Origin of the sequence: Microbulbifer jejuensis, from assembly GCF_047289955.1 — a bacterium.
Taxonomy (GTDB): Bacteria; Pseudomonadota; Gammaproteobacteria; order Pseudomonadales; family Cellvibrionaceae; genus Microbulbifer.
Window position 1 is genome coordinate 56,828 of sequence record NZ_JBLBUB010000019.1, and the last position, 41,285, is coordinate 98,112.

The following is a 41,285-nucleotide window of genomic DNA, read 5'->3' on the forward strand; positions in this document are numbered from 1 at the left end:
TGGTTTGATGCCGACAAAGCCGAGAAATTCACCGCTTTCTTTAAGTTCCAGCGCCCAGAAGCCCCAGCCATACTCTTCTATATATGTACTGTTACGATCGACACCCGCATCACTTTCTTCCCGTGTGAGTAGTGCAGGAAAAAACTCCATTACCCTGGGGTCGGTATTCATTATGGCGAGAGGGGGTTTGTCTGCCTCTCGCCACTGACGTAATTGCAGGCGCTCGGTGTTTGGTTGTATTAGTTCAGCCATTGGAGAATAACTATTCTATTATTTGTTCTCGCTGAAACCTTCAGCCGGGGCGACCATAAAATCACAAAGCCTGAGCCACTCGCACTGCTCTGGATAGGCCGTCTCCACAAAGCCCAACTTTTCATACAATCTGCGTGCCGTTAAATTAGTGCGCAGCACAAACAGGGAGCACTCAGTTACCTGTAAGGCCCTGATGCCAATTTGTGCGAGCTGGGTAACCAGAGCGCTCCCCAGCCCGGCCCCGCGATGATTCGGAGAGACAATTAAGCGCGCCAAATGGCAACGACCCAAGTGTTGGTAAAACTGGCCAAAGGCGAGCAGTTCGCCCCCGCTATCCTGAAAGACGTAACTCGGCAACTCCGGCCAGTGGCAATCCTCAAGAAAAGATGCCCTATTGAAAGGAAAGCGGAAATGCGGGCCACCCCACTGCTGGCACTGCTGCCGATCCGGCAGCCAGGGCATCAGTGTTGAGAATTGTGCTGTCGGCAATGGCTCCAGCCTGATACTTTTCAATGTCGACACCCCAGCCTAATTGCGACTTTTCGCCAGCCACCGGTCCAATTGGTCCGCAAAGGCTTTGCGATCCGCCTGATTGAGCGCCGGTGGGCCACCGGTATGCACACCGCTGGAGCGCAAGGTATCCATAAAATCGCGCATATTCAGGCGCGCGCGGATATTGGCCTTGGTGTAGCGTTCCCCGCGGGGGTTCAGGGCCTCGGCGCCTTTATCGATCACCTCTGCTGCCAGGGGGATATCGCTGGTAATCACCAGGTCCCCCGCTCCACAGCGCTGCACAATTTCGTTATCGGCCACATCAAAGCCCGCAGTCACCTGTAGAGAGCGGATATAACGGGACGGCGGCACTCTGACTGCCTGGTTTGCTACCAGGGTCATTTCTGTTGCAGTGCGCTCTGCAGCGCGGAACAGAATTTCCTTGATGACCACCGGGCAGGCATCGGCATCGACCCAGATTCTTGTCATGGTTGTATCGCCTTTTTGAGCGTATCGGGCGGCAGACCCGCATCGCATTTCCTGCAATTGAGTTGAATGCCCAACCTGGACGCGCGCCCCGCCTCAGTGATCACCCAGGGCCGGTTGGTCCAGGGCGGGTTGTGGCGCACATGCTGGCAGTGGCCACAGGCAAGCTCGGCCACCCAGTGATCTTCTTCATCCAGGTGATAACCGGCAATGGGTTGTTGCATGGGATTACACAAGCAGAGAATAGGGCGCAGTTATAGCTAATCCCACTGTCAAAGTACACGCCGAGGCGAACGTTCTTACTGGCGATGGGAGGATTCGAGCCAAGGCTGATAGAATCCCCTGCTTTTCCGTCGTGCAATAATGATGTAGCTCCCTATATGACCCAACTTAATCCCCGCCAGTCTGAAGCGGTGAAATATGTCGACGGCCCCTGTCTGGTACTGGCCGGTGCCGGCTCTGGCAAGACCAGCGTCATCACCCGCAAGATCGTCTACCTGATCGAGCAGTGTGGCTACGCCGCGCGCAATATCGCCGCCCTCACCTTTACCAACAAGGCCGCCCGGGAGATGAAAGAGCGGGTGGGTAAGCTGCTGGCGGGGCCGAATGGCAAGCGCTCCAAGGCGAGTCATGGTCTCGTCGTATCCACCTTCCACAACCTGGGCCTGAATATCCTGCGCAAGGAGTACCGCGCCGCTGGCTTTAAGCCGGGCTTCTCCATCTTCGACGCCGAAGACGCCCGCGCGCTGATCAAGGAGCTGATGCTGCGCGATGGCGACCTGGATACAGATCTGCTTGAGCGGGTGCAGAACCAGATCTCCAACTGGAAGAACGATATGCGTACACCGCGCCGCGCCCTGGAGCAGGCGCAGAGCCCCGGCGAGCAGGCCATTGCCATCGCCTATGATCGCTACTGCGAAGCCCTCAAGGCCTACAACGCAGTGGACTTCGACGACCTGATCCTGCTGCCGGTGCAGCTGTTCGACAGGGACCCGGAGCTGCTCCAGCGCTGGCGCAGGAAGATCCGCTACCTGCTGGTGGACGAATACCAGGACACCAACAATGCTCAGTACCTGCTGGTGAAACTGCTGCTGGGGGGGCGCAGCAGCCTCACGGTGGTGGGGGACGACGACCAGTCCATCTACGCCTGGCGCGGCGCGCGCCCGGAGAATATGACGGCCCTCAAGACTGACTTTCCCGGTCTGCGCCTGATCAAGCTGGAGCAAAACTACCGCTCCACCAGTCGTATACTCAAAGTGGCCAACCAGCTGATCGCCCATAATCCCCATGAGTTTGACAAGGCGCTGTGGTCCGACCGCGGCCTGGGGGAAGAGATCCGCGTGATCAAGTTGATCAACGAAAATGACGAGGCCGAGCGCATCGCCAACGAGATTTATCTGCAAAAAAGCCGTCGCGGCTGCAAATTTATGGACTTCGCCGTACTCTATCGTGGCAACCACCAGGCGCGCCTTGTGGAGCTGAAGCTCCAGGAACACCAAATCCCTTACCAGATGTCCGGGGGCACGTCGTTTTTCGCCCGCGCCGAGATCAAAGACGTGATGGCCTACCTCAGGTTACTGGTGAATCCCGATGACGATAACGCTTTCCTGCGCATTATCAATACCCCGCGCCGCCAGATAGGCACCAGCAGCCTGGAAACCCTGGGCCATTATGCCAGGGATCGCGAGGTCTCTATGTTCAAAGCCTGTTCCGAGCTGGGCTTCAAGGAACATATCAGTGGACAGGGCTACGAACGCCTCAACCGCTTCGCGCTATGGCTCGAAGGTGTGCAGCGCAACTGCCATGAACGCTCGGTCAGCGATGCCCTGCGCGAGATGCTTGAGGATATCGACTACGCCGGCTGGCTGGCGCAAAACGCAAGCAGCGAGAAAGTGGCCGAGAAGCGTATGGAGAATGTGTACTGGCTGCTGGAATCCCTCAATAAGATCATGGAGGGCACCGATGATGAACTGGAGCAGGATATCCGCCTGGAACAAGCTATCTCCAAGCTGATCCTGCGGGATATGCTGGAGCGTCAGGAGGAAGAGGAAGCCACCGATAAGGTCAGCCTGATGACGCTGCACGCCGCCAAGGGCCTGGAATTCCCCCATGTGTTTATGATCGGCATGGAGGAAAACCTGCTGCCGCATCGCAACAGTATCGAGGACGACAATATTGAAGAGGAGCGCCGTCTCACCTACGTCGGTATCACCCGCGCTCAGCGCACCCTCACCATGACCCTGGCGGGCAAGCGCAAGCAGTTTGGTGAAACCCAGGACACAACGCCCAGCCGTTTTTTGGATGAACTGCCCGAGGAGGATGTGATACGGGAAGGGTTCAGTAAAACCACGCCGCAACAGAACCAGACAAAGGGAGAGGAGACCCTGGGGTCGCTGTTGCGTATGTTTGATTGAAGTGCGGGCAACGCGATACCTTTATCCATGTTCCGCCACCAGCACTTGGTATCCTCACAGGGAAAGGGCCCCATGCCAATAGACAGTGCCTATCTGGCCGATACCGGTGAAAAAAGGCCGCTTAAGGGGCGGCCTCCAGGCAGCGCGTACGGTTACTTGCTTTTTTCCACCATATAGTCGACGGTGGCTTTGATTTCGTCGTCGCTACAATCCATACACAGACCTTTAGGCGGCATGGCATTGATACCGTTGATGGCGTTGGTGTAGAGCGTATCCATACCCTTGGCGATACGCGGAGCCCAAGCGGCCACATCGCCAAGCTTGGGTGCGCCCGCTACGCCTGCGGCGTGGCAGGTGAAGCAGCTCGCGTTGTAGATCTCCTCGCCACTGCGCCCAGCGGTACTGGCGCTCTCCGGTGCCGCCGCTACCGCTGCTGCACATTCCTCCCCCTTCATACAGGTTTTGCCTGCCGGAGCAATACGCTCGGCAATCTCCTGATCAACAGACTGGGCTACTGCCGCAGCCGCACTGACGGTCAGTGCCGCCACGATACCCAAAATACTCTTCATACTACCCCCTCAAAGGACTGAATTGAATTGAGCCCATACCGCGGCATAATTCCACGCCGCGCATTATAAGCACACCACCAGTCCTTGCCAAAGGCCGGTTGACCCGACACAATGCCTTCCACACCCCGCAGCGCTTCTGTATACTCCGCCCACCCTGTATTGGCAGTCACTTCCTACCCCAGCCGTGGACAGTATGTTTTTCTGAAGGCGGGAGGCGGATTACGGGGTATTGGCCTTACCATTAAGGCCAGAGGGGTTGATGGTCCAGGCCCCACACTACCCGCTCGTAGCTCAGCTGGATAGAGCGCCACCCTCCGGAGGTGGAAGTCGGGGGTTCGAATCCCTCCGAGCGGGCCAGCTTTCTTTCATTTGACTAAACCCGCAATACTGGGATTTATTGCGGCGAGGCAGCCTTTTCCCGGAGCCTCGCCAGTGGCCTCAAGCCCAACCCCCTTAAGTTTCACGTCGGTATCGGCACTGTAAAAGTAGAGCGCTGATATAACAGGAGGGTCGCGCACAAATCTACTGCCAAATCAGAAGGGGGGAATACCCCTCTCCCAGGACGCGCTATGAACCCATCCCTGTAGGCTCATAATCGGCATCCACGCCTTATGCGATTCTGGCAGAGGGGTATTCTTCCCTCCTGCCTTATTGGTAAATGCCGCTCACAGGGCTTATTTTCCATAAATAATACTGAAATTGGTTAATTACATATCACTGCCGGTTTCCCAAGAGAGATTCATCCAGAAAATTGATCTCTGATATGCGTTGGAGCTGATTAAAAATATCCGTTTGCCGATGTGCCAGATAGTTGACTATCTGAGCGTTATCGAGCAGTTTTGTAAGATATTCCTTGGCCAGTGGGTTTCATTTTGTCAGGATATGAGAAGTGCTCACTCAGCAGATGTGGGTTTATGCTGAGGTAAAAAAGGAAAATAAACCAACAGCCCAGAGCTTGTCATCTTTTTGGGGTGTTGGCATCGCTACTGCGAGAAGAGATATTTCACACCTCATTCGATAAAGGCTTATCTATTTTTCCGGTGCCAGGAAAACGGGATACTATGCCATTCAAAAATGGAAATCCGGATAGTCTATTATTTAGACTTTCTTAGGAGCTGAGTGACTAGGGGCGGGAATGCATAGGAGCCAACTTGCACCGTGATGAGATCACTATACCCTTTTGTATTTATCTGGATTTTCAGAAGAGAAGTTTTTAGTGCGTATCTGACGATCACACTTATTGCAGCTTTTCTTTGCCTCAGTAAGATGTGTGATAGAACTTTGTCGCTTCAATAATTATTTTATCATTTTTTTTGCATCGTAAAATAATATTGCCATAGTTTGGTAGTCCTCTTTCTATTTTCTTCCAGCGCAAAGAGATGTTTCCAGTGTATGCGTCGTATCTATTATCTGTCATATGGGATCAATTGAAGTGTCCCTGGCCGGGTACCTATGCCTGGCGCCGGGATTGTTTGCGCTGGCCCTGTTTGCAACTGTTATTCGCTTTTTCCAGTCTATGGTGCTAATACTGATCACAGTTCTATCAAGCTGATAATGAGACAGAGATTTCCGGTTCGTTAATTTACTCCTGAGCAATCCAGGTGTGATGTGTCACCAAAATTTATTTTTTGATCTGTATCGATCTACAGTCGATGGCGGAAAATTACTTGATACATTACAAACTTGGCAGTTTATTACTCAGTTTGATCAATAGAGGTTCGAGCTGGGCAGGGAGTGAAACTCACGTTTGATGGAGTGAGTGCAATTTGCTGTCATTTGCATCAATAAATTGTCGAGTTATTTTGGCAGATGCTGATTTAAAATAGAATTTGGTGCCACGGATGGAAAATGATCAAATGGTAGCTGCAAAGCTCCGCTATGTTGTATTTTTTTTTACTGTATTGAGTGTGGAAGTTTATGCTGACTTTGTGGGAACACTAAATCTCTATGCGAAAGGCGGTAAATACTGGTTCAACGAGGATCGTCTCGACGGTACACCATTTCAGGATTTAACCCTGGGCGATACCACTCGGGATTTGACACTGCGCGATTCCACCGGCGTTGGAGTTGGCCTTGGGTTCAATATGACTAATTACTGGGCTATGGAGGGCGTCGTTGACTACTTTACGGTAAATATTAAGGAAATTCCCGAGAAGGTGGAAGTATACAATTATCACCTGGATTTGCTCTACCAGTTCGCCGGACAGTTCTGCGGTAACTTTTGCTGGCAACCCTATGTTGCCTTTGGTATCGGTGAGATCCGTATAGAGTTCGATGATGCACCGGATCGCTACTACGGGGACAGGGAGGATGAATATCCGGATGTTTGCCGCTACGAACTTGAATATCCGGGAGACGATTGCAATTGGCATGATCGCCAGACGATGTTTAATCTCGGTCTCGGCATTAAATACAGCTTGGGGCCGCGCTGGCAGGCGCGTGCGGACGTGCGTCTTTTTCAAGGCATAGAAGAGGGTGGAGTGGATGGATTTGCCAGTATTGCGATAGGCTACCAATGGGTTGAATATCCGGACTTCTGGTATGACGAGGATGCCGATGGCGTTATCGATGCAACCGATCAGTGTCCGCAAACGCCTGTTGGAATCGATGTGCACCTCGATGGATGCCCTTTGGATTCAGATTTTGATGGGGTGCCCACCTATCTGGATCAATGTCCGAATACCCCGATTGGTATCGCCGTGGATGAGTATGGATGTATCCGATAGCCTGAGTTTCCATAGAGGAGCAAATCGGCGCGCTGGGCCAGTGAATAACTTTCACGAAGTTGGCTGGCAGGATGTGGTCTGTACCGGTCTGCTCTTATTTTAGTGCGTATGGACACCCTTTTCTGGCGAAAGTTATTCACCGCGTAATTCGTCCAATTGCTCGGAAATTTCCAGCCATTCCAGTTCAAGTGCAGCGAGCTTCTCACTTTGTTCGGCTTGCACCTTATTGAGTCGGGCGATTTCTTCATGCTGCCCGCCGTTATAGAGGCTTTCGTCGGCAAGTTTTTCCCGGGTTAGAGAGAGTTGCCTCTCTGCCGAAGACAGTTGGCGTTCGAGGGTTTTCAGTTTTTTTGCCAGGGGTTTCAATTGCTCGCGCAGTGCAGCGGCGGTGCGCCGCTGGGTTTTTTTGTCCCCGACCGGGACGGTGTTGTCCCCGGCAGTGTCCGGTGTTTTTTCCCCGCGGCGTTTTTTCTCGCGATTATAGCCCAATAACCACTGCTTATAATCTTCCAGGTTACCGCTATAGAGTTCGGCGCGCCCATCTGCCACCAGAATAAATTCATCGGCGGTGTTGGCGAGCAGATGGCGATCATGGGAAACCAGCACCACAGCGCCGGGAAACTCCGTCAGCGCCAGGGTCAGGGCGTGGCGCATTTCCAGGTCCAGGTGGTTGGTGGGCTCATCGAGCAGCAGAAGATTGGGTTTTTGCCAGGCCAGGATCGCCAGGGCCAGTCGTGCCTTTTCTCCACCAGAAAAACCGGCCACGGTCTCAAACACCCGATCGCCAATAAAACCATAGCCTCCGAGAAAATCGCGCAGGGACTGTTCGCTGGCATCGGCACTGAGCCTCTGCAGGTGTAGTAGCGGGGAGGCGGCAGTGTCGAGGGCTTCCAGTTGGTGTTGGGCAAAATAGCCAATCGCCAGATGCTCCCCGCACTGGCGCTCGCCACTCAGGGGGGAAAGTTGTCCGGCAAGGGTCTTGATCAGCGAGGATTTGCCTGCGCCGTTGGGGCCGAGCAGGCCAATACGACGGCCCGGCTGGATACCCAGCTGCACTTTATTGATCACTACCTTACCGGTGTAGCCGATGTCTGTTTCACGCAGATCGATCAGGGGATTGGAGGTTTTCTCCGCCGACGGCAGGGTGAAGTGGAAGGGGGAGTCCACATGCGCGGGAGCGATCCGGGCCATGCGCTCCAGCGCCTTTAAACGGCTCTGGGCCTGTTTGGCTTTGCTGGCCTTGGCGCGAAAGCGCCGCACGAAATCCTCCATATGCACACGCTCGGCCTGCTGCTTTTCGTACTGTAGTTGCTGCTGGGCCAGACGCTCGGCGCGAGCGCGCTCAAAAGCGCTGTAGTTGCCGCTGTAGAACACCAGTTTTTGTTGCTCGAAACTGACAATGCCGTCGACCACCGCATCGAGGAAATCCCGGTCGTGGGAAATAATCAACAGTGTACCGGGGAAGCGCTGCAGCCACTGCTCCAGCCACAGGGTGGCATCGAGGTCCAGGTGGTTGGTGGGCTCGTCCAGCAGCATCAGATCAGCCGGGCACATCAGGGCGCGCCCGAGGTTGAGTCGTATGCGCCAGCCACCGGAAAAACTGTGTACTGGCCGTTGTTGCTCGCTGTGGGAGAAACCCAGACCGCTGAGCAATTGCGCTGCCCGCGCCGGGCCGCTGTAGCCATCAATACCCGCCATACGCTCGTGCAGTTCTGCCAACTTGTGACCACTGGTATCACTGCAGCTCTCCGCTGCCGCCAGCTGATTTTGTAACTGGCGCAGTGCTCTGTCGCCATCGAGGACATAATCGAGGGCGGGCTGGTCACTGGCCTCGACCTCCTGGGCCATATGGGCGATACGCCAGGTGCTCGGCAAATCCACCTGGCCGGCATCACTTTCCAACTGGCCGAGCAATAGCTTGAACAGGGTGGACTTACCACAGCCATTCGCGCCGATAATCCCCACCTTGTGGCCGGGGAAAATGCGACAATCCGCGCTGTGCAACAGTTCTCGTGCACCTCGCTGTAGGGAGACACCTTGCAAATTGATCACTGAAAAACCTCATGGAAACAGGCCGATGGATGCTAGCCTATTCGGCGGAATCGGGCATAACCGCTGCCCTCTTAAGAAGGCGCCAGTCGAAAAGAAGTGGGGATTTTAACGTGACACAAACCGCACCTCCATCTCCCCTGCAGAAAAATCCCCTATGGCAGTTCAGCCTGGTATTTTATCGCCACAATGATGTGGAAAGCTTCCTGCTCGATTGTCAGGACAGGCGGGGTGCTGACATATGTATGATGTTATGGGCGAGCTATGCCGCTGTCTGTGGGCACCAGTTGAGTGATGAGCGCTGGTGTGTGGTCGATCGCAGTTTGGCACCGAGGCGATCAATGATTCGCAGCCTGCGTCATTTGCGCCGTCTGCTGGGCCATCTGCGCCCCTATACTCTGGGGCTCTATGGGATGTGCAAGCGCTACGAACTCAAACTGGAGCGCTTGCAACTGGCAATGCTGTGGACAAACTGCGTCGGGGATTGGCCTGGTGATTGCCCGGCTCTGGAGTTGGCCGCTCATCAATACGGTCTGCTAGAAAAAGAACAGGCCCGCTGGGCGAGCCTGATAGAAAGCTATCTGGCAAGCTCGGAAGACCTGGATGCTGGGTGAGCCCTCTTCTCCCTGGCTGCCAAAGCAGTGTGTGGGATGTGCCTTGGGCAATCAGAGCGGTTGAATAAAAGGATTGCCGGAATATTACAAAGCGTCGGGATAGTCCGCCGCCGGCCAGCACCCCGGGGAGGCGCACAAGCGCAACAGTTGTTTGGCGTTTGCGTCCTCTCTGAGGTGGCGTTCAATTGACCAACAGGGCCGGGTTGACCTATGCGGATAAATTACTCACTGCTGCGCTCTTCAGCGGAAAACAGGCTGTTGGCAGGAGTAGCTGGCGTAATGCCTGGCGTCGGGGGAGTGGATTCCAACGGCATTTCCTGCTTGGGGGTAGCGATAGCTTCCACATCGGGCTTGGCCTTTTGCAGTACCGACGCTTGACCGGGTTCGGTCGGCTTGGGCTTTTCACTCGGCGATTTTTCTACTTTCGCGGGCTTTGCCGGTGCTTTGGGTTTGGGGGCAGCCGCTTTGCTGGCGGTGGGTTTGGTAACTTTTTTCACCGGTGGTGCTGACTTTTCGGTCTTGGTTACCGGCTTTTTCGCTTTGGGCGCCGCACTCTTTGCCACAGCCTTGCGCGCTCCGGTGTTTTTCTCAACGGGTTTTTTGGCGACGGCTTTTTTGGCGGGCTTTGCGCCAGTGGTTTTAGCGGCTTTGACGGTGGTTTTTGCCGTGGCTTTCTTCACCGGCGTGGATTGCTTGGCCTTGCCCTTAGGCCGGGCCTTGCCAAGCTGTTTCTCCGCTGTGGCTGCGGCTTTGCGCACGGTCTCGGCTGCCTTGCGCTCAGCTTTCGCCCGGGTTTGCAACGCTTTTGCTTCCGCCATAGAGGCCCTGGCGAGTCGCAGCGCTTCGCTGAACTTCTCGACATTGGCTTTGGCGCTATCGAGCCGCTTTTGCGTAGCGGCGGTCTTGGTAGCCCTGGCCGCGGTGCGGGCGCCGGTGAGTTTGGCCTTGGCCCCGGCCAGTTTGTCTTTTGCCGTGGTCAAAGCCTTTCCGGCCTTTAAAACCGCTTTTTCGGCATCGGTAACCTTTTTGTTGCGGGCTTTATCCAGCTTTACAGTGAGTTTGGAAATTTGAGCTTCCAGTTCTGCGACCGGATTGACAGCTTTTCGTTTGGCAGCCATGAGTAAATGTCCTGACGTTTATTATCGATTGGCACATCCGGGCAGTGCACTTGCCTTGCCTAAACACGAACGACGTCGCTCAAGTAGCGGCGTGCGCACTGTGCATCGCTCCGAAACCGGAAAGAATCTCTAACAGTCCGGAACAACTACCGGTGAGTGACTGATAATAGCGCTGTTTATAAAAAAAATGTATGCCGAACGCAGTGAAAAAAGCGCAGGCCTTTCATTTTGGCAAGCATAACCCGATGGGCGGGCGCAACCGGAACCCTCGGGGGGGTGTGGTGTCCAGCACAGTGTGCGCGTCTGCGGTATGCACCGGGAGTCGCCTTGGGTTAGACTTGTGCGCACCGGTGGAAAAGGTGCGCCTAGCGGCTTCGGGCCGATACAGGGACGCTTGGGAAACCGCCGATGGCGTTGGGCCAAGGTCAAGCGCGAATCCATAAACGCAATACGGACAAAGAGACAACACCCATGAATAATTACCCTTTGGCTGCAGCAATTGCCCTTGGCCTGGTGCTGACCGGCTGTGACAAGCAGGGGGCCAAGCAAGAAAAAGAAGTTGCCCTGGACACCCAGGAGAAGAAGGTCAGCTATATCATTGCCGAGGATATGGCCAAGCGCCTTCAGTCCCAGGATGTAAAGCTGGACCCGCAGGTGGTGTTGATGGCGCTCGAGGATGCCGCCAGTGACCGCGAACCGCGCCTATCCGATGAAGAGAAGCAGCAGACCATCGCCGCCTTCCAGGAAAAAATGCAAAAGAAGCAGCAGGAAATGCTGGCTCAACAAGAGAAAGAATTTAAAGAAACTGCAGAGAAAAACCTGAAAGAAGGCGAGGTTTTCCTTGCTGAGAACGCCAAGAAGGACGGTGTTACCACCACCGATTCCGGCCTTCAGTACAAAGTGATTACCGAAGGCTCTGGCAATACCCCCAGCGCCGACAGTACGGTTGAGGTGGACTACAAGGGCACCCTGCTCAATGGTGAGGAATTCGACAGCTCTTATGCCCGCGGTGAGCCGGTTCAGTTCCCGGTCAACGGTGTGATCAAAGGGTGGACCGAAGCCCTGCAGCTGATGAAAGAGGGTTCTAAGTGGGAGCTTTATATTCCCTCTGAACTCGCCTATGGCCCGGGCGGTGCCGGTGGCAAGATTGGCCCCAATGCGACTTTGATTTTTGAGGTGGAGCTCCACAAAGCCAATGTTGCAGGTGATGAGGCGTCCGAGAAAAGCGAAGAAAACAAAAAAAGTGAACCGCAGTCTGAGTGATCTGACTATCGGGACTTTACTTAACAGGGGCGTCCATAGGGCGCCCCTTTTCGCTGGCGGTGGATTAATCGATATGGCCTGGATGACAGCCACGGCTATTTGTGGCTGCCTGGGAGTGGGGTAAATGCGAGAAAAGGGCAAACACCGTGCGATCACGGTGCTCCGGTCTGGGACAGGCTAGTTTTTGTGTGCGGTGTGCAGCAGGGCGATCATCCGGTCTTCTGAACTGAAGCGGGTTTCCAGGGCCTCGCCCAGTTGAGACAGATCCGGGTCCAGGCTGGACAGGTCGTCGGTCTCCAGATACTTGTCATTGAAGTCGACAGCGATATCCGTTGTGGCATCAATATCCCGGTAGAGTTCATGCGCTTTCTGCAGTCCCTGCTTGTCGTCAAACGCCTGCCCTTCGCGCATCAATTGTTCGTAGACTTCAAAGTGACCGGCTGAAACGTAATCCACCAACAGTTGGCACAGCTGGCGCACCTTGCCTTCGGTGTCCAGGTCACGCTCACTGAATTCCTTTTTTTCCAAAAGGTGGTAAAAGCTCACCAGCAGAGTTTGCCGCGATTGAAGCCATCGGTCGATAATTTCGCTGACACCGCCCCAGCGTTCGCGCGCCGATTTACAATTTTCCAGCATTTCCAGGATATCCTTTTGTCACTCTTGCCGCTGTAACCAGCTTTATTGCCGGTTCCGAAGGCCCCGCCAAGATAAGGGATTCCTCCGCCGGCAGCAAGGCGAAGAGCACAAACCACGCCAGAACACGGACACGCAGGCAGGTCATTGTCTGCGCGCAGCACTGGGCTAATTAAAACCGATAATCAGTGGCAGTATTATGGCAGTGATTGCGCGCCGCAGAGTCCCGTGGCGAGGGCGGCAAAGCCACCGCACCGCGCACTGATCTCCAGCGCGCGCAGTGTCGACAGCGTGAGCGTTGATGTCCAGAATATCCAGCACCGCCACCACGGCCAGGCTGGCGGTAACAATAGGGTGCAAAAGTACCGTAGTAATATGCCGGTACAGGGCCACTCCGAGTAAAAATGCCCCAGGCTCAGGGCAAATAGGGGGCCGTGTAACAGCTCAGCCACGCCTGTCCGCCCCGCCGGCAGATTTCCACAATACATTTTTGCAGCAACAGGGCCCCCAGGGTCAGGGTGAACCTGTCCGAGATCGTCAGGTTATGCAGAGAAAAACGCCCACTGCGGCAGGCAAAAATAACAGGGGTAACAGGTAGGGTAGCGGTGTGTTGACCCCGGCCAGTCCGCGCGGGACCCGGTCATAGAGCATTAAACCAAACAGCAGGCGCAGCAACCCCGCGACTGCGCCGGGTAAGGGCAGGGAAGACGTGTCGCTGAGGAGGCAGTCGGGGCGCTCACATCCAAACAGGATGACGGCGCTGCCCAGCCTTGGGTTTTGTTGCACGGAGCGAGTGGAGCCATCTCCCTGGCACGGCTCGCTTGCCATTGTTGTCAGGATTTACGAAATGCCTGCCAGGCGCCAAACAGGACCAGCCCGGTAAAGCCAAGGGCGGACCAGCCTGGAATACTCAGCCCCATCATGGTCCACAGCACCTCGGCGCAGTTACCGTCACCGGTGAGCAGTGCCCCGAGTACATCGGCCACAGGGAAGGCTTCGAGCATATAGCTGATACCGGGACCGCAAGCGGGCACCTGGTCTTCCGGCAGGGACTGCAGCCACAGCTGGCGGCCGGCGAAGTAGAGTCCGCCCAGCGCCCAGATGGAGACCAAAAGCCCGTAAACGCGCCTGCCGATGGTATCGGGATTGTGTAGAAAGGCGATCAGAGAGACCAGCCCAACACCGAGCAGCATCACCCTTTGGGTGATACACAGCTTGCACGGCTCCAGGCCGTGCGCGTATTCCAGGTAAAAGGCGAAGCCGAGCAGAAAAACAACGAATAGGAAAACCAGCAGAAAAGTAATGCGCGGGTTGGGTAATATCATGGCTTATCAAGTCCTGAATAGTGCTGCCGAAACCGGGCGGCTTCGAGATTCAAGTCGGTCAGTAATGCGTTGAAATTGTGTTCCAGTTGTTCCCGCCCGGCGTTCAGCTCGGGCAGCATCTCCTGCAGGGCGACCGGGTGGCGCAGGCGTTGCCCGACACGCTCCAGGGTAAGGCCGATCACCCGCTCCTCGCGGTAGCTCTGCAGGAGTTTAAATTGCTCCGCACGCGCCATAAATGCCCTTGCATGGGGGGGAATATACCGGCTGTCGCTGCGAAAGTCTCTCCAGCACCCGGCGCAGAAGTCCTCCAAATCAAGAGGGTGCCACTGGCGCCAGTTCTGTGCCAGCAGGTGGTCGAACCAGATATCCAGGGCAATGCCGGCGTAGCGGCGCCACCCGGGGTCCGACACCTTCAGCGCATCGCGATAGGCGGCGTGGGTTCCGGTCGCGGCATCGATACGGCGGTGCAGCCGTATTCCCGCTTCAATGGCTGCTGGCCGCTCGCCATTTAACGGGCCTTTGACAAAGTCGCCCAGCAGGCCGCCAAGGCGCCAGCGCGCCTCGGGTCCGGAGAGCAGCAGGTGTGCCAGATAGTTCATGGCGCTATCCGCAAGTGGCTCATTGGCGCCTCACCCGGTGCCAGTCGCCACTAGTCCTGGCAACAGAGGTATTGCGCGTAGTAGTGGCTGAGAAAGTCTTCAAAAGAACCTTTATCGTCTATTTCCACCTGCTTCTGCCTGAGCAAAGAGTCCTCTGCCAAGCGGGAGAACTCGCGTACTGCGTCGCTATTGAGTGGGCGGTCGAGGAAATAGCGGCGGTGCTGTTCGGCTTTTTCCATGGCCCACTGGAAGAAATTCAGCTGCTGCGTCTCCAATTCCGCCAGTATCTGTTGTGACGGCGTGGGCGTCTCGCCATGGACCTTGGCGCGCTGTATACCCACGGCGCTGCGGTGCTGATCGCCGTCCCAGGCGCTGTCGAGCAGCCCGGCAACGGTGTCTATTTCCCCGAGCAGTTGGAGAGCCCAATCGCCGAGGGCGCGTGTATTTCCATTGTGGTTTAACGGCAATTGCGTCTCGTTGCCGCGATAGACGATGCGCTGTTGGTTTTCCTGGGTGGCTCGGTAGTCGGCATCGCTGGCTTTGGGGCTGTGTGTCAGCAGGCAGTGCAACAGGAAACTGTCGAGAAAGCGCATTTGCTGAGCATCGATGCCGAGAGGGGCAAAGGGATTCAGGTCAAGGCAGCGCACCTCGACATATTCGACGCCGCGATTGTTCAGTGCAGACAGCGCCGTCTCGCCGCGTTGGGTCGGGTTTTTGGGACGGATGGGCGAGTAGAATTCATTTTCGATCTGCAGTATGCCGGCGGATAGCTGTTGGTAGTGGCCTTCTGCATCCTTTATACCCAGTGCCCGGTAGGGATCGTAGGGGCAGCTGATGGCCGAGCACAGGGTGGATAGATAGCTTGGCAGGTCGTTGTAGCAAACAATCAGGGATTGTTGTACATCACTGTTGTAACCCAGGTCCCCCATGCGCAGCGAGGTGGCGTGAGGGGCATACAGGGTGTGGTTGTCGCCGTTGAACGGCGCCAGTTTGTGCTGGCGTCCCTCCACAAACGAAGAGCATACCGCTGGAGCTGCGCCGAACAGATAGATCAGCAGCCAGTAGTTGCGGCGGAAATTGCGAATCAGGTCGAAGTAGCGGCGGGTTTTGAAGCTGCGCAGGGATTCGCTGCTGTTTTCAAACTCGTGCAGCCACAGCCAGAATCCGTCGGGCAGGGAGAAATTGTAGTGAATGCCGGCGATGGTCTGCATGGCACGACCATAGCGCAGCCCCAGGCCCAGGCGGTAGATGGTTTTCATGGTGCCGCTGTGAGAGTCGCCGTAGCGCGCCACCGGAATATCCTTATCCGCGCCGATGGCACAGGGCATGCTGTTGACCCACAGACGCTCATCGCCGATCTGACTATAGGTATATCGGTGAATGCGATCAAGAATGCGCAGGGCCTCTTCCGGGGTGGCTACCGGCGGCGTGATGAACTCCAGCAGTGCTTCGGAAAAATCGGTGGTGATGCTCTCGTGGGTGAGCGCCGAGCCCAGTGTCTGCGCGTGCGGTGTCTGTGCCAGGGTACCGTCGCGGGCAACCCGCAGGCTTTCTTTTTCCAGGCCGCGGCGTATGCCCTTGAGCAGTTGCACAGGCTGGGCCTGTGCCAGGGCGGCTAGGTGGGGAATAGGCACTCGAATCTCCTTGGTACTTCCGGGACGCGCTCTTTCTTTGCTGTGTCGGGTGGCTTTTGCCGGAGCTGAAAGCGCAGCTGTTCAGGCGGTCGATTCCGACTTGGATACATGTTCGTCGGGTTGTGCGGGCGTTTCCACCGGGGTTGGCTCTGGTACGACTTCGGGTGTCTGCTCCGGAGCGACCTCGGGCGCTGGTTGTGGGTTCAGTTCCGGATTCTGCTGCGGGGGCACTTCCTCCGGCGCCGCCGGTGGAATTTCCGGCTCGTCCTGGGGGTCGGCGCCTGAGGCATCTGCCAGCGCCTCTGTCGGAATCAGGGGCTGGCCCTTATTGTTCAGGTCGCACTGCAATAACTCAATGCGCAGGCTGACATCACGGGTATTGGCCTCGAACATCTGGTTGATGGTGACATCCTTGTGCTCACTGCGGAACAGTTTATTTGGCTCACGGCCGTCCAGCCATTCGCCACTTTTACTCAGGAACTGCTGGTGCTGATTGGTCAGCACATACACGTGAATCATTATGTTGGGCAACTTTGATGCTGTGACAGAGAGGCAGTTTATCGACGGGCGCGGTGTGGCTCAAGAAGTCCGTTGGCGCGGGTGCGGCAAATGCCTGTTCCAACGGGTTGAGAGGAGGATTTCTGTGCGCCGCAAACCCGGATTGAAAAAGGCCATGAAAGGCCTTTTTCAACAGCCTGCTAGAGGGTTTCCAGAGGGTAGTGTTGCGGATAGGGCAGGCATGCGCAACCGCTATCCACGGCGGCGCGGGCCACGGCGGCGGCCACTTCCGGCAGCAGGCGTGGGTCTGTGGGCTTGGGCAGGATATAGCCGGGGCCGAAGGTAAGCTCCACACCGCCGAAGCCCTCGCGTACGGAGTCCGGTACCGGCAGGTGGGCAATTTTGCGAATGGCCTCGATCGCCGCCAGCTTCATCTGTTCATTGATGCGCGCTGCGCGTACGTCCAGTGCCCCGCGAAAAATAAAGGGGAAGCAGAGCACGTTGTTGACCTGGTTGGGGTAGTCGGAGCGCCCGGTGGCCATGATCAGGTCGCTGCGCACACTGTGGGCCAGTTCCGGTTTGATTTCGGGGTTCGGGTTGGAGCAGGCGAAAACCACCGGCTTGGGCGCCATGCGCTGCAACTGCTCGGCGGAGAGCAGGTCTGAGCCGGATACCCCGAGGAATACGTCGGCGCCGGTGATGGCATCGTCGAGAGTGCGCATTTGTGTATCCCGTGCCCACTCGCCCTTATAGGCATTAATGTCGGTGCGCCCGGAGTGGATCACCCCGCGGCTGTCGAGCATGGTGATCTGCTCTTTGCGCGCTCCGGCGGCCAGCAGCAGTTTGCAGCAGGCGGTTGCAGCGGCGCCGGCACCGAGGCAGACCATGCGTACCGCATTGATTTTTTTGTCCTGGATCTCCAGCGCATTGAGCATCGCCGCCACCGTCACTATGGCAGTGCCGTGCTGATCATCATGGAAAACCGGCACCGGACAGCGTTCGATCAACGCCTCCTCAATATGAAAGCATTCCGGAGCCTTGATATCCTCCAGGTTGATACCGCCGAAGGTATTGGCAATGGCGGCAACGGTCTGAATAAACTGTTCCGGGCTGTTGGCGTCCACCTCGATGTCCACCGAGTTGATACCGGCAAAGCGCTTAAACAACAGTGATTTGCCCTCCATTACCGGCTTGGAGGCGAGCGGCCCCAGGTTGCCGAGACCGAGAATGGCACTGCCGTTGGTAATCACAGCCACCAGATTGCTTTTGCCGGTGTAGAGGTAGGCTGCCTCGGGGTTTTTGGCAATTTCGCGCACCGGTTCGGCCACGCCGGGACTGTAGGCCAAAGACAGGTCTTCCTGGGTTTCGGCGGCGGTGGTCAGTTCAACTGATAGTTTGCCGGGACTGGGCAGTGCGTGGTAGTCCAGTGCTGCCTGGCGCAATGAATCCGTCATTTGAGGGCTGTTCTCTCGAAAACTGTCGGGGCAACACCGCTGTGTTATCCCGGTTACTGCGGGGAATCAGAGAATAACCGGGGGCGCTTGTGGCGACAAGCGCCGGGGGCACGTTAGACCGCTAATCCCTACTATTTGGCCTGTACTAGTCGGCCAAAGCTGGAATGCTCAGCCGTCAAATACGCCATTTTTAAGGATAGGCATATCATCAATGCCCACAACCTTAAGGGGTCCGAATCATTTTCCCCGTTGTGCAGTTGCACAGACGAAAAACACCCGGACACAAAAAAAGCACCCGGGAGGACCCTGGGTGCTTTTTTTCACAGCATTCGCCGATTTAGTCAGTGAGCGCCTTGATCCGCTGTATGTATTATTTGCTGATGCGGCTGCCAAAACGCTGCTTGAAGCGGTCCACGCGGCCACCGGTGGTCGCCTGTTTCTGCTTGCCGGTGTAGAAGGGGTGGCACTGGGAACACACATCGATCTGCAGGTCCTTGCCCAGGGTAGAGCGGGTTTTGATCACATTGCCGCAGGAGCAGGTGGCAGAGATGTCGGTGTATTTCGGGTGGATATTTGCTTTCATGATTGCCTCATTTCGATACCGCCACCCGATCATTGCCGGGCACGGCATCGGCGTTGGAACAGGAACCTGTGCGGTTCCAGACCGTTTAAAAAGTCGGCGCATACTACCAGATTAGCGCCGGTATACAAGTCCAAGGGCCCTCTCCCGGCGCAGGGCCTAGTCCAATGTCGAAATCAATTGTTGCAGGGCCCCCAGGTGTTGTTCCAGTGCCTGTCTACCTTCCGTGGTGAGGCGGTACCAGGTGACGGGTTTGCGTTCCATAAGGGCCTTGCGCGGATCGATAAAGCCCTGTTCCTCCAGCCGCCGCAGCTGGGCGCCGAGGTTGCCATCTGTGACCGCCAATTGCTGCTTAAAGCGGGAAAAGCTGATTTCTCCGTACTTGGCCAACAGCACGCAGATGGCGAGGCGTATCCGATGCTCCAGAACAGGGTTTAAGGCCCCCAGGGCTTTCACTGTGGGTCCCCGCGGTTGTGTTTTGCGCGCTGTGCGAAGCCGGCCCACAGAAGCGAGATGCCCACAACCAACCCTGTCAGCGTCCAGGCATAAGGGGGGGATATAAGTACCATACCCCCGTAGCAGGCCAGCATCAGAAGACCGCTGTAGAGTAATGGGCGTTCCAGATGCACACCAGCCAGGCTGTAGGACAGTCCGGCAACCAGCAGGAACAGTTCAGGCCCTGCCTCACCCTGCCCACTAATCAGGGAGATAAAGACCAACAGGAAGGCTGCGCCGCTCACCAGCCAGTGCAAGCCATATCTGCGTCCGAAGGCAGTGTTGTTAATGCCCTGACGACGCTCCGTTCGCTCGCCTAGCCACCAGCTGACAAGCCCCCCTCCAATCGAGGCCGGCAGCCAGTAGATTGCAGCAAAGCGCGGTGCTAAGTCTGGTAAGGCAAAGCCGATAAAAATCAACAGGCTCCAGAGAAAGTACAGCGCGGGTATGCCGTCCTGCGATGTGCCGCTGCGTACGGCGCTGCTGACGTAATCCAGGTTGTCCCTGATATTGTCCAGATCGGTCATGAAGATCACTCCGGTTATTTTAAGCAACTCTAAAATTTAGAGTGTTTGTCAGAATACTCTAATAATTAGAGTTTGCAAGTAAAAATAACTGTCCTGTACCTCACCGTACCAGCCGGTACACTAAGGGCTTTTGCAATAGCCACCGGGGGCAGGGTGCAAGAGGCGGTTCAGCAAAGGGTGATTTTACAATTGGCGGTACCCGTGCCGCTGCGGCGCCTGTTCGATTATCTGCCCCCCGAGGGGCTCTCACCACAGGCGCTGGCCCCGGGCCAGCGCCTGTGGGTGCCCTTTGCCGGGCGCAAACTGGTGGCGGTGCTGGTGGCTATTGTGGGGGAGTCGCCACTGGCGGAACTGAAGCCCGCGCTGGAGCAGATCGACAGTACGGTATTGTTTGACGCGCACAGCCGCAGATTCCTCGCCTGGATCGCCGATTACTACCAGGCACCCGTGGGAGAGGTGTATGCGGCCGCCATGCCCGCTGCCCTGCGCAAGGGCAAGCCCGCCCACCATTGGGCCGAGCAATGGCTGCAACTCACCACAGAGGGTAAGGGCCTGCCACAGACGGCGCTGGCGCGGGCCCCTAAGCAGCAGGCCCTGCTGCAGAAGCTGTTGCGCGATGGCAGGCTGAGTCGTGCGCACTTGAAAGCACAGGGCCATTCCATGGCAGCGGGGCGCGGGTTGCAGGAGCGCGGGCTGGTGGAATGGGTTGCCGGTCCCACAGTGCCGCCGCCATTGCCCGGGGCGGATGCCTCTTTGGCCCCGGCGTTGAACAGCGAGCAGCAGCAGGTGCTGGATGTGATGGATTGCAGCCGTTTCTCCGCCAGTTTGCTGGAGGGGGTGACCGGCAGCGGCAAGACGGAAATTTATCTGCGCCTGATAGAGCGGGTATTGGCTGCGGGGCGCCAGGCATTGCTGTTGGTGCCGGAAATAGGACTCACCCCACAGACCCTGAGGCGTATCGCGGCCCGGTTTCCCGATCACAGTATTGCCGCCCTGCACTCCGGCCTGGCCGAGGGCGAGCGCGCCCAATCCTGGCTCGCCGCTGCCGCAGGCCAGGCGGATATCGTTATCGGCACCCGCTCAGCCATTATGACCCCGCTGCCGAGGCTCGGGGTGGTGATCGTCGACGAGGAACACGACGCTTCCTTTAAGCAGCAGGATGGCGTGCGCTATTCGGCCCGCGATCTGGCAGTGGTGTTGGGGCGCAATACCAATGTGCCGGTATTGCTGGGCTCTGCCACACCCGCGCTGGAAACCCTGCACAATGCCCTGACCGGCCGCTACCGGCATCTGCATCTATACCAGCGTGCCGGCAACGCGCACCCACCGCAAATCCATGTGGTGCCGACTCTGCGCGAGCCTCTGGAGGCGGGCTTTTCCCCCCAGGTACTGCGCCATATCGGCGATGTCCTGGCGCGGGGTGAACAGGCCCTGGTGTTTATCAACCGGCGCGGCTTCGCGCCGGCACTGACCTGTGACGACTGCGGCTGGATCGCCGACTGTGCGCACTGCTCCAGCAAGCTGACCCTGCATCGGCGTCAAGGCCAGCTGCGCTGTCATCACTGTGACCATCGCCGCCCGCTGGTGAACAGTTGCCCCCAGTGCCACAGCCATTCGATCGCCGCCCTCGGAGGTGGCACCGAGCGCAGCGAGGAACTGTTGCTGCAGCGCTTTGCCAGCTACCCGGTGATCCGAATCGACCGGGACACCACCGGCAGCAAACAGGCGCTGGACAAACTGCTGGCGCCGGCCCGCGATGGACAGCCCTGCCTGCTGCTGGGGACACAGATGCTGGCGAAGGGGCACCATCTGCCGAGGGTGACCCTGGTGGTGATTCAGGATGCCGACGGCGGCCTGTTCAGTGCTGATTTCCGCGCACCGGAGCGCACCGGGCAATTGCTGGCGCAGGTGGCGGGCCGCGCTGGGCGCGGCAGTCTGCACGGGCGCGTGCTGGTGCAGAGCCGTTACCCCGAGCACCCGCTGCTGCAGCGGTTGCTAGATAAAGGCTATGGCGATTTTGCGCGCCAGTTGCTGGAGGATCGCATCGCGGCACAGTTGCCCCCGGTAAGGGCCATGGCGCTGGTGCGCGCGGAGTGCGAGGAACCCGCCTGGGCAGAAGCGTTTCTGCAAAGCGCGCGCCGGTATATGCAATCCCTGGCGCCGCCCTCTCCGCAACTGCTCTATCTGGGGCCGGTGCCGGCTCTGCTGGAGCGCAAGTCCGGGCGCTTCCGCTTTTATGTACAGGTGGTTGCACAGCAGCGCGCGCAATTACAACCTCTCCTGGCACGGGTAAGCACCTGGGCCGAAGGGAACAAAAATCGTCGCCTGCGCTGGGCGGTGGATATGGATGCGCAGGATTTGTCCTGAATGTTGCCGGAGTACAGAGCTCCCGCCGGAATTGACGGTACAATGCGCTGATCGGGCAGACCAGCTGGGGAAGAGACCTTCAATGAGCCGTCGCAAAACCAACCGCCGCAGTCAACATTCCACGGGCAAACCCGCCTGGGGGTGGTTTGCCCTGGGCAATATTGTGGGCGGCTTCGCGGTATTTTTGCTCCTCCAATACGGTATTGCCGGGGCGGGTAAAGGCGTTGGCGGCGGCAAGCCACAGATGGCCAAGCCGGCGGCGGAGGCGCCCTCCCAGCCGCGCTTTGATTTCTACACCCTGTTAAAGGAAAACGAGGTGTCGGTGCCGCCGCCGAAGGTGGCCAGGTCCGCGCGTCACCAGGGGGAGCAAGGTTCGGCACAGCGTGAGGCCGGTGCGTCTCCCCAACAGGTTTATATTCTGCAGGCAGCCTCCTTTCGCGAGGCGGCGGAGGCCGAGCGCCTGCGCGCGCGGCTGACCTTGGCCAACCTGGATGTCAAGGTGGAGTCCGCCAGCGACAGCCGCGGCACCTGGCACCGGGTGCTGGTCGGGCCTTTCAGCAATCGCTCGCGCATGGCCAAGGCGCGCCAGGTGCTGGCAGAGCACAGCCTGATGCCGCTGGTATTGAAGCGCCCCGCCAAATGAAACCGCTTTGGATGGCGGGCTCCCGGTATCGCAATTGCACTTGTGGTTGTTGAAATCAACCCGTTGCGTCCTCATTTACCTAGCTTTAAGGCAATTTCCGGCACCGGTGGCACCTAGCGCCCGCCGCTGAAGGCCACGCGTAACCCGAGAGGTCTCCATTGGAACAGTATCGCGGAACCACTATTTTATCCTGTCGCCGCAACAACAAAGTGGTGATCGGCGGCGACGGCCAGGTATCCCTGGGAAACACCATCATGAAGGGCAATGCCCGCAAGGTGCGCCGCCTGTACAAAGACAAGGTTATCGCCGGCTTTGCCGGCGGTACGGCAGATGCCTTCACCTTGTTTGAGCGCTTCGAGGCCAAGCTGGAGGCCCACGGTGGCCAGTTGACCCGCGCCGCCGTGGAGCTGGCCAAAGACTGGCGCACCGACCGCGCCCTGCGCCGTCTCGAGGCCCTGCTGGCCGTGGCCGATGCCAGTGCCAGCCTGATTGTGACTGGCAACGGCGATGTCATTCAACCGGAAGACGACCTGATCGCCATCGGTTCCGGTGGCCCCTTTGCCCAGTCTGCTGCACGGGCGCTGCTCGACAATACCGAAATGGGCGCGCGTGTGATCGTTGAACAGGGCCTGAAAATTGCTGGTGATATCTGCGTTTACACCAATCAGAGCCACACCATCGAAGAATTGACCTTTTAAATGCCGCGCGCCTGTTGCCGCGCCCGGCCCGCCCGAATGTTTTGCAGGAATCCGTATGTCCCAGATGACCCCCAGTGAAATCGTCCATGAACTCGATCGCCATATCGTCGGTCAGCAGGATGCCAAGCGCGCTGTCGCCATTGCGCTGCGCAACCGCTGGCGCCGCATGCAGGTGAACGAGGAACTGCGTGTCGAAATCACTCCCAAAAATATCCTGATGATCGGCCCTACCGGGGTGGGAAAAACTGAGATCGCCCGCCGTCTGGCAAAGCTGGCCAATGCCCCCTTTATCAAGGTGGAGGCAACCAAATTCACCGAAGTGGGGTATGTGGGCCGCGATGTGGAATCCATCGTACGCGACCTGGTGGAGATGGCGGTGAAACAGGAACGCGAACTGGCCATGGTCGGGGTCCAACAGCGCGCGATGGATGCGGCGGAGGAGCGCATCCTCGACGCCCTGCTGCCGCCGGCGCGCAGCACAGAGCCCGGCGAAAAGGACAGCAGCACACGCCAGCTGTTTCGCAAGAAGTTGCGCGAGGGTGAGTTGGATGACAAGGAAGTTGAGATCGATATGGCCGCAGCGCCCATAGGGGTGGAGATCATGGCCCCTCCGGGTATGGAGGAGATGACCAGCCAGCTGCAGGGGATGTTCTCGAATATGTCCCAGGGCAAGACACGCAAGCGCAAGCTGCCGGTCAGGCAGGCGCTCAAGCAGCTGACCGACGAGGAGGCCGCAAAACTGGTCAATGATGAGGATGTGAAAGGCCGTGCGATCCGCGCCGCGGAACAAAACGGGATTGTCTTTATCGACGAGATCGACAAGGTGGCCAAGCGCCAGGAGAGTGGTGGTGCCGATGTGTCCCGCGAGGGTGTGCAGCGCGACCTGCTACCGCTGATTGAGGGCAGCACCGTCAACACCAAGTACGGCATGATCAAGACAGACCATATCCTGTTTATCGCCTCCGGTGCCTTCCATCTGTCCAAACCCTCGGACCTGATTCCCGAGTTGCAGGGACGCCTGCCAATTCGCGTTGAGTTGGGTTCGCTTTCCTCTGCGGATTTCGAGCGGATCCTCACCGAGCCGTCCGCCTCGCTCACCGAGCAGCAGAGGGCCCTGCTCGCCACCGAAGGGCTGGCGCTGCAGTTTAGCGAGGATGGTATCCGCCGTATCGCCGAGGTGGCCTACGAGGTCAACGAGCGCACGGAAAATATCGGTGCGCGCCGCCTGCACACGGTGCTGGAGCGCCTGCTGGAGGAGATCTCCTTCAATGCCGGTGATGATGGCAGCCAGAGCCTGACCGTGGATGCCGCCTATGTGGACAGCCACCTGGGCGAACTCAGCCAGAACGAGGATCTCTCGCGTTTTATCCTGTAAATGAAGCCGCAAAAAGTCCGTTTAAATCGTGCCGACAAAAGCCTGCAGCTGGTATTCGGCGATGCCGAGTTCACCCTGCCGGCGGAATACCTGCGCGTCTTTTCCCCCAGTGCGGAAGTGCGGGGCCACGGTGCCGGTGAGCCGGCGCTGGTCAGTGGAAAACTCCATGTAGGCATCGAGCAGATTGCGGCCGCCGGGCGCTATGCGCTGAAAATCGCGTTTGATGACGGCCATGACAGCGGCATCTATACCTGGGAATACCTGCGTGAATTGGCGCAAAATTTTACCAATAACTGGGACCGCTATCTGAAACGCCTGCGCGCGGAGGGCAAGCGTCGCGACCCGGAGGAAGGAGTGGTGAAGTTTATCGGCTAAACGCCACTGTGGCCTGGGCAGGGTGCAAAGCGTATTTTTACCCCTTTTTTTCTTATGGCGGTAACTATTTTGTCTACCCCAACCGCCACGGGCAAGGCGCTTGAGAAATTGGCCGGCAGGTAATTCTATTGTCATATTTCCGGTCTCTAATGCTCGCCAAATTCACGAGCTTCGGAGAGACCCACCGTGGCAAAGACCCTGGCCTGCGCACCCAGCACATCTTGTATGGTTCCCCTTATTATGCTCTTCGCCTGCGCTGTTTCAGCGGCGGATTTACCGGACTACCAGACAGGTAGTGTCTGGTTCACCAATGGTGTCGATCGTCTGGCAGCGCGTGCAAGCCGCTCCCGTGAGGGAAAAATAGCGAAAAATGTCATCCTGTTTGTTGGCGATGGTATGGGGATATCCACCCTGACTGCGGCACGCATCCGTGAGGGGCAGTTGCGCGGTGAGCCGGGTGAAGAGAACTATTTATCGTTTGAGCAGTTTCCGTACAGTGCCCTGATCAAGACCTACAACACTAACCAGCAGACGCCCGATTCCGCTGGTACCATGACCGCGATGATGACCGGCGTGAAAACCCGTGCCGGCGTTATCAATATTGATGGCACTGCGCTGCGTGCCGATTGCCCAAGCAGCGAGGGCAGGGCGTTGAACACCTTTCTCGAATTGATGGAGAGCCGTGGAAAATCCACCGGTATCGTTTCTACTGCCCGTCTTACCCATGCGACCCCCGCCGCCACCTATGCGCGCAGCCCGGAGCGCAACTGGGAGTACAGCGCTGAGGGGAACTGTGTGGATATCGCCACGCAAATGGTTGAGCTGGCATACGGAGACGGCATAGACGTCATGCTCGGAGGCGGTCGCCGCAGCTTCACCACCACCGCTGTTGGCGGTCGGCGTGAAGATGGCCGCGACCTCACCCGTCTGTGGCTGGAGCGCTATGGAGATGATCAGCGCGCCGAATATGTGCAGACCGGAGCAGCGCTGGCCGGCGTGGATACCGCTTCCACAGAGAAGCTGTTAGGTCTCTTTAGCCCCAGTCATATGCGGTACGATGCCGACCGTATCGCCAGGGGCAGCGACGAGCCTGGTATTGCCGAAATGACCGCTGTTGCGATTGAGTTGCTGCAAAAAAATAATGAGGGCTACTTCCTGATGGTGGAATCCGGCCGTATAGATCACGCCCACCATGCCGGTAACGCCTATAACGCGCTGCATGACGCGATTGCTTTTTCCGATGCGGTAACCACGGCCCTGGACAAAGTGGATCTGGAGGAAACCCTGATTCTGGTGACGGCGGATCACAGCCACGTCATGACTATCGCCGGCTACCCCACCAGAGGCAACCCGATTCTTGGAAAAAGCATCGGCAATGATGGCAGCGGTGCGGCGGAGCCCGAAGAGGACACAGCAGCAGATGGCAGGCCCTTTACCACCTTGAGCTATGCCAATGGTCTCGGCTATGCAGACCTGGGTGACAACACCGATGCAGATGACCGCTATGATCTAGCCGCCGATAATGGGCGCAAGGACCTTGCCGGAGTGGACACCCAAGCGCCTGGTTTCCATCAGGAGGCGCTGGTACCGCTCGCTGCGGAGAGTCATGCCGGTGAGGATATCAGTCTGCACGCGATCGGCGCCGGTGCCGAATTGGTGCAGGGAAGTCTCGATCAGAGTGTGGTTTTTCACCTGATGGTTGGCGCGACAGCCCTGCTGGTAACAGAAGAATAGATTGGGGGTAATTCACCATGAAAGTAATCAAAAAGACCATTTTGGCTTTCTCTATAGCCCTGCTTTGCGCAGGTTGCAGTGATGACGATGCCAGCAGCCAGGGCCCTGCAACACTGCCTGAAGCAAAGGTACCGGCACTGGGCCTGCCACAGGTCCAGCGCGACAGCGACTGGTTTAAGGAGGGCCGGCAGGCTGTGGAAGCAGCCCGGGCACAGGCCATCAACAATACCCCCGGTGCTGCGAAAAATATCATTTTGTTTGTTGGCGACGGTATGGGTATTTCCACCGTCACCGCTGCGCGCATTCTCGCCGGGCAACAGCGGGGCCTCAGTGGCGAGGAGTACCAGCTCAGCTTCGAGAGAATGCCCTTCTCGGGCCTGGTGAAAACGTACAATACCAACCAGCAGACTCCCGATTCCGCCGGCACCATGACGGCACTGGTTACCGGTGTGAAGACCAAGGCCGGCGTGTTGAGTGTGGCTGAGGATGTGGCGCGCGGGGATTGTAGCGCGAGCCTGGGCCGCCCGCTGACCACCGCAATCGAACTGGCCGAGGCGCTGAATAAGAGCACCGGTATTATCAGCACCGCGCGTATTACCCATGCCACACCGGCGGCCACTTACGCCAAGGTACCTGAGCGGGGTTGGGAAGCCTTTGCTCCGGATGGTTGTCGCGACATTGCAGCGCAATTTGTTGCACTGGAGGCCGGCGATGGTATTGATGTGGCCATGGGGGGCGGGCGCCGCAATTTTCTGCCCGCTGAAGAGACCGATCTGGAGGGCGAAAAAGGCCGTCGTGCAGACGGTCGCAACCTGATCCGGGAATGGCAGGCGCGCTATGGCGACGGCGTAACCAATGCAATCTATGTGGAAGACAGTGCGGGCTTCGAGGCCGTGGATATTGCCTCCACAGACAAGCTGCTCGGTCTGTTTCACCCTTCGCACATGCGTTATGAGGCCGATCGCGGTAATGACGTTGCCGGTGAACCCTCCCTTGCCGAGATGACAGCAACAGGCCTGGAGTTGTTACAGAAAAATACCAATGGCTATTTTCTGATGGTGGAGTCCGGCCGCATTGACCACGGCCATCATGCCGGCAATGCCTATACCGCCCTCACTGAAGCGGTGGCGTTTGCCGAAGCGATCCAGTACGCAATGGATAACACCAGTGCAGAGGACACCCTGATCATTGTGACCGCAGATCACAGTCACGTGATGACCATTGCGGGTTACCCGACCCGCGGCAATCCGATTCTCGGAAAAGTTGTGGGTAACGACAGGAGTGGTGAAGCGGAAACCGCCTACGCCCTGGCAGCGGATGGCCTTCCCTACACCACGCTGACGTATGCCAATGGCCCGGGCCACAGTTTCGATGATCACGGGGGGCGCAAGGATCTCACCAGTACTGACACCACCGCCATGGATTACCGCCAGGATGCCTTAGTGCCCACGGGTAGTGAATCCCATGCGGGGGAGGATGTGGGAGTCTGGGCGCGCGGCCCCGGTGCGCATCTGGTGAGTGGAACCAATGAGCAGAATTACCTGTTCCACGTTATGGCTCGCGCTGGAGGCTTGCTGACCTATTAACCTGTCCATCAAACAGGTCTTCTGGGACCTGTTTGATCGTCGTCCTCGAAATACTCTGTCGCCTGTAACCGCGCAGTTTCAAGGGCCTGTGCTGGCCGGACCTCAGTGGCAACTATGGTCGCCCCACTCACTGAATGTTGTGGGCGAATTGGGAGGGCGCCGGGAAGCACCCGGCGCTGGTATTGGCCGGGTTAGCGGTTCAGCAGCCCCTTCACTGCCTGCGGCAGGTCTGCCGGCAAAATCACATTCTTGGCGTTGTCGGACTGGGAGAGTTCGGACAGCGCACTGATATAGCGCTCACCGAGAAGATACATCACTGGCATCTCCTGGTTCCCGATGGCCTGGGTCACCCGCTCGATGGCCTCGCGGCTGGCGTCAGCCAGCACAACCTGAGCCTCGGCATCGCGTCTGGAAGCTTCCAGGCGGCCGTCCGCCTCGAGAATCGCCGCCTGCTTTTCCCCCTCGGCCCGGGTCACGGTCGCACGGCGCTGGCGTTCCGCCGCAGCCTGCTCCTCCATGGCTTTCTGCATGGTTGGCGAGGGGTTGATGTCCTGGATCTCCACGGTTTTCAGGTTGATGCCCCAATCGGCGATATCGTCGGAAATCCCTTCCTTGAGTTTCGCTTTAATCAGTTCACGTGACGAAAGTGCCGCATCCAGGGACATTTCACCAACAATAGAGCGCAGTGCAGTCTGCACCAGATTCTGAATCGCAATGGTGTAGTCCTCCACACCGTAAACCGCCTTTTCCGGCGCGATGATGTTGATATAGGCAACCGCGTTGGCAATGATGGTGGCGTTGTCCTGGGTAATGACTTCCTGTGACGGAATATCGAGCACTATGTCCTTGGTAGTGACCTTGAAGGGAATCTGGTCAATGTAGGGGATCACCACGTTCATGCCCGGCTTCAGTGTTTTGTGGTATTTGCCCAGCCTCTGCACGATGTGTTTGAACCCTTGCGGCACAATACGCACCCCTTTGGCGATGGTAATGACCACCAGTACCACCAGCGCCACAACAACATATAAACCTTCCACCAGTTTCTCCTCCCCGGATGTGTCAGTAATTTTGTAATTAGAGTGCTGTAACAATCAGCGTGTTGCCGGAAATGTCTGTGACCTTGACCCGCTCGCCCACCGCCATGTCTGCAGTGCAGAGAAACAGCCACTCTTCCTCGCCGAGAATGGGCGCCGGGAATTTCAGTTTGCCGCGATTTCTGCCCGCATTGGATTCAACCACCATACCCACTTGCCCGTTCAGTGCTTCAGCCGCCATACCGGCAGAGGTACGATCACGCCATTTGGGTTTGATAAACGTCAACCACACCAACAGTGCGGTTATGGAGGCGCCGATCCACAGCAGTAGTTGCAGGGCGATGGACAGATCGACGATCAGGAGCAAGGTGCCCACCAGGAGCGCCGCCAGCCCAAACCAGAACAAAACGAATCCGGAAACGAAGATTTCCGCCGTCACCAGCAGCAGGCCCAGCACCAGCCAGTGCCAGTATGCGATATGGGTATTCAACCAGTCCAGCATGGCCAGTTTCACCTTGTTATGTATTTCTGTCGAATGTTATGCCAAAAACCCTCAATGGTCGATCAATTAACTTGCGATTAACCCGGCGGGTTGTTTGCACAAAATACTGCACCCACACGGTCGATTGGATAGCTGGGCAAATCATTCCGGAGAGACACCGCATTGCGAACCCTATTTGTGCCCTTCGAGCAGCGCGAATTTTCCTGTCGGAAACAGCTCCGCACCCAAGCGCTTGATTTGGTGGAACAGTGTGGCCTGTCGCTGCCCGGCGGCGTCCAGCAGCGGGGTCAACTCGTCCGACATGGCCTCCCCTTCAGCCCTCAGCAGGGTGCACAGCAGGTGCAGGTCGCGCCAGTCGCCCAGGGCCTGGGCAAGGGCTTCGAGCGGAGCGCAGCGCTCAGCCAGTGGTGGATAGCGCTCTTGCAGCAGACGGCAGTGGTACCAATGGTCTTTTGTGCGCTTGCGGTATGTGTGCAGGGCCTCGGCGGATTTGCGTGAAATCGCCGCCGTTTTTAGTGTGCAGGCGTGCCGATAGGTACTGAGAAGCCCGTGTTTACTCTGCTTCCAGCGCAGTCGTGCCAGTGGCCAGGCCGGTATCCGGCCTGCTCCCTGCAGTAGTAGCGCACCGACCGGCCCCAGTGCTGCCCGGTCGCCGAGCCGGTCGCTATGCCCGATAATAAAAGCATGGGCCCGGGGGAAATCGGTGGGCGCGGCAATAGCGGCAAAGGCATCGTGGATTGATACCAAATCGCGATTGGTGGACAGCCGGTTGGCGAGCGTGCGGTAGTGGGCATTCTCAAGCCGGTACAGCGCCTTGTGGTCTGCACGTATCAGACGCAGCAGAGCGCGCATCTTCTTGCAGTGCTTACGCACCTCGTGCACCGCTTCCTGCTCGGACAGTGCGTCCAGGGCCGTGATGGCGGCGGCAACCTCCGCCTGTGCCGTAGCGATGATGGCCTCCGCGAGTGTTTGCTGGCTGTTGAGTCGATAGACCATAATTTTCGCTGTTGACCAATGCGCGCCAATCGGTGTGCAGGGCCAGTTTGATGGTCTTGCAGAATGACCGCTGCAACTGCGCCGGCGGCTTGCCTTTCGGGCGCCGGCACCGGGCCGGGAGCCCGACATCCCGATACAGTGCTGTTCGTTCGGCAGCGCGAATGGACGGGCTAACAGTTTAGCCGGCGACAGTGCCCGGCGGACCCGGCCAATGTACAATAGCGCCTCTAATGTTGACTCGGTAGGCAGGCAGGACATGAAGGATCGCAAGACCACCCACTTCGGCTACCAAGAGGTCCCGGTGGAGGATAAGGCCGGTCGTGTGGCGGAGGTGTTCCACTCGGTGGCATCGCGCTACGATGTGATGAACGATTTGATGTCCGGGGGCATTCACCGCCTCTGGAAGCGCTTTACCATCGAGTTGTCTGGTGCGCGGCCGGGACAGAAAATCCTGGATATCGCCGGCGGCACCGGCGATCTCAGCGCGCGCTTCTCGCGCATTGTGGGTGCCGGTGGTCAGGTGGTACTGGCGGATATCAACGCATCAATGCTGGAGATCGGCCGCGATCGCCTGCTCGACCGCGGCATCGCCGGCAATGTGGCTCCGGTGCAAGCGGACGCCCAGTACCTGCCCTTTCCCGACAATACCTTCGATTGCATCACCATCGCTTTCGGCCTGCGTAATGTTACCGACAAAGATCTGGCCCTGCGCGACATGTTGCGGGTGCTGAAGGCTGGCGGTCGCTTGCTGGTGCTGGAGTTTTCCAAGCCGCAGTCCCGGCTGCTGGAAAAGATCTACGATCAGTATTCCTTCCGCCTGCTGCCACTGATGGGCAAGCTGGTGGCCAACGATGCGGACAGTTACCGTTATCTGGCGGAAAGTATTCGCAGGCACCCGGACCAGGAAACCCTCAAGCAGATGATGGTGGAGGCGGGTTTTGCCGATTGTGAATTTCATAATATGACCGGAGGTATCGTGGCACTGCACCGGGGGATCAAGCCCTGAATTGTGCCGGAAGGATACCCGTGTTTTCCCACGTCCAGGCACGAGGCCGAACCGCCATGAGCGACCCAACTTTTCGCGCGGGTTTTGACGTTGCGCTGGAAGCCGCCATCAATACCGCCCTGCAATATGATCCGGCCACCCGCGCACGCCTGCAGGCGCTGGATGGCAGAACTCTGGCGCTTGATCTGACGGCGCCACAAATACAATGTTATCTGTGCATTGCAGGCGACCAGGTGTATGTGCGCCAGCAAGAGGACGGGGGGGTGACCACCCGGATAGGCGGCTCAGCGATTTCTCTTGTGCGTCTGCTGAAAGACCCGGATGCCACTCCTGCGGCGCTGGGCGTATCCATCAGTGGTTCGAGCACCCTGTTGGCGGAGTTGCAGGGGATCATGCGCGACCTGGATATCGACTGGGAGGCCCCGCTGGCGCAGGTGCTTGGCGATATTCCCGCACACACGATCGGCACTGTGTTGCGCGGTGCCAGCAGCTGGCTGAGCGTCAATCTCAACCGCGCACCGGCTGCGGCGGCGGAGACCATCAGCGAAGAGTGGCAACTGACGCCACCGCAGGCAGCGTTTGAGGCCTTCGTCGAAGACCTCGCCGAACTGTCACTGGCCACAGAGCGTCTCGAAGCGCGGGTGTGCCTGCTGCAGGTGCAATTTGCCCGCAGGGAGGCAGAGTAGTTTTGCCCCTTTTTCGCAGTTTCACTATTGCGCGGGTTTTTCTGCGTTATCGCCTCGACCGACTGCTGCCGGGCGAGCACCGCCCACTGTGGCTGCGCGGGTTGGTAGCGCCACTCAGACTGTTGCCGCAGCCAAAAGCGGCGCGCGGCGAGAGCCTGCGTTGTGCCCTCGAAGACCTGGGCCCCATTTTTGTCAAGTTTGGCCAGTTGCTCTCTACTCGCCCCGACCTGCTGCCGGCGGATATCGTAGTACAGCTCGACGATCTGCAGGACAAGGTGCCGCCCTTTCCCAGCGATCAGTGCACAGCGCTGATCGAGGAAGCCCTGGGGGCGAGCGTCGATACGGTTTTCGCCAGTTTCGAGCGCGCGCCGCTTGCTGCGGCCTCGGTGGCACAGGTACATGCCGCCGTGCTCACCTCCGGCGAATCGGTGGTGGTGAAAGTATTGAGGCCCGGCATTAATGAAGTGATTCAGGAGGACCTGCGCCTGCTGGGGGTGATCGCCCGCGCTATTGAGCGTTTTGTGCCGGATGGACACCGTTTGCGCCCAGTGGAGGTGGTAGAGGATTATCGCCACACCATTGAGGGTGAGCTGGATCTGGTGCGCGAGGCGGCCAATGGCTCCCAACTGCGACGCAATTTCAGCGCGTCTCCACTGCTGTATGTGCCCGAGGTGTACTGGGAATACACTCGCACCAACGTCTTGGTGTTGGAGCATATTGAGGGTATCCCTGTCACCGATCTGGCGCAGTTGCGTGCCCAGGATACCAATATGCAACTGCTCGCCGAGCGGGGCGTGGAAATTTTTTTCAAGCAGGTGTTTGAATATAATTTCTTCCACGCGGATATGCACCCGGGCAATATCTTTGTGTCCCGCGAGTACCCGCAGCGTCCGCAATATATTGCCATCGATACCGCTATCGTCGGCAGCCTATCGCGGGAGGATCAGTATTATCTGGCGCGCAACCTGCTCGCCATGTTCCGCCGCGATTACCGCATGGTGGCGGAGCTGCATGTGCAGAGCGGGTGGGTTCGGGCCGACACACCGGTGAACACCTTCGAAGCGTCAATCCGTGCCGTGTGCGAGCCCATCTTCGAAAAACCCCTGGGGGAGATCTCCTTTGCGCGGGTGCTCATCAGCCTGTTTCAGACGGCGCGCCGTTTCGATATGGCGGTGCAACCGCAACTGGTATTGTTGCAGAAGACCCTGCTGAATATCGAAGGTTTGGGCCGGCAGCTTTATCCACAGCTGGATCTGTGGAAGACTGCCCATCCATTTTTGGAGCGCTGGATGCGCGAGCGCATTCACCCGAAAACGCTCCTGGGTGAAATAAAGCGCTACGGTCCCGAGTGGCTGGAGAAATTCCCGCAGATGCCGCAGCTGGTGTACTCCGCCCTGGAGCAGTCGCGGGAACTGGCGCCCCAGTTGGAAACGATTGGCGAGAAGCTGGCGGGCGGTCAGCGCCGGGGGCGCTGGCGCTACCTGCGCCGCGTGGGCGGCGTGCTCCTCGCCGCCGGTGCCGTGGCCCTGAGCAAACCGCAGTGGCTGGAGCAGCTGCCGCCCTCGGGCTGGGCCCTGGGTTTCGCTGCCCTGGTGCTGTTACTCTGGCCCTAGCTCTGGCCAGGCCGGCGGAGCGGCCTACACTTGCAACTCCGAAGGAGGAGACATTGACTCAGGCAAAAGCGACGAGCGGTTTTCTCGACCAGGTCTGCTGGAACAGCGACGGCCTGGTGCCCGCCATTGCCCAGGACTTTAACACTGGGCAGGTGTTGATGCTGGCGTGGATGAATCGCGAATCCCTGGCGCTCACCGCCAGCGAGGGTTATGCGGTTTACTGGTCGCGTTCGCGCAAAAGCCTGTGGCGCAAGGGCGAGTCCTCCGGTTTCCAGCAGAGGGTGCACGAGATGCGCCTTGACTGTGACGGTGACACGGTACTGCTGCTGGTGGAACAGCAAGGCGGCATTGCCTGTCACACCGGGCGCAGCAGCTGCTTTTACCAGCGTTTTAGCGATGGGGAGTGGCAGTTAAACCTGCCGGTGATCCAGGACCCCGCAGCCATCTACAAGTGAGCCCCGCCATGAGAGACCTGCTCAAACAACTGGACGCTGTATTGGAAGATCGCAAGCGCGCAGGAGGCGCGCAACAGTCCTATGTGGCCAGCCTGCACGAAAAGGGACTGAACAAGATTCTGGAAAAGGTCGGAGAGGAAGCCACAGAGGCCATTCTCGCAGCCAAGGATGCGCAGACCAGCGGTGACAATCGGGATATGATTGCCGAAACAGCGGATCTCTGGTTTCACACCCTGGTGATGCTGTCCCATCTGGGCGCGAATTCGCAGGATGTGCTGTGTGAACTGGGCCGTCGTTTCGATCTTTCCGGCCTGGAGGAAAAAGCAGCGCGATCTAACGAGGGCTGAATACGGATTGGGCGCCCCCTGTGATACTGGGTTATAAAGGGCTTCTGAAAAATTACGGCTTAACCCCTGGCGGTCGAAGCGCGCAGAGCGCGGCTTGACTGTTAAAGCAAATGATATGGAGACAATTATGGGATTCGGTGGAATTAGCATCTGGCAGTTGTTGATTATTCTGGTGATTGTCTTGCTGCTGTTCGGAACCAAGCGCCTGAAAAATCTCGGTGGAGATCTGGGTGGCGCCATTAAGGGTTTCCGCAAGGCGATCAAGGACGATGACAAAAGCAAGGGCGATGATAAAAATAAGGATGCCGATAAGGACAAAGATCCCGAGCGCTTGCAGCAGGATGCGGAGGCAAAGCCCGGCCAGGGCAGTGTGACCAAGGAAAAAGACCAGCAGTCCCAGGACAAGTAAACCGCAACCATTACGGGAGTGGTACTCCGTGTTTGATATCGGCTTTTTTGAACTACTGGTGGTCGCCGTGGTGGCCCTGCTTGTGGTGGGCCCCGAGCGCCTGCCCGACGCCATCCGTACCACTGCGCGCTGGTGGTCCGCGCTGAAGCGCACCCTGCACAGCGCTCGCGATGAGCTGGAAAAAGAAGTGGGTGCCGATGATATCCGCCGTGAACTGCACAATGAGCGTATCCTGCGCGAAATCGAAGAGAGCCGCCGGGAAATGGAGCAGACCTTCGCAGAAACCAATCAGGAAATCACCGGCCCCCTAGAGCAGCAGGCCCGCGAAACCGCCTCCGGGACGCCACTCCCTAAAGGAGAGCCGACGCAGACGGAAGCTGCCGAAGGCACCGTTCCAGCCGAGCCCACTCCCACCCATCCGCGAGCGGAAAAAGAGGACTATCTACCCGAGCAGGATGAAACGGCAGAGGAGCTTCAGGATCCGGAATACCCGGAACACTGGCACGATTTCGGCGATCCGGACATGAATCCGGACCACCCAGAGAATATCGCCCAGGACACAGAAAAAGAATCGCAACAGGAAAAAGACAGCCAGCCATGAGCGATCAGTCACAGGACAGTCATCAGCCGTTTATCGACCACCTGATCGAACTGCGTGATCGCCTGCTGCGTATTCTGTTGGTGGTGGTGATTTTATTCGCCGGCATGGTGCCTTTTGCCGCGGAAATTTACGATTATATCGCCAATCCCTTGCAGGGCAGGTTGCTTGGCGATGCGGGGATGATTGCCACGGAGGTGACCTCCACCTTTTTGACCCCGTTTAAAACCACATTTATCCTGTCTTTTTTTATTGCCATCCCGTTTGTACTGTATCAGGCTTGGGCCTTTATCGCCCCCGGGCTGTACAAGAATGAAAGACGGATAGCCATCCCGATCCTGATGACCAGCGTAGTGCTTTTTTACGCGGGCATCGCCTTCGCCTATTTTGTTGTATTCCCCATTTTATTTGATTTCTTTGTGGGTTCTGCCCCTGCGGGTATTAAGGTCATGCCGGATATGCGCAGTTATCTCGACCTGGTACTCAAGTTGTTTTTCGCTTTTGGCTTCGCCTTTGAAATTCCCATTGCGACGGTGCTGCTGATCTGGAGCGGCGTGGTGGACGCCAGGGTTCTGGCGCAAAAACGCCCCTATGTAATTGTGGGGTGTTTTCTGTTCGGTATGCTGCTGACACCGCCGGACGTGATTTCCCAATCGCTGTTGGCTCTGCCTATGTGGCTGTTGTTTGAGGTAGGCATTCTTTTTGGGCGCTGGGTAAAATCGAGCCCCGGTAAAACCCCGGCGGAAGGGGGATAATACGGGCTGCGGGGCGAGATGCACAGGGAGCTATCTCACCAGGTGGCAACGATTTCTTATCGCTTATCGGGTAAGGCATTGCCCACCCGTAAAAGAACCCGAAACTAACGTCAACCGTCCAACATTCATTCCGGGTTTAGTAAACCGCTACAAATAACCCTTACCTAGTGACTTTGCGCCGATTTCTCAGTTCTCACAGGGAAAGCCAGTATATTTATAAGAGCTGGCTGATTCGGGCCCGATACCAGATCTTCCAAAGTATATTGTTCTAGGCAGGTAAAAAAACTTTCCATAGCCTCGGCGAACATTTTCTTCAGCCAGCACGCGGGAGTGATGACGCACTGATTATTTGGCCCAAAGCACTCTACTAATACAGAGTCTTGCTCGAATAGTCGTACTAGCTGTCCAACATTGATATTTTCGGGAGCTCGACTTAATCGAATGCCCCCATACTTACCCCGCGTAGCGATCAAATAGCCTTTGAGACCTAATTCTTGTACCACCTTCATCAGATGGTTTTTAGATATTTCGTAGCGCTCAGCAATCTCTCTAATAGTTACTTGTTCTTGGTCCTGTAAAGCAAGGTACATCAACACCCGCAAAGAATAGTCCGTAAATTGTGTGATCCTCATTGGCAAAGTCCTTCATTGTGAAGCCAGGGATTTCAATCCTTGAAAATTTAAAGATGCATATAGTTTACATCATTGATTTTTGCGTGTAAATTGCCCACTTAAAGATGTATATGACATGCATGTTAGGTGGGAAAAGAGAGAATGTTTGGTCTCAAATGGTCGACCAACCAGATCCATAGGCGCCAATCAGGCGCAGATGTGTCATTCAAGACTGGTACTACTGTGGTAGGAGATATTTCGAATAAAGGCGCCCTGAAACCAGAGAACGCTTTCCAATACTTGGAGTCGTTGATTTATTTGAAAAATCAAGAAGTGAACACGGATTCATTAGCTTACAAAAATTCGACGAATCAGTCAAAAACCGACAACCATTATTGGCAATTAGTCATTAGCCAGATGGAGGGTATCGGCCTCCCAACAGCTCACTATCTTACACGGTCAAAACATATTTTTGACCAATTGGTCAATAGATCGATTTACTTAAGCAACACAAGGAAAAGGAGAGTTTATGTTTTTTCTGTGCTGGTTAACCACCCCAAGGCAAATTAGCCTATTGAAATTAGTGCAGTGGAGCACGAGCGCCGCATGTCAAATTTAAAAACTACTAATGCACAATCAAGTAATGTGGAGTCATCCCAAAAAATTAGTGATACCCGATGTATACGATATTTGGGGCTGCAGGCATTTTTAGGGGAGTTTGGCCTGAATATTAATATCAAAAACACCATTTTGTTTGAACACGCTAATTGATATTGGCAAGGATAATTCTGATGAGAGCATACAGATCTCTTTGGTGGACGCTGATTGGCGTCTTAGCTGTGACATTTTCAATACTTGGATATTTTGGCAGCGAGATATATCGGAAAGCGCCTCCGATACCCAACGCCTTTGTATCGGGGAATGGAGAAATATTGACCACTAAAAATAAAATTTTAGATGGTCAAACCTCATGGCAGTCAGTTGGAGGGATGCAATTGGGGTCTATTTGGGGGCATGGTGCCTACCAAGCTCCGGACTGGACCGCTGACTGGTTACATCGAGAGTTAGTTAATTGGTTAGCATTAGCAGCACAAGAAGAATTTGGTCTACGATACGAATCGTTAACGGAAAAAGAAAAATATGCATTGCGGTATGATCTTAAATTAGAGTATAGAACCAATACCTATAACCAAGACTCTGGAATTGTCACTCTATCTAAGCGAAGAGTAGCGGCTATAGAACAAACCGCTACATATTATGATGCACTTTTTGGAGGTGATCCCGCTTTACAACAAACCCGTGCACATTACGCCATGAAAGAGGTTACGTTACCTAACATTGATCGTCGAGCACGACTGACTGAGTTCTTTTTCTGGACATCTTGGGCAGCTTCGACCGAACGATCTATAGGCGGTGCAACCTATACTAACAACTGGCCTCACGAACCGTTAATTGATAATAAACCAACCGCCGAAAATATTATTTGGTCAATTATTAGCGTGGTCTTGTTGATTGCCGGTATAGGCGCACTGGTTTGGGCATGGGCGTTCCTACGTAATGAAGATAACCATCCGACTGCTCCCAAACAAGATCCAATTAGCACCTTTAATTTAACACCTTCACAAAAATCTCTTGGAAAGTATTTATTAATTATAGTGGGACTTTTTACTCTCCAAGTTTTCTTGGGTGGTTTTACTGCCCACTATACAGTCGAAGGACAAGGATTTTATGGTGTACAAACATCGGAATGGTTTCCATATAGTTTGGTGCGTACTTGGCATATTCAGGCTGCTCTGTTTTGGATTGCCACGGGATTTTTGGCTGCTGGACTCTTTCTTGCTCCAATTATAAATGGTGGTAAAGACCCAAAACTCCAAAAGCTTGGTGTTGATATATTATTTTGGGCCTTAATTGTTGTTGTTATTGGATCATTTGTTGGAAATTATTTAGCCATTGCGCAAGTACTGCCACCAGAACTCAGTTTTTGGTTGGGTCATCAAGGGTATGAATTTGTAGATCTTGGCAGGCTATGGCAGATCGGTAAATTTATCGGTGTTGTGCTATGGCTGATATTAATGCTGCGCGGTATCGTGCCAGCGTTAAAACAAAAGGGGGATAAAAATCTACTAGCTCTATTTACTGCTTCTGTTGTTGCTATAGGATTATTTTATGGCGCTGGTTTCTTTTATGGAGAGCGCACACATATATCTGTTATGGAGTTTTGGCGTTGGTGGATAGTGCATTTATGGGTAGAGGGTTTCTTTGAAGTCTTTGCCACGACTGCGCTTGCATTTATTTTCTTTAACATGGGGCTTGTATCTAAACGCATGGCTACCGTGACTTCTCTAGCTTCAGCCTCATTGTTCTTGCTAGGAGGTGTGCCGGGTACTTTTCACCACTTATATTTCTCAGGCACAACGACACCGGTTATGGCTGTGGGTGCCACATTTAGTGCGCTCGAAGTAGTACCACTTATCCTGTTGGGCTATGAAGCCTGGGATCACTACAGCTTAAAAAATCGTGCAACTTGGATGGTAAAAGTTAAATGGCCTTTGATGTTCTTTGTGGCTGTTGCTTTCTGGAACATGTTAGGAGCTGGTGTACTTGGTTTTACTATTAATCCACCCATAGCTTTATATTATCTTCAAGGATTGAATACCACAGCCACCCATGCCCATGGTGCATTGTTTGGAGTATATGGGTTCCTGGCTTTAGGCTTTAGTTTGCTGGTGCTTAGATATATTCGGCCACAATTAATATTTAGCGAAAAATTAATGAAAACGGCGTTCTGGTGGATGAATATAGGTTTGGCCTTAATGATCTTCACTAGCTTATTGCCAGTCGGCATTATTCAGTTTATAGCGAGTGTTTCAGAAGGCCTTTGGTATGCTCGCAGTGAATCTATAATGCAAAGTGAAGTGCTCGTAACTCTAAGATGGATACGAACTATTGGTGACGTAGTGTTTATCATCGGTGCACTGGCCATCACATGGCAAGTAATACGAGGTGTATTGAGTCTGGAGGGCCAATCTGCTATGAACTCACCTTCTGGGAAACTTGAATCTATATCTTAGCAAGCATATAAACTAATGCAGCGTTACTGAGTTCTCCTACAGCAATGTCGCAATACTTTATTGACAAAAAAATCAAGATATGATTTATCTATAAGCGCCCTTACTAGTAAAGCAGGAGGGAAGAATACCCCCTCTCCCAGGACCGTATGAGGCATGGAGGCCGATTACGAGCGTACAGGGATGTATTCACAGCGCGTCCTGGGGGGGGTTCTTTCCTTCTGACCCGATAGTAACCCTTCAAATCGCACTTTTGTTGGTAACTTATTGGGGGGGATTATTCGGTACATTCATTCTGTTTAAACATCCAGACATGATTAGCAGTTACATAGTTGGTAGTCCATCAGTGTGGTTTAATAGAAGTCAAATATTGACTTCGCAGGTTATAAAATCTGAGTTGCCGATTAAAGTCTATTTATCTGTGGGTGGCTTAGAGCAACCAGACTTTGGTGAACGAGAGAATATGGTCTCTGGTGCAAAAACTTGGCAAAGAAAATTACTTCTTTATCCGGTGATAATACTACGCTCAAATTTGATGTCATTAATAGAACTAGTGCAGTGTATTAAATTGACCGCTGATATATAATCTTGAGCGCTCTCCCTACAAACAGGAGTTAGTCAGATGCCCGCTCAGGTCAAAATTACACTGTCAGATAAAGATAGAAAGCAGCTGGAAAAATACGTAAAAAGCCGCAA

The 41,285-nt window shown here is 56.2% G+C and carries 43 protein-coding genes and 1 tRNA gene (1 of these 44 cut by a window edge); 23 read left to right on the plus strand and 21 right to left on the minus strand.

Annotation, left to right across the window (positions count from 1 at the left end; translation table 11 throughout):
• The 4 genes in view from ACL7TT_RS13395 to ACL7TT_RS13410 are tightly spaced (at most 18 nt apart) and all read right to left on the minus strand, a layout consistent with a single transcriptional unit that may run on beyond the window.
• Positions 1-252: the 5' end (the start) of a GNAT family N-acetyltransferase gene (locus ACL7TT_RS13395; protein ID WP_413396065.1), read on the minus strand. 318 nt of this gene lie to the left of the window's left edge; 252 of the gene's 570 nt are visible here — the first part of the coding sequence; it begins with the start codon at positions 250-252; the stop codon falls past the left edge of the window.
• Between the two features lie 18 nt (positions 253-270).
• The gene (locus ACL7TT_RS13400) at positions 271-765 is read right to left on the minus strand and encodes a GNAT family N-acetyltransferase (protein WP_413396067.1); all 495 of its coding nucleotides are present in this window, start codon (positions 763-765) and stop codon (positions 271-273) included.
• 15 nt (positions 766-780) lie between these two features.
• A complete protein-coding gene (locus tag ACL7TT_RS13405; protein WP_413396069.1) occupies positions 781-1,233 on the minus strand; it encodes a YaiI/YqxD family protein in 453 nt (150 codons plus the stop codon).
• Entirely contained in the window at positions 1,230-1,454 is a 225-nt protein-coding gene (locus ACL7TT_RS13410; protein WP_299939771.1) for a DUF3565 domain-containing protein, read from the minus strand. Before ACL7TT_RS13410 ends, ACL7TT_RS13405 begins: the two co-directional genes overlap by 4 nt.
• A 156-nt stretch (positions 1,455-1,610) precedes the next feature.
• On the opposite strand from ACL7TT_RS13410, the gene rep reads away from it, so the two are divergent.
• Positions 1,611-3,644 (plus strand): DNA helicase Rep, encoded by a 2,034-nt coding sequence (rep, locus tag ACL7TT_RS13415; protein WP_299939769.1) that lies wholly within the window; start codon positions 1,611-1,613, stop codon positions 3,642-3,644.
• 152 nt (positions 3,645-3,796) lie between these two features.
• Here rep and ACL7TT_RS13420 read toward each other — a convergent pair whose 3' ends face one another.
• Positions 3,797-4,213 (minus strand): c-type cytochrome, encoded by a 417-nt coding sequence (locus ACL7TT_RS13420; protein WP_299939766.1) that lies wholly within the window; start codon positions 4,211-4,213, stop codon positions 3,797-3,799.
• Between the two features lie 280 nt (positions 4,214-4,493).
• Here ACL7TT_RS13420 and ACL7TT_RS13425 point away from each other — a divergent pair.
• Positions 4,494-4,570 (plus strand) — tRNA-Arg (locus ACL7TT_RS13425).
• A 1,484-nt stretch (positions 4,571-6,054) separates the two neighbouring features.
• On the plus strand, positions 6,055-6,939 hold the full coding sequence (locus tag ACL7TT_RS13430) for an outer membrane beta-barrel protein (protein ID WP_299939754.1): 885 nt from the start codon (positions 6,055-6,057) through the stop codon (positions 6,937-6,939).
• Between the two features lie 132 nt (positions 6,940-7,071).
• On the opposite strand, the gene ACL7TT_RS13435 is transcribed toward ACL7TT_RS13430, so the two are convergent.
• On the minus strand, positions 7,072-8,991 hold the full coding sequence (locus ACL7TT_RS13435; protein WP_299939751.1) for an ATP-binding cassette domain-containing protein: 1,920 nt from the start codon (positions 8,989-8,991) through the stop codon (positions 7,072-7,074).
• Positions 8,992-9,101: 110 nt separating this feature from the next.
• Here ACL7TT_RS13435 and ACL7TT_RS13440 point away from each other — a divergent pair, with 110 nt between their 5' ends.
• Entirely contained in the window at positions 9,102-9,602 is a 501-nt protein-coding gene (locus ACL7TT_RS13440) for a TIGR02444 family protein (RefSeq protein WP_413396072.1), read from the plus strand.
• Between the two features lie 221 nt (positions 9,603-9,823).
• Here ACL7TT_RS13440 and ACL7TT_RS13445 read toward each other — a convergent pair whose 3' ends face one another.
• Complete coding sequence (locus tag ACL7TT_RS13445) at positions 9,824-10,720, minus strand: hypothetical protein (protein ID WP_299939746.1); 897 nt, start codon at positions 10,718-10,720, stop codon at positions 9,824-9,826.
• Between the two features lie 471 nt (positions 10,721-11,191).
• Here ACL7TT_RS13445 and ACL7TT_RS13450 point away from each other — a divergent pair, with 471 nt between their 5' ends.
• The gene (locus ACL7TT_RS13450) at positions 11,192-11,983 is read left to right on the plus strand and encodes an FKBP-type peptidyl-prolyl cis-trans isomerase (RefSeq protein WP_413396074.1); all 792 of its coding nucleotides are present in this window, start codon (positions 11,192-11,194) and stop codon (positions 11,981-11,983) included.
• Between the two features lie 177 nt (positions 11,984-12,160).
• Here ACL7TT_RS13450 and rsd read toward each other — a convergent pair whose 3' ends face one another.
• The gene (gene rsd / locus ACL7TT_RS13455) at positions 12,161-12,619 is read right to left on the minus strand and encodes a sigma D regulator (RefSeq protein ID WP_299939741.1); all 459 of its coding nucleotides are present in this window, start codon (positions 12,617-12,619) and stop codon (positions 12,161-12,163) included.
• Positions 12,620-12,844: 225 nt separating this feature from the next.
• Here rsd and ACL7TT_RS13460 point away from each other — a divergent pair, with 225 nt between their 5' ends.
• The gene (locus ACL7TT_RS13460) at positions 12,845-13,018 is read left to right on the plus strand and encodes a hypothetical protein (protein WP_413396076.1); all 174 of its coding nucleotides are present in this window, start codon (positions 12,845-12,847) and stop codon (positions 13,016-13,018) included.
• Positions 13,019-13,153: 135 nt separating this feature from the next.
• On the opposite strand, the gene ACL7TT_RS13465 is transcribed toward ACL7TT_RS13460, so the two are convergent.
• The 9 genes from ACL7TT_RS13465 to ACL7TT_RS13505 all read right to left on the minus strand — a co-directional run bounded on the left by ACL7TT_RS13465 (position 13,154) and on the right by ACL7TT_RS13505 (position 19,728).
• On the minus strand, positions 13,154-13,444 hold the full coding sequence (locus ACL7TT_RS13465) for a CidA/LrgA family protein (RefSeq protein WP_413396078.1): 291 nt from the start codon (positions 13,442-13,444) through the stop codon (positions 13,154-13,156).
• A 5-nt stretch (positions 13,445-13,449) separates the two neighbouring features.
• Positions 13,450-13,941 (minus strand): disulfide bond formation protein B, encoded by a 492-nt coding sequence (locus ACL7TT_RS13470; RefSeq protein WP_413396079.1) that lies wholly within the window; start codon positions 13,939-13,941, stop codon positions 13,450-13,452.
• Positions 13,938-14,540, minus strand: a complete 603-nt coding sequence (locus tag ACL7TT_RS13475; RefSeq protein WP_413396081.1) for an acyl carrier protein phosphodiesterase — start codon at positions 14,538-14,540, stop codon at positions 13,938-13,940. The genes ACL7TT_RS13470 and ACL7TT_RS13475 overlap by 4 nt, the downstream gene beginning before the upstream one ends.
• A 50-nt stretch (positions 14,541-14,590) precedes the next feature.
• Positions 14,591-16,174: a glutamate--cysteine ligase gene (gshA, locus tag ACL7TT_RS13480; protein WP_413396083.1), complete on the minus strand. Its 1,584-nt coding sequence runs from the start codon at positions 16,172-16,174 to the stop codon at positions 14,591-14,593.
• 81 nt (positions 16,175-16,255) lie between these two features.
• On the minus strand, positions 16,256-16,705 hold the full coding sequence (locus ACL7TT_RS13485; RefSeq protein WP_413396085.1) for a hypothetical protein: 450 nt from the start codon (positions 16,703-16,705) through the stop codon (positions 16,256-16,258).
• Between the two features lie 167 nt (positions 16,706-16,872).
• Entirely contained in the window at positions 16,873-18,126 is a 1,254-nt protein-coding gene (locus tag ACL7TT_RS13490; protein ID WP_299939727.1) for a malic enzyme-like NAD(P)-binding protein, read from the minus strand.
• 370 nt (positions 18,127-18,496) lie between these two features.
• Positions 18,497-18,709, minus strand: coding sequence for a 50S ribosomal protein L31 (gene rpmE / locus ACL7TT_RS13495; protein WP_299939725.1), 213 nt, complete (start codon positions 18,707-18,709; stop codon positions 18,497-18,499).
• Positions 18,710-18,865: 156 nt separating this feature from the next.
• Positions 18,866-19,162, minus strand: a complete 297-nt coding sequence (locus ACL7TT_RS13500; RefSeq protein ID WP_299939722.1) for a transcriptional regulator — start codon at positions 19,160-19,162, stop codon at positions 18,866-18,868.
• The gene (locus tag ACL7TT_RS13505) at positions 19,159-19,728 is read right to left on the minus strand and encodes a hypothetical protein (protein WP_413396088.1); all 570 of its coding nucleotides are present in this window, start codon (positions 19,726-19,728) and stop codon (positions 19,159-19,161) included. The genes ACL7TT_RS13500 and ACL7TT_RS13505 overlap by 4 nt, the downstream gene beginning before the upstream one ends.
• Before the next feature lie 153 nt (positions 19,729-19,881).
• Between ACL7TT_RS13505 and ACL7TT_RS13510 the strand changes: the two genes are divergently transcribed.
• The 7 genes from ACL7TT_RS13510 to ACL7TT_RS13540 all read left to right on the plus strand — a co-directional run bounded on the left by ACL7TT_RS13510 (position 19,882) and on the right by ACL7TT_RS13540 (position 28,506).
• Entirely contained in the window at positions 19,882-22,095 is a 2,214-nt protein-coding gene (locus ACL7TT_RS13510) for a primosomal protein N' (protein ID WP_413396090.1), read from the plus strand.
• Positions 22,096-22,177: 82 nt separating this feature from the next.
• Positions 22,178-22,738 carry an SPOR domain-containing protein gene (locus tag ACL7TT_RS13515; RefSeq protein WP_413396092.1) on the plus strand — a complete coding sequence of 187 codons (561 nt, stop codon included), beginning with the start codon at positions 22,178-22,180 and terminating at the stop codon, positions 22,736-22,738.
• 158 nt (positions 22,739-22,896) lie between these two features.
• Positions 22,897-23,436, plus strand: coding sequence for an ATP-dependent protease subunit HslV (gene hslV / locus ACL7TT_RS13520; protein ID WP_413396094.1), 540 nt, complete (start codon positions 22,897-22,899; stop codon positions 23,434-23,436).
• 55 nt (positions 23,437-23,491) lie between these two features.
• On the plus strand, positions 23,492-24,811 hold the full coding sequence (hslU, locus tag ACL7TT_RS13525; RefSeq protein WP_413396096.1) for an ATP-dependent protease ATPase subunit HslU: 1,320 nt from the start codon (positions 23,492-23,494) through the stop codon (positions 24,809-24,811).
• Positions 24,812-25,186, plus strand: a complete 375-nt coding sequence (locus ACL7TT_RS13530) for a gamma-butyrobetaine hydroxylase family protein (protein WP_413396098.1) — start codon at positions 24,812-24,814, stop codon at positions 25,184-25,186. It begins immediately after the preceding gene.
• A 225-nt stretch (positions 25,187-25,411) separates the two neighbouring features.
• Positions 25,412-26,920, plus strand: a complete 1,509-nt coding sequence (locus tag ACL7TT_RS13535; protein WP_413396100.1) for an alkaline phosphatase — start codon at positions 25,412-25,414, stop codon at positions 26,918-26,920.
• A gap of 17 nt (positions 26,921-26,937) precedes the next feature.
• Positions 26,938-28,506: an alkaline phosphatase gene (locus ACL7TT_RS13540; RefSeq protein WP_413396102.1), complete on the plus strand. Its 1,569-nt coding sequence runs from the start codon at positions 26,938-26,940 to the stop codon at positions 28,504-28,506.
• Between the two features lie 191 nt (positions 28,507-28,697).
• Here the strand turns inward: ACL7TT_RS13540 and ACL7TT_RS13545 are convergent, their stop codons facing one another.
• From ACL7TT_RS13545 to ACL7TT_RS13555, 3 genes are all read right to left on the minus strand, one after another.
• A complete protein-coding gene (locus tag ACL7TT_RS13545) occupies positions 28,698-29,543 on the minus strand; it encodes an SPFH domain-containing protein (protein ID WP_413396104.1) in 846 nt (281 codons plus the stop codon).
• A 37-nt stretch (positions 29,544-29,580) separates the two neighbouring features.
• Positions 29,581-30,042, minus strand: a complete 462-nt coding sequence (locus tag ACL7TT_RS13550) for an NfeD family protein (protein ID WP_413396106.1) — start codon at positions 30,040-30,042, stop codon at positions 29,581-29,583.
• A gap of 171 nt (positions 30,043-30,213) precedes the next feature.
• Positions 30,214-31,038 (minus strand): CHAD domain-containing protein, encoded by an 825-nt coding sequence (locus ACL7TT_RS13555; protein WP_413396107.1) that lies wholly within the window; start codon positions 31,036-31,038, stop codon positions 30,214-30,216.
• Between the two features lie 256 nt (positions 31,039-31,294).
• On the opposite strand from ACL7TT_RS13555, the gene ubiE reads away from it, so the two are divergent.
• The 8 genes from ubiE to tatC all read left to right on the plus strand — a co-directional run bounded on the left by ubiE (position 31,295) and on the right by tatC (position 36,907).
• Complete coding sequence (gene ubiE / locus ACL7TT_RS13560) at positions 31,295-32,044, plus strand: bifunctional demethylmenaquinone methyltransferase/2-methoxy-6-polyprenyl-1,4-benzoquinol methylase UbiE (RefSeq protein ID WP_413396109.1); 750 nt, start codon at positions 31,295-31,297, stop codon at positions 32,042-32,044.
• Positions 32,045-32,100: 56 nt separating this feature from the next.
• A complete protein-coding gene (locus ACL7TT_RS13565) occupies positions 32,101-32,730 on the plus strand; it encodes a ubiquinone biosynthesis accessory factor UbiJ (RefSeq protein ID WP_413396111.1) in 630 nt (209 codons plus the stop codon).
• 2 nt (positions 32,731-32,732) lie between these two features.
• Positions 32,733-34,343, plus strand: coding sequence for a ubiquinone biosynthesis regulatory protein kinase UbiB (ubiB, locus tag ACL7TT_RS13570; RefSeq protein WP_413396113.1), 1,611 nt, complete (start codon positions 32,733-32,735; stop codon positions 34,341-34,343).
• Between the two features lie 53 nt (positions 34,344-34,396).
• Positions 34,397-34,798, plus strand: coding sequence for a phosphoribosyl-AMP cyclohydrolase (gene hisI, locus ACL7TT_RS13575; protein WP_413396115.1), 402 nt, complete (start codon positions 34,397-34,399; stop codon positions 34,796-34,798).
• An 8-nt stretch (positions 34,799-34,806) separates the two neighbouring features.
• Positions 34,807-35,145 carry a phosphoribosyl-ATP diphosphatase gene (locus ACL7TT_RS13580; RefSeq protein ID WP_299939682.1) on the plus strand — a complete coding sequence of 113 codons (339 nt, stop codon included), beginning with the start codon at positions 34,807-34,809 and terminating at the stop codon, positions 35,143-35,145.
• Positions 35,146-35,272: 127 nt separating this feature from the next.
• Complete coding sequence (tatA, locus tag ACL7TT_RS13585; RefSeq protein ID WP_299939679.1) at positions 35,273-35,554, plus strand: twin-arginine translocase TatA/TatE family subunit; 282 nt, start codon at positions 35,273-35,275, stop codon at positions 35,552-35,554.
• Between the two features lie 28 nt (positions 35,555-35,582).
• The gene (gene tatB / locus ACL7TT_RS13590) at positions 35,583-36,155 is read left to right on the plus strand and encodes a Sec-independent protein translocase protein TatB (protein ID WP_413396118.1); all 573 of its coding nucleotides are present in this window, start codon (positions 35,583-35,585) and stop codon (positions 36,153-36,155) included.
• The gene (tatC, locus tag ACL7TT_RS13595) at positions 36,152-36,907 is read left to right on the plus strand and encodes a twin-arginine translocase subunit TatC (RefSeq protein ID WP_413396120.1); all 756 of its coding nucleotides are present in this window, start codon (positions 36,152-36,154) and stop codon (positions 36,905-36,907) included. Before tatB ends, tatC begins: the two co-directional genes overlap by 4 nt.
• 164 nt (positions 36,908-37,071) lie before the next feature.
• Here tatC and ACL7TT_RS13600 read toward each other — a convergent pair whose 3' ends face one another.
• The gene (locus ACL7TT_RS13600) at positions 37,072-37,539 is read right to left on the minus strand and encodes an RrF2 family transcriptional regulator (protein WP_413396122.1); all 468 of its coding nucleotides are present in this window, start codon (positions 37,537-37,539) and stop codon (positions 37,072-37,074) included.
• Between the two features lie 141 nt (positions 37,540-37,680).
• Here ACL7TT_RS13600 and ACL7TT_RS13605 point away from each other — a divergent pair, with 141 nt between their 5' ends.
• Complete coding sequence (locus tag ACL7TT_RS13605; RefSeq protein WP_413396124.1) at positions 37,681-38,088, plus strand: hypothetical protein; 408 nt, start codon at positions 37,681-37,683, stop codon at positions 38,086-38,088.
• Between the two features lie 221 nt (positions 38,089-38,309).
• Complete coding sequence (locus tag ACL7TT_RS13610) at positions 38,310-40,592, plus strand: nitric-oxide reductase large subunit (RefSeq protein ID WP_413396126.1); 2,283 nt, start codon at positions 38,310-38,312, stop codon at positions 40,590-40,592.
• Positions 40,593-41,285 lie beyond the last annotated feature (693 nt).

What these genes read in the sequence shown, in the direction of transcription:
- tatC (WP_413396120.1), top strand. Translation starts at nt 36,152, where the DNA reads ATGAGCGATCAGTCACAGGACAGTCATCAGCCGTTTATCGACCACCTG.
- rep (WP_299939769.1), top strand. Translation starts at nt 1,611, where the DNA reads ATGACCCAACTTAATCCCCGCCAGTCTGAAGCGGTGAAATATGTCGAC.
- rpmE (WP_299939725.1), bottom strand. Translation starts at nt 18,709, where the DNA reads ATGAAAGCAAATATCCACCCGAAATACACCGACATCTCTGCCACCTGC.
- ACL7TT_RS13410 (WP_299939771.1), bottom strand. Translation starts at nt 1,454, where the DNA reads ATGCAACAACCCATTGCCGGTTATCACCTGGATGAAGAAGATCACTGG.
- ACL7TT_RS13490 (WP_299939727.1), bottom strand. Translation starts at nt 18,126, where the DNA reads ATGACGGATTCATTGCGCCAGGCAGCACTGGACTACCACGCACTGCCC.
- ACL7TT_RS13535 (WP_413396100.1), top strand. Translation starts at nt 25,412, where the DNA reads ATGGTTCCCCTTATTATGCTCTTCGCCTGCGCTGTTTCAGCGGCGGAT.
- tatA (WP_299939679.1), top strand. Translation starts at nt 35,273, where the DNA reads ATGGGATTCGGTGGAATTAGCATCTGGCAGTTGTTGATTATTCTGGTG.
- ACL7TT_RS13505 (WP_413396088.1), bottom strand. Translation starts at nt 19,728, where the DNA reads ATGACCGATCTGGACAATATCAGGGACAACCTGGATTACGTCAGCAGC.
- ACL7TT_RS13470 (WP_413396079.1), bottom strand. Translation starts at nt 13,941, where the DNA reads ATGATATTACCCAACCCGCGCATTACTTTTCTGCTGGTTTTCCTATTC.
- ACL7TT_RS13600 (WP_413396122.1), bottom strand. Translation starts at nt 37,539, where the DNA reads ATGAGGATCACACAATTTACGGACTATTCTTTGCGGGTGTTGATGTAC.
- ACL7TT_RS13540 (WP_413396102.1), top strand. Translation starts at nt 26,938, where the DNA reads ATGAAAGTAATCAAAAAGACCATTTTGGCTTTCTCTATAGCCCTGCTT.
- hslU (WP_413396096.1), top strand. Translation starts at nt 23,492, where the DNA reads ATGTCCCAGATGACCCCCAGTGAAATCGTCCATGAACTCGATCGCCAT.
- ACL7TT_RS13475 (WP_413396081.1), bottom strand. Translation starts at nt 14,540, where the DNA reads ATGAACTATCTGGCACACCTGCTGCTCTCCGGACCCGAGGCGCGCTGG.
- ACL7TT_RS13405 (WP_413396069.1), bottom strand. Translation starts at nt 1,233, where the DNA reads ATGACAAGAATCTGGGTCGATGCCGATGCCTGCCCGGTGGTCATCAAG.
- ACL7TT_RS13420 (WP_299939766.1), bottom strand. Translation starts at nt 4,213, where the DNA reads ATGAAGAGTATTTTGGGTATCGTGGCGGCACTGACCGTCAGTGCGGCT.
- ACL7TT_RS13550 (WP_413396106.1), bottom strand. Translation starts at nt 30,042, where the DNA reads ATGCTGGACTGGTTGAATACCCATATCGCATACTGGCACTGGCTGGTG.
- ACL7TT_RS13430 (WP_299939754.1), top strand. Translation starts at nt 6,055, where the DNA reads ATGGAAAATGATCAAATGGTAGCTGCAAAGCTCCGCTATGTTGTATTT.
- ACL7TT_RS13580 (WP_299939682.1), top strand. Translation starts at nt 34,807, where the DNA reads ATGAGAGACCTGCTCAAACAACTGGACGCTGTATTGGAAGATCGCAAG.
- ACL7TT_RS13445 (WP_299939746.1), bottom strand. Translation starts at nt 10,720, where the DNA reads ATGGCTGCCAAACGAAAAGCTGTCAATCCGGTCGCAGAACTGGAAGCT.
- ACL7TT_RS13610 (WP_413396126.1), top strand. Translation starts at nt 38,310, where the DNA reads ATGAGAGCATACAGATCTCTTTGGTGGACGCTGATTGGCGTCTTAGCT.
- ubiE (WP_413396109.1), top strand. Translation starts at nt 31,295, where the DNA reads ATGAAGGATCGCAAGACCACCCACTTCGGCTACCAAGAGGTCCCGGTG.
- ACL7TT_RS13450 (WP_413396074.1), top strand. Translation starts at nt 11,192, where the DNA reads ATGAATAATTACCCTTTGGCTGCAGCAATTGCCCTTGGCCTGGTGCTG.
- ACL7TT_RS13515 (WP_413396092.1), top strand. Translation starts at nt 22,178, where the DNA reads ATGAGCCGTCGCAAAACCAACCGCCGCAGTCAACATTCCACGGGCAAA.
- ACL7TT_RS13605 (WP_413396124.1), top strand. Translation starts at nt 37,681, where the DNA reads ATGTTTGGTCTCAAATGGTCGACCAACCAGATCCATAGGCGCCAATCA.
- rsd (WP_299939741.1), bottom strand. Translation starts at nt 12,619, where the DNA reads ATGCTGGAAAATTGTAAATCGGCGCGCGAACGCTGGGGCGGTGTCAGC.
- ACL7TT_RS13530 (WP_413396098.1), top strand. Translation starts at nt 24,812, where the DNA reads ATGAAGCCGCAAAAAGTCCGTTTAAATCGTGCCGACAAAAGCCTGCAG.
- ACL7TT_RS13565 (WP_413396111.1), top strand. Translation starts at nt 32,101, where the DNA reads ATGAGCGACCCAACTTTTCGCGCGGGTTTTGACGTTGCGCTGGAAGCC.
- ACL7TT_RS13465 (WP_413396078.1), bottom strand. Translation starts at nt 13,444, where the DNA reads ATGGCAAGCGAGCCGTGCCAGGGAGATGGCTCCACTCGCTCCGTGCAA.
- ACL7TT_RS13555 (WP_413396107.1), bottom strand. Translation starts at nt 31,038, where the DNA reads ATGGTCTATCGACTCAACAGCCAGCAAACACTCGCGGAGGCCATCATC.